The following is a 54324-nucleotide window of genomic DNA, read 5'->3' on the forward strand; positions in this document are numbered from 1 at the left end:
GACTGAACAGCGTCGCGTACACCGACGGAAAGACGGCGAACAGCATGCCGCCGAAGACGACCAGCCACACCTCGTTGCCGTCCCAGAACGGGCCGATCGCGGCCAGCAACTGCTCGCGCTCGGATTCGGACGTCCGCGTGGCAAACAGCGCGCCCACGCCGAAGTCGAATCCGTCGAGAAACAGGAAGGTCCCGAAGACGACGAACACCAGCCCGAACCAGAGTTCCTCGAGCGGCAACCCGAAGAGTGGCCCATCGGCAAGCGCTAGCGACGGCGTCGCGAACAATGGGTCAGTCATCGCTCGGGAAGACCTCCTCGGGAACAGTCGTTTCGCGTTTCGGCGTGGGTGGCCGGGTCGGTGCCTCCGTGCGGATGAGTCGGACCACGACGTACCAGTAGAGGACGAGCAACGCCGTATACACCCCGACGAAGCCGACGAGTGTAGCGAGCGCTTCCGTTCCGCTCAGTGACGACGAAACGCCCGCATGCGTCTTCATCACGCCCTGTATGACCCAGGGCTGACGGCCCACCTCGGTGACGATCCAGCCCAGTTCGACGGTGAAGATGCCCAGTACCGACGATCCTATGAACGCTTTCGCTAGCAGATCGTCATCGAACAGGGTGCCCTGGTACCATCGGTAGCCGCCCCAGAACGCCAGCAGGATGAACCACGTTCCGAGCCCAACCATCGCCCGGAACGCCCAGAAGACGATGGCGACCGGTGGACTTTCGGAGTCAATATCGTTCAGCCCGGTTATCGTCGCCCCGGGATCACTGCCGCTTGCAAGCAGCGATGCGACGAACGGAATCTCGATGACGAAGAGGTCGTCAGCGTGTGGATCGGTGATGTCGCTCAGGCTCGTCGGAACCGCCAGCAGCTTCAGTCCGACACCGGAGTCGGTCTCGTACTGTGCTTCCATCGCGGCGAACTTCTGTGGCTGTGTGTCCGCGACGTGTCGACCGTAGGCGTCGCCGTGGATCGCCTGAAACGGGGCGGTGACGAGCAGGACTGCGAGGCCGATCTTCATCGTCATGCGCCAGAACTCGGTGTCGCGGTTCGTCCAGACGAAGTAAGCGGCAACGCCGGTCAGAAACAGCGCAACCGACAGAACCGCTGCGTTCTGCATGTGGACGAACATCCACGGGAAGCGCGGGTTGGCGTAGGCCGCGATCGGGTCCACGAGCGTGACGATCGGCTGGCCGTTTTTCGTCGCCATCTCGTAGCCACGGGGCGTCTGCATCCACGAGTTAGCGACCAGAATCCAGACCGCCGAGAGCCACGTCCCGAGTCCGACGAGCACGCTCGAGAGCATGTAGAGCCGATCGCCAACGCGGTCACGCCCGAAGACGAAGATGCCGAGGAACGTCGCCTCGAGCATGAACGCCATCATCCCCTCGAGGGCAAGCGGACCGCCGAAGAGTTCGCCGGCGGCTGTCGAAAACGCCGCGAAGTTCGTGCCGAACTCGAACTCGAGGACGATCCCCGTGACGGTGCCGACGACAAAGGAGATAGCGAATATCTTCGTCCAGAAGGTGCGGAGTTGTTCGTATACCTGTTCGCCTGTCCGTATCTCCTTCCACGTGAAGTAGATGAGAAAGGGCGCAAGCCCCATGCTCATGACGGGGAAGATGATGTGGACTATCGTCGTCACCGCAAACTGAAGTCTGCTGGCGATGACTGGATCGATCATAGTACAAGTGGATGATGTTGGGTCCGGTGGCGGTCACCCAGGGGGTGTCGCCGGAGGTGCCGTTCAGTGACTGTGGGTCAGCGTCCGTTACTGGTCGCGGGTGACGAACCACCAGTCGTAGTAGTTCAGGTCGTCGTCGTCGGCAGCGTCGGCCTTGCGCGCTTTGGCGTCCGCTTCGGTGCCCGGCGGCGACAGGAGGACTTGGTCACCGAACTTCTCGTTGTTCGGCCAGTCGGCAGGAGCGGCGACGCCGTCGTCGTCGCTCTTCTGGAGCGCACGCAGCGACCGGAGGATTTCGTCGATGTTGCGACCGATCTCCATCGGGTAGGTCAGACGGAGCCGAACCGTTCCCTCGGGGTCGATGATGAAGACAGTGCGGACGGTTGCCGTCCCTGCGCCGGGGTGGAGCATGCCGAGTCGCTGGGCGACTGCCCCCTGATCGTCGGCGATGATGGGGAACTGAATGTCGACATCGAGGTTCTCGGCGATCCACTCCGTCCACTTGATGTGTGAGTGGACGCGGTCGACCGACAGGCCGAGCAGTTCGGCGTTCAGGTCCTCGAACTCGTCGGACCGCTGCTGGAAGGCGACGAACTCCGACGTACAGACTGGCGTGAAGTCACCGGGGTGACTGAACAGGACGAGCCACTGCCCCTCGTAGTCGTCGGGGAGTGAGACTTCGCCCATACTCGTCTCGACCGTCAGCTCGGGGAACGTATCACCGATGCCGGGTACGTCAGTCGGTTCGTCCGTGGAATCGAGTGGTTGCGTCATTCTACAGTTCTTCCTTGGGAAGCAACCCATTAAACTCGTGTTCTACCAACTATATTTTCTCTATAGGGAAATCGGCTGCCGAGTACAGAACATATTTTCCGGTAGTTCGATCGGGACGTCGTGCCGGCAGTGCTGGAACGCGCCCAGTCGCTCGGAACTGCGAAAAAGAAACAAACAGCGACCCTATCGCTCTCGCTGATCTGACTCCTCGAGTGAGGCGCTGCCGAGCGCACGCGCCGCTGCAAGAAGCCGTCCAAGTGCGCGCCGAACGTCGGCGTCGAACAGTGCCTTGGTGAGCCCGATCAGGCCGACCGGTTCGGGGTCGTCCTGTGTGAGCCCTTCGATCGAGGCATCGACGACGTTGGTAAACTGCGGATCGCCCATCGTCTCGACGAGCGCGATCATGTTGCCCGCGTTCCGCCCGAGCTCGTACATGTCGACGTCGGCGTCCTCGTGGGCGTCCGCAAAGCCCGCCGCGGCCATCCGGAGATCGCGGATGACGTTCCGGTTGTCCTGGGCGACATCCCGCAGTTCCGGGGTCAGATCCATCGCCAGCTCGTGGGTCGCATCGAGCAAGTCGAGCAGCTCCGCGAGCGTGTCGGTGTTGTCACCGAGTTTCTCGAGGAGGATGATCGTCTCCTCGCTCTCTAAGGCGAGTCGAACGCGCTCGATGACCTCGCGGTTCTCGCGAATCGCAACCTGCAGTTCCGGAACGAGGTCGTCGGACAGCTCTTTCGAGACCGCGAGGATGTCCAGCAGTTCGATGAGCGTGTCCGATTCCTCGCCGACTTTCTGCAAGAGGACCAGCGTCTCCTCACGCTCAAAGGCCATCCGTAGCTCACGGATTGGCTCGCGGTTCTCACGAACGGTCTCGCGGAGTTCCGGCGTTAGGTCCGCGGCGAGTTCCTCCGCGACCGTGAGCAACTGGAGCAGTTCCGCGAGCTCCGCTTCGTTTTCCTCGATCGCGCGGGCCAGTTCGGTTTCGTCGCTGAGCGTGCCGTCGGCGTCGAGGGATCGTTCGTTGCTCGCCATCGTTATGGGAGTGGGTCGTAGCCGCGCAGCCAGGTGTCCCAGTAGAAACTGGGCAGGATGTTGACGTCCATGATCCAGTTCATCCGACTCTCGACGGGCGCGGAGATGCTGTTCTCGTAATCGAACTCGGCGACCATCGCCTTGCCCTTCTTCGTCAGCAGCGGACAGGCAGCGTAGCCCTTGTATTTCGCGGTCTGGCGTTTGTCCGCCATGTGTGCGGTGAGGTTGTCGAGGACGACGTGGGCCTGTTTGCGCGCCGCGGCGGCCGTCTTGGCGTTCGGTGTACTACAGCCGTCACCGAGTGCGAAGATGTCCTCGTACTCGACGTGCTGGAGAGTGTGTTCATCGACAGCGACATATTCGCCGTCGTTTTCGGTGTCAGCCTCAGTCAGCGGCGAATTCTCGGTGAGCGCCGGCTGGCCGTACTGTGGCGGGACGGGCGCGTAGAGGTCGTACTCCTGGGTCTCTCCCTCTTCGGAGTGGATCACCTGCGCCTCGTGGTCGATCTCGTCGACCGTGAAGTTCAGGTTGGCCTCGATGTCGCGGTCGGCCCAGATCTCCTCGAGTTTCTCGCGGTAGGGCGAGACGCCGAAGACGGCGTCGCTGCCCTTGGTCATGACGACGTCGACATCGTCGCGGATACCCTGTCGCCGGAAGTAGTCCTCCGCGAGCATCGTCATCTTCAGCGGCGCGCCGCCGCACTTGATCGACGTGTCGGGGACCGAGACGACGAACGTGCCGCCGTCGAAGTCCTTGAGCGCGTCTCGCAACTGCATCGCGGCCTCGAAGTGATAGAACGGGTAGACCGAGTCGGTCTCCTCCCAGCCCTCGAGCATGCCGGGCGTCGTCTCGGGTGCGAGCCGATGACCCAGCGCGACGACGAGATAGTCATACGACAGGTCGCCGTCCTCGAGTGCGACGGTCTTTGTGTCGGGGTCGATCCCCGTCACTGCAGAGTGCACGAATTCGATGCCGTCCTGGAGGAGTCCGCGGACGTCCCGGAACTGGTCCTCCGGCTCCATATACTCGAACGGCAGCAGATAGAACGAGGGCTGATACGCGTGTTCTGTACTCTTGTCCACGATGCTGATCTCCGCCTCGGATCGGTCCAATCGACGGCGGAGCATGTTGGCGGTCATCGTGCCGCCGACGCCAGCACCAAGCACGACTATATGGTCCATAGACAGTGATTCTTGGGAGGTACACTACCTGAAGGCTGAGGTAACTGAAATAATGGTCTCGAGTTCGTGACTATAGCAAGACTTGCAGAAAAAATTTCTTGGAGTTACCTGTCGTAGTGACTGAACGTCAGTGTGGCAATCGGTTCAGACGATCTGTTGTCACTGTGGCCGTCTCCCAGCGCACCCCACGGCGAGTCATCCGGCGGCACCGACTGACCGGCGTCAGTCTCAGTCGGTACTGTTGCCACGCGATAGCTAGGCGCTCTCCGGCTGCCGAAACGTATCGATGTCGGCGGCGGGTCGACTCGAGCGACCTACTGTGAGACACTCGGGAAACAGCCAGTAATTATTGCTGGATTCTGCTGTCGACGATGACGGCACACCGAAAACAGGCGAGAGAACCAGTGATACGTCCAGATACGTGGGTAACACGACAATGAGGTGGGGATCGAAGAGCGCGAGCACCATCGATCCGAGCACGGTCGCCTGCACGGGGGTGGTCATGACCGTCAGTTACAATTCTCTACGGCAATCCAGACCAGTTTCGCGCGCCGCGTTGGACCGGGCGAACTGGCTGACGGTCTGGTGTCGGGACAGGGATTACGGGTCGCTCGAGTCGCAGGTTTCGATTGGGACATCGACGAGATTTCCCCACTCGGACCAGGAGCCATCGTAGTTTGCGACGTTCGGATAGCCGAGTAACTCAGAGAGTGCAAACCAGACCAGTGCCGAGCGTTCGCCGACGTTACAGTAGACGAGGATTTCGTCGTCTTCGGCGATCCCGGCGTCGGCAAACGGTCGCTCGAGGGCCTGCTGGTGCTCGAATCGGCCACACTCGCGAACGACGCTGTCCCACTCGATGTTGACGGTTCGGGGAATGTGTCCGCTTGCACGCGCGGGTGCATCGGCCTCGCCACAGTACTCTTCGGGCGACCGAACGTCGATGATGGAGACGTCCTCCGAGAGCGCGCTCTGGACGTCCTGACGGTACGCGCGGATGTGATCGTTCGGCGGTTGCATCTCGTACTCGACAGGGGTGACGGTCGGAGTCGTCTCCGACAGCGGGTAGTTGTTCTCGGTCCAGTAGTATTTGCCCCCGTTGAGCAGCCGGACGTCCCGGTGGCGGTAGTACTTGAGCGTCCAGTAGACGAACGCCGCGAACTCGTTGTAGCCGTCACTGTAGAGGACGACCGTGCTGTCGGGCGTGATCCCGCGTTCGCCCAAGATGTTCTCGAGCCGGTCGGCGCTGGGAATCGTCCGCGTGCCAGCATCGAAGAAGTCGGCCCGTGGGTCGAGTTCGATGGCACCCGGGACGTGGCCCTCGTCGTACTCGGTCGAGACCTCGAGTAGCCGGAGGTCGGGATCGTCCGCTTTGAACGCCTCGAGCCGCTTGTGCGCGCTGTCGGGCTTGACGAGGACCTGTTCCGGATACCCGGTGCGATCGTCTCCGAGCGATCGGTGGCTGATACTGTAACAGGTCTGTCGCCCGTCGTGGAGCGCCGGTGCGGCCTCGATCAGTTGATTGTCCTCGAGTTGGGTGAGCCCATATCGCGCCGTCCGCGAACAGAGCAGCGTCTCCTCCGTGATCTGCTTGAGCGTCATCGACCCCTCCCGTGACAGTGTTTTATAAATGAACTTCGAACTCGGCGGGAGATCCATCAGCGCCTCCTCGATGTCTGAGGTTTGCATTGTCCCTGCAATATCAGTAGCAACTTGCGCGTAAAGACGCTATTGGTATGTTCGTCTGTAGTGTCACCTTTGGCCTCGATTTCGGGCTGTAACTCGCGGGTGCCGAGCGAAGTTGCGGAAATTATGTTGTCTACTTCCGCGATTTCACCCACTCTCTCGCGATTTGTGGGAAATTATTCTCCCCGATCGAACCGTTATACGTGGGATCTGTGTACAATACAGTGACGATGGTCGAGACAATCACGGCTGACGCGTTGCGAGACATGATCGATGCCGACGAGGAGTTCGTTCTTTTCGATACCAGATCTCCTGACAGTTTCGAGGACTGGCATATTGCCGGTGCCGAGAACGTCGAGTATTCCGGAAGCGACGACGAACTCGTCGGCGAGTTCGACGAAGACGCCCTCGACGCTGACGATACCGTCGTCACGATCTGTGCGACGGGTCGCTCCGCAGGCTGTTTCGCGGAGTATCTCGAGGACGAGGGACACGTTGACGAGGTCAAGACCGTCGATAACGGCATGGAGGCCTGGAGTATGGTCTACGACATCGTGCCAATCGCCACGGAAAACGACGACCTCGTCATCGTCCAGCTCCAGCGTCGCTCGAAGGGCTGCCTGGGTTACCTCGTCGGTTCGAAACGCGCCGGCGAAGCCGCACTCGTCGACGTCACTCGCGCCACCGACGAGTTCCTCGAGGCCGCAAGCGAACGCGGGCTCGAAGTGACTCACGTACTCGACACGCACATCCACGCCGACCACATCTCGCGTGGTCGCCAACTCGCCGACACGCTCGGCGTGCCCTACCACCTCGGCGCACCCGCCGAGACCCGGGACCCGCAGTTCGAGTTCAATCCCATCGAGCCCAACGATGTCGTCGAACTCGGCGATGTCGAGATCAAGGCCGTTCATACGCCGGGCCACACGACGGGGATGACCTCCTATCTCGTCGACAACGAGGCGCTGCTGACCGGTGACACGCTGTTCGTCGAATCCATCGGTCGCACCGAACTCCAGTTCGCGGACAAGGACGCCCGCGACGGCGCTCGCGTCCAGTACGAGACGCTTCACAACGTCATCATGACCGAGCCCAACGACGTGAAGATCCTGCCGGGGCACTTCTCGGTCACCAACGATGGCGAGTACATCGACGTGACACCCGGCCAGCCGATGTTCTCGACCGTCGGCTACCTCTGGGAGAACAACGAGATCCTCCGCATGGCTGAAGACGACTTCGTCGAGCACATGTTCGATAACCTGCCGTCGAAGCCGCCGAACTACGAGCAGGTCATCGCGACCAACGCCGGCGAGTACGAACCCGAAGACGAAGACGAAGAAACCGAACTCGAGCTCGGTCCGAACCGCTGTGCCGCCACGTCCGATAGCGCCGTCGCCGACGACTGAGCACGCCTCCCTGTCCCATAATGCTTGGAATCGAATCCCTCTCCGGAAACGCGCAAGCAGTTGCCCTCGTCGGGATCGTCCTCCTCGAGGCGATGATCCTCTACGTCGGGTACGGCGGCCTCGAGCAGGCCCTCGGCGGCTACGTCGTAGACCTGCTTCGAGGTGAGTAGCGAGCGCACTGCCCGTACTCAACGTGGTGATCTGAGAATCGGCCTCGAAGTTGTGGGGTCGCTATAGTCGCCACTGAACGTCAGTGCACACCTGATCGAACGAGGGCTGCGCGATCAGCGTGTAAACAGTTTCAGTTGTTACTATAGCCATAGCAGTGTCACCGTGTTCGTGCGAGCACGAACAGATCACCATTTCCGTCCGATTATCGGACGCTGGTTTCGCCGGTTATCAACGGACCCTCACTACTCGGGCAGCTATACTGGACACCGCTCGCGCAGCCGTTCGACGACACGACTGATTCGGGTCGACGCTGACCGAAGGCACTGTCGTCCCGCGTGTACACGCCGCGCGAGTGCAAGCCGGACCGCATCGTAAGAGTTGCCCAGCAGGTTCCCGAAGTAGATCGCACGGACGAACGCGAGAACGTCTGCAGCCGTTTCCCGACCATACGTCTCTCGCAACGCGTTCCGTGCGTCTCGGCCCGGGTTCTCGTCCGTCTCTGCGTACTGCTGGGCAAACACAAGCGCAGGCTGCTCATCGTCGTCGACTGCCGATCCGATATCGCTCTCGAGGAGTTTCGTGATCGTCTCCTGATCCATGCCGGTTTCGCGTGCGAGATCGGTGTGGTACCGGGTACAGTACTGACACTCGTTGACTGCCGTGACCGCTAACATGATCTTCTCTGCGAACTGGTCGCTGACCCTGTCGGCGCGTTTAGCACGAACGAGCCGTGGGATGTTATGAACAAATCGAGCAATACCAATCGAGAGCGACCGGATCGTGAACGTCTTCTTCTGGAATTCAGCAGAGACATCACCTGTATCCGTCATATTGCGAGCTACTTGTTACGTCGCCCGTAAGTCGATTCCGATCGATACGAGCAGTGGGCTGGATCAGAGCTGGCCTGTGACCGCTCCGCACCGGGTCGACCTCACGCCAACAGTCTTGCAGCATATGTAAAATATTAACTGCCAGCCCACTATCGATCTACAGCCGTGCGCCCGCCCGAATATTACTGCAGACCAGTAACCGCTGCTCACCGAGTCGGTCTGACTCCCACTGATCCTCACACTGTCGGACACCAGTCCGTGAACACTCGATTTTATGATCCGACTTGTCCGACAGTATCACTCGTCACGTATCTCGCGGGCCGGCGGCTCGCTGTCACGCCGCGCGTCGAGAAATGCCGTTTCGTCGTCGGAGAGATCACGCTCGCGAAACTCCGCGAGACCGGCCTGATAGCGCTCGCGGTCGCCCCAGTCGGTGTCGTCGTTCGGCGTCGGATACTCGAGGACGAGTTCGGCGATTCCTGTCGTCTTACCGGTGTACGCGAAGCCAGTTCGGTAGAGCGCTTCGTAAGCGAAGGGGTTGTTGACGGCGATCCGAAGCCGGTCGTAGCCCCGTTCGAGGGCGCGATCACGGACTAGCCGGCAGAGTTGGGGACCGATCCCCTCGCCGCGCTGGTCGCGGTCGACGGTCACATAGCGCAGCCACAGGGTATCCGCGTCGGTCCGATCCTCGTTGAACGCGACTGCGGCGGCAATTTTGCCGTCCGCCGACCGTGCCACCGCCTTGCCGGTGTTCGTCATGACGAACTTGCCGGCGTAGCTGAATCGCTTATAATCGAGTCGGAGTTTGGGGCCATCTGGCGGCCAGCCGAGCAGTTCGTACTCCACGGGCTGTCTTGGACCGCATCCTACTACAATCCACGGAGTCGTCACGTGCCCGTCTTCAAGATGGAAAGCGAGAGAGCGTCAAGCGACGCCGCTTGCGAAATTGCCCGCAGTAGAAGTGCGCGGACCGGGATTTGAACCACCTGAAGACAGTCTCACTCACTTCGCTCGTGAGCGTGTGTCTTCCGTAATTCAAATCTCTCGTGCGGGTTCCGCGGCTCACGAATTTGTTCGCCGCAGGAATGCGCGGACCGGGATTTGAACCCGGGCCATGAGCTTGGAAGGCTCAGGTCCTACCACTAGACCATCCGCGCGCACTCTCCGGTTTTCGTTCCACGTTTAAGGCTCTTCCTTTTCCGATCCGTCGCCCGCTCTCGATTGTCACTGCCAGCAGCCGACCATCGACGCAGAAGACAGCACGTCAGCCCAGCGTTCGAGTTCGACTACAACGTTAGCTCTGCACCTGCCACCGTCGCATAACAGTTCCCGCTCGAGACTTCCGACTCGAGCACCTCGAGGTCGCTGTCGGCGAGTTCGGTTTCGAACTCGTCGGGCGCGTAGATGTGATAGAAGCGATCGACCGTTTCGCCGCCGGGCAAGGTCCACTCGACTGTCGTATCGAAGCCGTCGGTTTCGTCGAACCGGTCGTGGGCGGTCGACCACGCGCTGACGAGCGCGCGACTGTCGGGGGCCAGCACCCGCGCGAGCTCGTCGAGACTCGCCCGGCGGGCACGCCGGGTCGGCAGGTGATGCAGCGTCGCGACGTAGACCGCGAGGTCGACGATGTCGTCCGCCAACGGCAGCGAGGCCGCGTCTCCCTGGATCAGTGCAACCTCGAAGTTGCGCTCGACCGCGCGCTCGCGCCCCGTCTCGAGCAATCCGCGACTGACATCGAGCCCAACGACCGACTCGAGGTCGGCTGCAAGCAGTTCGGCGTGTCGACAGTTGCCACAGCCGAGGTCGAGGCCGACGCTGGCGGTGCCACACTCGGTTGCGTGTGCCTCGACGAACGCCTCGACTTCGGGCCAGGCGTACTCCCGCGTCGAAGCAAAGTGCGTCGCGATTCGGTCGTAGGTGTCGCGCACGTCGGTACGGCGGGTGCGCTCGTCGTCTCGCCGGTCACGGTCCTGATCCCCGGCCATCGGTCGGGTTTCGTCGGGGAACCCGCAAAAAGCGTTCGCAACCCACTCGGACGGACCTGCCGTGCTGTGCCGAGACTGACGGCGGCTACAACGCCGACCCCTAGGCAGACGGCTGTCGCCGAGAATGTGTGACCGTGACGGGGCTCGAGGAATTCGAGGGGTTTATCTATGCCCGACGGGAACTGTGGATTGCGTACGAGGGCTCGTAGATCAGGGGTAGATCACTCCCTTGGCATGGGAGAGGCCCCGGGTTCAAATCCCGGCGAGTCCACTCGAAATTTGGCGCTTCAGGCCTTCTACTTGCCGAATTCCGTTCCCTAAGGGTATTCTGACGGCTATCGATGCCACAGTGCTGACAGCTGCTTGCTTGAGAGTCATTTTCCTGTTATAGGTCTTCGATGAAGTCACGTCGCTGTTCCATCTTCTCACGGTCTGTACGGCGGTCGTAGTGGCGATCAAGGATTTCAGAGGAAACGTCACACCGATCGCTGACGATTTTCTCTGGAATGTCCTCGCGGAGCTGGTACGTGATCGCCCCGCGCCTGATCGTGTGCGGCGAGAGACTGCTCGGACAGTCGTAGTAGTGCCCGTACTCAGTGGCTTCGCAGTCCTTCGGCTCGCGATCGTGGGGACAGCCCTCGATCATGCAGGGCTGCGTGAGTCGGTACACCTCCGAACGGATCTGTCCGGAACTCAGCCGCCCTCGATCGCTTGTCACGAGTGGCTCGCGTCCGTGCTTGTCCACGACGTCGTGACGATGAAACCGGATGTACTCGTCGAGGACGTCGCAGTAGTAGTCGTCGAGCGCGATCGCCCGCTCAGCTGGCTTCTGGTTCTTGAGCGGCGTCCCGGTATCCGGGCGGTGGCGAAGCCAAAAGCACTGCTCGTCGGGCTCGTAGTCCTCGAGATCGACCGCCCGAAGACTCCCGAGGCGGATCCCCGTATGCCAGAGGATCGCCATGATGACGTGCTCGCGGCTCGCGCGCTTGTACCGCTCGAGGTAGCCGATGATCTTCTGAGCGCGATCGGCGTCGAGCATCTCGTCGCGCGCTTCGTCACCACGGTCGACGTCCGGCAACTTCACCCGCTCGCGCATCCCAGGTTCGACGGCGTCGATCGACGCGCAGAACTCGAGGAAGACGCGCAGTGTTGCGAGCTGCCCGCGGAGCGTGACGATGTTCACGTCCTGTTGTCGCCACACTCGGTATCGGTGGAGATCGCGACCAGTGAGGTCGTTGAGGTTGTCGATCCCGACCTTGTTACACCACTCGACGAAGGCGTTGAGTCGGTACTTGTGGTTCTGGAGGGTCTTTGCGCTCACCTCGAGTTCCCGGTGCGAGACGTAGAGGTCGACCGCCTCTCGTGGCGTGATCGGCTCGAGGTCGTCGCTCATGCGCTAACCCTCCGTGTCGCGAAGTTGCTGAGCCGGCGGAAGACACCTCCCCGGCGGAGTTCTCTACCGTCTTCGGTGTGAACGATGTGGCCGCCAGCGTGGCACTCGGTACAGCGATAGCAGGCCGCGTCGGCCTTTCCCCAGGCGGTTCGCCGGGCGGTCTCTCCACAGGTCGCGCAGGAGACCGTCTCAGGCTCGGCACTCATCGGTCTCCCCCGTCGGTCGCGGCCATCTGAAGTCCGCAGGCGTCGGCGCGCCGGCGGACGCTTTCCTTGAGCAGTGCTTCGGCCTCGGTCGTCAACGTGTAGCTGTTCGTCCGACCGTCGAGTTCGCCGCGCTCGACGAACCCGTCGTCGACCAGACTGTCGAGGTTCTGGTACAGTCGGCTGTGGAGAACGTCGTCGTAATACTCCTCGAGATCCTCCTCGATCGCGAGTCCGTAGGGATCTATCCCGTCCGACTCGATGCCGGCGATCGCCTCGAGAATGTCGCGCTGAAAACCGGTGAGGTCGCCCCACTTGGTGCCACCATCGGCCACCAGTTCGCCAGCCGATGCTTGCGGTTCTGCAGTTGCTTCCGTATCGCAGCCGCCGTCAGCGCGGAGCGCTGCACACAATCGGCAGGCGGGTTCTTCGCGTCGAGCGTCGTAGCCTGCTGCTCGAGCGCCACAGGCGCACCGAGCGTCAGACCTTTTGGTTGGCGATGCCTCTTGCCGTGCGTGGGGTACTTGCCCCACGGAAGTTCCGTAGTTCATGCTTGGACCGACGGAACTACCTTCTGGGCGGCGTTGCAGCGCCGCCCGGTCTCACATACCAACAAGAGTCATCTTCAGCCGAGTTGGTAGCTCCGTACAGACAGCTCTATTCTCTCGGAACATCAATGTTACGACGACCCACTAAAATACCATTGGAGTATGAGTGCTATATTACGGACGTTTAGATTCCTACAGCACGTCTACGAGAGTATGCGCTACTCGGGAGACTGGATGTCACTCGTGGACGATCGTATCTTAGAGTATATCCACGAGCACGAGTCGGGTTCGCCGAAGAAAATGAAGGACGAGGGGCGAATTCGATACTCCCGGCAACACATCGCTCGCAGATGCCGAAAGTTAGCAGAAAAGGGACTCCTCACTCATCTCGGAAATGGTGTATACGTTATCACAGACGAGGGAGAGGCATATCTGAAAGGTGAACTCGATACTGAGACGTGGTCACGAGTTAACCAGAACGGGAACCACAACGGCACGGCTGCAGGAAACGCGTCGAATTCAACGTAGGTGACTCATTGTGAAGCAACGACATTCAGCATCTTGGATGGAACAGCTCGACGATCGAATCCTCGAGCATCTCCATGAAGAAGAATGGTCATCGGTTACGGTGATGAATTCGCGGCCAGAATTCCGAGCGTCGAAGGCGCGACTACGAGAGCGGTGCCAGATGCTTGCCAGTGCCGAGTTAATCGAACCGCTTCACCGCGATATGTACGAAATCACGACGTGGGGAGTTCTCTATCTCGAAGGTGAACTCGACGCAGATCACCAGCCAGAACCGTCTCCACAAACGCTTGGCAAATAGCAATTGCCAATAGGTTCATTTAACAGAAAAATAGACAATGAGCCGATGCAACAGGATGATCTATCTGCCATTCAAACTGATGCGCTGAGTCAGAATCTAGTTCGTGCTATCGAGCGGTTCGTTCGAGTATTGAATGAACAGGCAGGAGAGAAACACGCTGCGAAAGTTATTCTCGAGGGTGCTGTTCTCCATGGAGAGGAACTCGAGCAGAAGCCAGAGCGATTCATTGAGGAGAAATTGATCGGTCCAGTAATGGAGGTTCTCGGGTATGAACCGCGGTTCCAACCGACTGGCTTCAAGGGACTTGATGGCCGTTATCCCGACTTCACCGCTCTAAACCTCGATACCACGAACTTCGGTGAAGTGAAAAAGCCAGGTAAAATCGAAAACGCTCGGAAAGAGTCGTTCGAATACCTGACAATGGCTACTGATCGACCGATCGTCGGTATCGCTACTGACGGCTTTGTCTGGATCCTTCACACTGCAACTAAGCCTGGTGAACAGCCAACATATACGCATCACGTCGCACTCCACGATCTCTTCAAGAAGATCCGACTCGAGCAGACGCAGCCAAAAGCTGAGCGGCGATCTCGTACTCATCTTCGCGAGCTGTCTCAAGACTTCGTGAAGCAGTTCAGTCGAGATCACATAGAGGAACTTAACTTAAGTGAATAAGATCAAAGAGATATTTTATCATATTCAAACAATCCTGCGCGATACATTTGAAATACTACTATAAATAGGAGGATCGTGACGGAACCCAATAACATTGATAATAGTCGCATGTGGTTTTCTGTAGAAACAACTGCTACCGTAGTCTGAGTAACAGAAGATACTGCTAAGACAAGAGTAAGAGATGCAACGGCACTATTGACAGTATTTTGCCTTCCCGTTTGGATTCTTTCATGTTCTCGTTGACGCTTTTTCATTGCGCGCTCATGAGCTACACGAAACCCTTCTTTTGTAAGGGAGAGTGTTCGTCCCTCTAACGTCGCACCATGAGCGTTCTCAAATTTCATCGGTAGAGTGTCAACTAAACCTATGGAGTCTAAGTAGTCAATAGCCTTCTCGGCTTCCTCAATTGTAAGATCGGTGTCAGTTACTATTGGATGATCCTCAGAGATTTTCTTCTCACCCATATGTTCAGAAACCATCTCACTTTGATAGATAGCTGACAGAACTTTTGACCAATCCGGTTCTCCCATATCTGGTTTCTTGTCGTACCGCCATAATATGAAACCTTTCTGATTATAGCAGTAGTCTATCTTTCTCTCAGATCTGGGTCTAAACTATAGCCATCTAACCTTTTCACGTTCTCGCTGCTGAGCTTCCGGACTGAAACTGCCTCGATAATGCTCGAGGAAGGTCTCGAGATCGTTCCACCCACCCCAGTCACACACCAAAAGCGGGTCAACATCCTCAGATGCGAGCGCGGTTGCCCAGGTCCGTCGGAGATCGTGGAAGCCGAGGTGATCCCAGCCAGCATCGCCGGTCTCATCGTGCAACTGATCGGCAGCCGATCGGATCCACCGTCTAAGTGACCGGGTGCTCGAGATCTCGACGAGCGGTGAGTTGGCTGATGCCTCGCGCACATCGTCGACCGTCCGAATGGTCGTCGCGAGATCGCGGGGAACCGGCGTCTCACGGAACTTGTCGCCCTTGCCATGCCACACACGCAGCATCGTCCCGGCGTCGGTATCGACGATGTCATCCGGCGCAACGTCGAGGACTTCGTGAGATCGGAGCCCGCAGCGCGCACCGAGTGCGAATGCGATTCGCTGCTGGGTTCCGTCGGCAGCCTCGAGAAGTGCCGTCACTTCGTCCTGACTGAGCCACACCTTCATGTCGTCTCGTTTCTCGTGCTGTTTCAGATTCATAGTGTCCGTAATGCCTGCATGTCGGACAAAAACCGCCAGCAATCTAGTTTTTTCGGTGGTTCTCAAGGGGGAGATCGAGTCGATTTTGTCCGAGACTGTACGAGTTCTCGGACATCAGCATCGTCCCGTATTCTTTTAAATTAGTGAATGATATCAGACGATATGCCCGTGTTCGAGATTCTAAAGTCGCTCTTCGGTTCAGCAGTTATTGGGTTCGGTTTATTTCTCCTTGCTATGGTCTTGTTCGGGATGGTCTTAGGACTGTTATATCTTGGCCCCCATCGACCTAATCGAAGGAGGAAGCGCCATAAGAGGAGATAGCAGTAGGCCTCGCGGTCAGTAGACTATCTGTACTCACCACTCTATTCAGTCGAATTCATCCAATCATCGGGTGTAGCTAAGGACTGAATGTCCTTCCGACTCACCAGTCCTGCAGCGACCAAAGGGAGACGAACAAAAACATCAAACCATTGGCCAGTGTGGACGAGTGGTTGCACTTCGTACCAGAATATGAGCACACTTGGCAATAGTAGAATAAGGGGTGCTCCTCCGGAGAGTCTATACACGAATGGACGCACATCTGTGCTGCTCCAGTCAACACTACATGGGAAAATCTTGAAGCAGAATACCATCTCGTGCTGGCGAGTCCAAGGGACGCCAGCGAGGTAGTGTGCTCCCTCGTGAGCCCACATCCCGATGTAGGCCGTGGTAAAGAGTACGATGAGTGGATGCCAATTTCCGAACAACATCCGTCCCCTTTGTACCGTCGAACAATAATTTTCTGGATAGATAGAAGCGAATGCCACTCCACGATCGTCCGTCCGACTCTACCGCAATTCTCGGACACCTTTTGGCTAGCAGTAAAAAACCACTCAGATACCCAACTAACCCGCTAATCTTTTACTCTATACCGGCTTTTGCTAGAAAATGGCCGGGGTCAACAAACCAGGTCCAGAAGCGGAGGTATGGAGATACATAGACTTTTATCAACTTGTGTCAATTTTAGAACGAGATAAATTGTATTTTAGACGAGGGGACCTAATGGGCGACCAATTCGAAGCTTCTGTACCTTTTGAAACCTTAAGAAAAGAAGAAGAGATTGCGAAAGTCGGTGGGGGTTTTTCAAGGTATGGAAGGAAAAGAGTGAAAAAGGCACGGAAAAGAAATAGAAAATTTGCCTTTTTGAATTGTTGGCATTTGAATGAATATGGAGAATCTGCAGCCATGTGGGACCTCTATTCAAATAACAATGTAGCGATAAAAACAACTTTCTCAAAACTGAGAAAGAGTCTACAAAAATCAGATGAAGAGATAAAGTTCACGAAGGTAAAATACCTCGATTTTCGACCAGATGGTGACCAGATGCCTGAAGAAGACCGCCAAAAGGGATGGACACATTATGTTTATAAAAGAAAAAGTTTCGAACATGAAAAAGAATTGCGAGCGATAGTATGGAAACCAGTAAGAATAGAAGCACAAGGATCAGAGAGAGATGATGGAATAAAACCTGATGAACTCACTGAAAGTATGTTGGCTGAAAATTTGTTTGTCGAAGTAGATACAGATATCCTTATTAGTGAAATTCGAATATCACCAAAAAGAGGGCAAGAATTTGAGGATCTTGTATCCTTAGTTATCAAGAGACATGGATTCGATGAGGAAATTGTTGTGAAATCAGATTTAGACCATGATCCTCTTTTCTGAGGTACAAACAGAAATAAAAGCCGAATCGACGTAGTTGTATCAAATTCTAGTGTCCTCGAAGCCCAGTTTTGACTCTACAGAACATGAAAGACTGAATGGTTCGTTTAGATACAGCCCCGATCGCGCTTGAAATGTCCTCGAAGACGGGATTCGCGGACACAGTACTCGCGGTAAGTAGAGATGCAAACATATCGACCCGTTGGTCAGTAAAGTATTTATTATATCACAAGTGGGTTATAATATGAAGCGGCGGCGATTTCTTGGTCTTGCTGCGAGTGGTGGAATTGGTGCTACAGCAGGCTGTATGTTTCCTGCTGGGGATTCATATGCCACGTTGCAGAGTCTCCATTTGATAAACCCTCTTAGCGAGTCTGTAACGGTAGACGTGAGAATAGAACGAGATGACACCGAGGAAGTAGCTTATCTGGAAACCCATGAGATTCTGACAGATCCAGATATGCTTACGCTCGATTGCGTCTGGCCGGATGCACCGTTAACGGTGATGGTCCGACACGTGGATGGTGAACGGAATACTCTCGCTACCTCTGACTATGAAGACTGTTTGGGAATTGTAGCCGAGATACGCAAAGATGGACCGTCATTTGTGACGCACAATTCCGAATGTCCGATTCGTGCCGCAGAGTGTCACACTGATGTGGCAGAGTAACTGTTCAAGATACGGTAGTACTGGGAGAGTTTTGATCGGTATGTGATTTTCCTGTACTTATCGCTGTCCTCAAGGACGGGGTTCACGGACACAAAACTACAGTAGTTATTAGTCGCACTCGATGTCCGAATCTTGATTGTCACGTGACACTCCTGGTCAAATCTGGTTGCCGAGAAATCGGAGGAATGGGTCAACGAGAAAGCCGGCACTTGCTGCTGTCGCTAGTTTAGTGATCAGTGGTTGTTGTGGAGCGGTGAGCTGAAAGGCTGCTAATATAAGGAAAAATAAACCAAACGTGACCCGAAGGTTGACTCCCACGTTAGAAGGGATATCTTCAATATGTATCCCAGCATTATCTCTTATCTCCTCAAGTACCTCATCCTGGTCATTCAAATCTTCATCGATCTTATTTAGATTATTTACGAAGTCTTCGTTTTGGTTACCTAATTCGCTATTGAAATCATTCACCACAGAGACAACCTCTTCATTGGATTCTGATATGCTCTTTTCAATTTCATCAAGGCGATCATGGCTTAGTCGATAAACATCTTCTCGCAAGTCATCTAACCCGTTATGTAGTTTATCTATTCTATCACTCACCCGATCTATTCTGTTAACGATTTCTGTCTGAGAGGAGTGTGATAGTCTTGAGTTAACAACTCGATTACGGCCACGGTCATGGCGATTTTCTTTCTCGTTATATTTTTCTGATTTTTTGATCTTTTCATATACTCTTTTAAGATCATCCTTAGAAACCTCCTGATCATCAAAATCTCCCTCTGTATTCTGTAGAACTTCCTGTATGGCCTTTCGGCTTCCTTTATCAACCATTTATGAAAAGTCATTGTTGATGTACATTATACTTTAAGATATAGTTTTTATAGAATGAATGTGGTACTTTGTAACATGTGTTGGTGTATAGGTGGCTTTAATATGGATGTTTATGTATTTACTTTATTCTACCTGAGCAGGATAGTCATTGGAGTCTATCACAGAAACTTCCCATTCTCCATCGCCTTTCATAGTCACCCTAACAGGGTGGCTCTTTACATTCCCCTTGTCGTCGACCAATCCAAGCGCCCGGAGCTCGCTCTTCGGGAGCACGACACCGCCCGACGTACGACCAACTTGTACCAACTGATGGATCGGCATGGCTACGTTTTGAACTGGTGCTGAATCTGTTTAAACATTGGTCTAACCAGTACGAGACTATGATATTCCCGACTGCTATCACTCGCTCGAGAGACCCATCTGAGCATGGGGGCAGACAACCCGCCACCGACTGACGAGAAGACTCTCGATGACGTCTACCACGACCGGAATCTCCTCTCGATCGCCTTCGCGAGGGCGATGCGACTCACCTGGGGACCGGACACCGCGGGCTGGTACCGTCACGACGACTGGCCGGTCGTCTGGGTCGACACGCCAGCTGGCCAGAAGTCGTGGCACGTCACGCCCGATCTCGAAGATGTTCTCGAGCGCTCACCACTCGACAAGCGTGAGCCGATCGGCGGCTACGACGGCCACTCGCGGACACTCAAGAACTGCCGGCTTGCTCGCTATATCACCCGATCTTACTGATGACGGAGCGAATCGAGTTCGGATCGAAAGCAGCAGCTGATCAATTCCGTGACAAGTACACCGATCACCTCTGCAGTGACGACGATCGCCGGCTCAAGACCGTCGCGATCTCCTCGAGCGCTCCCGACCACGTTCTCGAGACGGCGACGATCGAGGCCGCGGCGGGACGCTCCGAACGCGGTGGTCGTGGCGGCCAGGCTGATCTGACCGATCACGAACGCGAGTCGATCGACTTCTCGCGAACGTCAGTTCCCCACGCCAGGAGCGTGAAGGGGCTGATGATCGAGCAGGGCGTCGACGACTGGCTCGCGTACTACGATCACACGCTCAGTGTCGACGAACACCGCGAAGTAGCAAAGCGAGCGACTCGCGACGAACGCGGTGACCGCCTCGACGCCGACACCAACGTCGACGATCGCCTCGCCGACCTCGAGGGCGCGCAGGGCGAGCAGTGCGTCCACGCTCGCGACCACTGCGAGGACGGCGAAGACGAAGCCTGCGACTTTCTCGTCGAGGCGTGCGGCTTCGATGAAGACGACATCGAGGCGCTCGTCGCCGAAGCCCAATCGGACGACCCGCCAGGCGAACTGTACGGTGCGAAGAACCTCCTCTGGCGACGCTACCAAATCGCCGTTGCAGAGGCGAAAGAGGCGGCGGCAGCGATCAATGAAATGAATGACCTACTCGGGGAATCAGCGACGGCGTTCCGCGAGCTGGGCGATCGGAAACTGATGAAAGACGACATCGACTGGTAACCTCATGACAGGCTACTTCTGCCCCGTTGAGGGGTGCGACAAACACACCGACGAATGGGACGACGACCAACCACCCTTTGCCTCGAGGGAGGCGGTCAGGAGCCACATCAACGCGAAGAGCGGCGACGACCACCAGCGAGCAAGGGACGAAGGGGCTTGGCGGGAGGCCCCGACCAGCAGCGAAGGCACAGATGGCGACGACCTCGAGAGCAGCGACGAGCAGCAACCCGAAGCAACCGAGAGCAGCAACGACCAGCAAAACGAGCAGCCAGAAAGCAGCGACGAAGGGGGTGACAGCAGCCCCTCGAGCAGCGGCTCGAGTGACGAGAGCAACGACGACCAGGGAGACGAGCCAGTGAAACCCGCAGACAGCACCGACCCGTGGGAGCCAGACGAGCAGCCAAACGAGCAGCAAAAAGGGGCCACTGAAGGGGCCTCAAGCAGTGGCTCTACCACCTCGAGCAGCCCCTCGAGTGGTGGTCTAAATCTCCGAGCAACTGCGATCCTCGTAGGGGCAGCGGTTGCGATCGCCGTACTGGTTCTTCTGTGGCGCCGTCGTCGGTCGAAGACAATCGATGTCGACTCGGCTGACCCGACGCCGGACGAGGACGAATCGACCGGTAACGGCATCAATCGCGAAACTGGGGGTGGTCTTCGGTGAGTAACGCCGTCAACGAAGAAGACCTCGAGAACAACCCTGATGCCGAACCTGAGCCCGAAGACTCCCTCGAGGAAGAGGCGTACGCCGAGATCGATCCGGCAATCGCTGAACAGGTAGCAGCAGCCGACACTGAGGAAGACACCGACGACGATGGTGTCGACGTCGATGACCCAGCTAACGAACCGGACGACACCAGCGAAAGCACCAGCACGGGTGACCGGAAGACGGTCGGTCACGTCTACTGCCGAGCACTCGGGGCCAGCGCTGCGATCAGCCAGGATCGGATGGGCTCGGGCGTCGACGACCGCTCGGCGGTGATCGACGAGTACGCCGATCTCGCGAAAGAACTCGACCTCGACGAGTACATGGATCAGTGGTACCGGGAGAACCTGAGCGGCAGCTCGGAACTCGGGCCCGGTCAGGGGCTCGTCGCGATGACTTCGCTGTTCGCAGTGATGGTTCTCGTCGAGGATGCGGAGATGCTCGACGGGGCGATCGACTCGATCGGCGGAGCCACGCCGGAGGTGGAAGCATGAACCTCCGCAACCTCGCAACCGGCGGAGATCCCCGCAAGGCCCTCGCGACAAAGTTCTTCCAGAGCAAGCAGGCCGAGGCGTTCCTCTCGATCGTCGCCCATCGCGAGCGGCGGATCATGGAGGCCGTCGTCGACCTCCAGGAGGCAACCGACGCCGATATCGATGTGATCGAAGGCGTTCCGTCGGTCGACGACCGCGTCGAGCAGATTCGCTCCATGGCGCTCGCGATGATCGACGAGTCGCTCCCCGAGTGGTACATCACCGAGGCGATGGACCTCGAGAACGCCGAGGAAGCCGCTCAGTATGCCGACCTCACTGCCGACGAGTGGGAGACGACCAAGGAGACGTGGGCCGACCGCTATCGCGAGCAAGGCATCGAGGGCGACGTCGACGAACTCGCGACGGCACACGTCCGGGCTCGCTTCGACGTCGACGACCTCGAGACGTTCCGCGAGGGCGTCGTCGAGTGGCCCGACGATCGACAGCGGGCTGTCCTCGAGGAGGCCCTCGCCGGCGGCCTCGAGATGGCCGAACAGGGAATCGAAGACGTCACGGAGGAACTCGAAGACCGATGAACCTCGCGTTCGGTGCCCGAACGAACTGGGGCAAATCGTACGGCTTGCAGGCGTACACGGAGCGCAACGCACCGGAGTACGACCGAACAGTCCTCGTCGACTACAAGGACGAGTACACCGGGCTGGTCGAGTCGGGGCTCCTGCAGCGGCTACCGCTCCGACCAGGAACTGAGGAACTGTCCCGGGCCCAGTGGCAGCAGATATTCGAAGACAACGGCAGCCTACAACTTGCCCGCGACGGCATGACCGACGAAGCCTGGCGTGAGGCGATCGCCGTCGCGATAGAGGCGCTGGCCCAGCTCGAGGAACGCACGTTCCTGGGCCTCGACGAAGCCCACCGACTCGCACCGCAGAAGGGCGGCTATCCCGATGCAATCGACACGCTGGCGACGACATGGCACGGTGACGGGATGGGTGTCGCGTGGGTCACCCAGCGGTTCGCAAAACTCGACGAAGACATCGCCTCGCAGTGTCAGGCGTCAATGCTCGGCGGCTTCGGCAGCGGGAACGACCTCGACAAGGTTCGGGGAATCGTCGAGTACCCGGCCGACGTCCACAAGGCCGACGCCGAGCGGTGTCCGCGAACACTCCCCGACGAACTGCTCGTCGACGGCGAGCCACTCACGCTCCGCCGGTTCAGCGATGCCGAGGGCAACACCATCGGCTCCGAATGGATCTATTCGGACGATACGACCCTCCAACGAATCGATTCACGGGATTGGACGCTCAACAGCACACACTACGGCAGCGACCGAGTCCGAATCAAACACCCCTTCGACGACTAACTCATGCGCACCGACGTCACGCTTCGCGGAAGCAAGGCCGACCAGTTCGAACGGATTCAAAACCACCTCGAAGACCGGCGCGGCCACGAACTCTCACGAGCCGACGTTGTTGGTATACTAATGGCCGAATTTGAACAGAACATCTATTAATCCCTTCCGCCGACAACAATATGTGTTTTAAGAGATCATGTCTAGAATTGTTCGCGGTTTCCGAGGATATAGCCCAACAATACTGTGAATAACGTTCCAAGATAGGTTTCTAATATAGCTATTATTTGGGTTATTCTTCCAGATGGAATATTCGGTGGCGAGGTTGTAAACGTTATCACACTATATGTGACATTCTGTAGAAAACTATCCTCAACTCCTACAATTACATACCAAATTGTCGATGCTGAAAAGAGAACGAGCATCCAATACAGAAGGGGTTGGATTCTAACCCCATATCCGGTGAAGAGTCTAGATAGTTGAGACCCCCAGTAAGTTGAGTTTCGCCATCCATGTGTTGATTTAGCTTCAAACCCACGGGATCGGCGTTCTAGTGTATGATAATTTCGTGCTTTTCCAGTCATTCCATTCTCGCTAAATACTTCTTTAATAGAATGATATGCTCGGGCAACGGCGTTCCATTCTTTAGATGTTAGCTCTTCCGTTTCAAATAATCGCTCACATTTTGTATTTCCATCAATTATTATTCCCGTTAACTCAGTTCTCCGAAGATCTGCACCGGTAAGGTCAGCACCTCGAAGATCGGCTCCAGTCAGATCAGCACCTCTGAGGTCTGCCCCAGTTAGATCAGCGTCTTGTAGATCTGCATCGGAAAAATCAGATAACCATAAAGTCGAATTGCTAAGGTCAATACTATCTAAAAATGAGTTAGAAAAATCTGCATTCCAAATATGGGCTCCAGAAAAATCAGCCAAATGAGCCGATTTGCCGGAGAAATCAGCAGACCATGAGAAAAAACCTAGTGCCTTTTCAACTTCTACATTGGGCCATCTCTCCATGCAGACATATCTCCCTATATCATCAGTTGGAGGTCCAAAATATTCTGAAGATTCGAGTTCTGATACAACATCATCTGAATCTTGAACACCCATTCTTTCATCCCAGTCTATTGGATGTTGGAATAAAAACGCGCGACTAAATGAAATATAGTTCAAATCATCTGGAAGGTCAACGCCACGCAAATCAGCACCTGTGAAGTCAGCATCTAATGAAAAATCATCTTCTAAAGGTAACTTTGCATCACGTAAGTCCGCTTTCTTGAAATTTGTTCTAGATAGGGTTACCTCTTCTAGGTTACCCCATCTGAGATCTGCTTCTGACAAGTTGGCGTCTTGAAGATTTGCTCTAGAAAAATCAGTCCCCTGGAGATCTGCTTCAGAGAGATCAGAACCCCGAAGATTGGCTCCAGAAAAATCAGCCCTCCGGAGATCCGTTCCAGAGAGATCAGAACCTCGAAGATCTGTGTCTGAAAAATTTGCGCCTCTGAGGCCGGCTCCACTCAGCTGTGTAACCTGGGATAAGTCGATACCAGATAGATCTGCGCCATCAAGTCGCTCTGTGACCGGTGAATTCTGTCTTCGAACCTCGGAAGAGATCCGAGTACTCTCAAGGTCTTCAATATTTTTCTCACGATCTGCATGCCAAGCACAATGATCACTCTGCGGTAGCGCTGGTCTGTAGCAACAACTTTCGGGGAACGGCTCTGCGTGTTCGTTGCCGTCATCAGGCCAAGAATAACCACAGCGACCCTGTGGTGGCTCATCCATAATTACGGATATGTTCTACAGAGATTACAATTGTTTCGCTACACAGCTGACATCAGTCTGTGTCCACTATCATTATTGCTATATGACGGCGATTCACGGGCAAGCGCCACAAACTACGTCGGTTGACTGCGGTTCTGACGCGCTGTTATATCCGAATTCGGCCGGTTGGTCGGACTCGCATGGCGATGAATTTCGATCAGGCCACGCAGGCTCTGACTGACAGTGACGTGTGGGTGGATGTCGGAATGGTCGCGGGCGGCTACCTCGCTCCGTACCTCGTCGACACGGCAACTGGCACGATGCTCCCATCGGAGATCTTCGGTCTCGGCGGGATGGCGCTCGGCGAGACGGTCGTCAGCAACCGAGCGTTCACGCTCGGCTCGGGTGCGTTCGTCGTCCGAGAAGCTGCCGAGCGCTTCAACGCTCAGGGTATGATCAACGAGGTGCTCGCGTAAATGAGCCTCTCGCTGTACGCCGCCCTCGGTGACGTGAGCAAGTATGTTACCACGCAGACGAACATCACCGATCAACTGACACCGGTCCTGACGATCAGCCCCAAAGACGGTGTGGGTGTGCTCATCCGAAACGCAGTCAGCGTCGGCGACAAATCCGGACTGCCGATCTACGGCAAGTTCAACGACTCGAACGGGAATCCGCTCCCAGCGAACACGCGCATCGCGATCGGCTACAAGTCCCCGACCGACGAGAGTATTCAGGTCGTCTCGGATCCCAAGGCCACGATCGCGAGTTACATCAAGAACAGCGTCTCTGACCAGCAGGACGAGCGCAAGGTCGACGCCGTCAAGCACCAGCTCAAGGGCAGCAAGCTCGAGGTGCGCGACATCGACGAAGCGTACATCCTCGTCGATTCGTCGGCGCAGATCGACCACACCAACAGCGAGATCTACTTCGAAGAGTCGGCGCTGGCGGAGGTGGATCTCGAGTAATGGCGATCAAACGCAAGCTCAAGTCGGCAAACTGGGTTCCCGGTAGCCTCACCCTCCGCGAGTTCGACACCCAAGAAGGCACCTCTGGCGAGGCGTCGGTCGTCGCCGAAACCAAACTCGGTCGACCACTGCAACTCCGAGACGACCCGGATAGCGAGCTTCGACTCGTGCTACCAGCGTACGAGCACTTCACTACCAACGGGACGGCGGACGATCAGGAGACGTTCGATCTCTCGCACAACGCGATCGACTCGCCGTCGACGGAATCGTTCGTCCTCTACGAGGACGGCGCGGTCGTCGATCCGGACAGTATCGACTACGCTTCCGGGTCGTTCGATTACACGTCGGCTGGGACAAACACCGACCTCGACGTCTTCTACATCGCTCGTGATCCGGCATCGGTCGAGATCCGCAAGACTGCACCCGGCGCGGGCGGGAAGGTCAACCAGACGCTCAAGGAGGCACAGACGGCGATCCTGCACACTCGCGACCAGGCACAACAGGAGGTTCGCTTTGGCTTCGAGCGGACACCCCTGCAGCCGTACCTTCCGCGGAAGTTCAAGCTGCAGGTCGTCGTCGATGCACCGTACACTGTCGCGTTCGAGGCCCCCGAACGAGCCAACGGGACGCCTCGAGCCCGCAATGCTCTGCTGTCGCTGCCGCGGTTCCAGACCGAGGCCCGGATCGAGGGCCTGGGCGCAGCCGTCAAGCAGGACATGATCGGAGTTCGGGGGTGATCCCCCGTGCAAGGCGGTTTATCAGAAGGCACTGCACCGGGCGAGCTTGCGGTGACGACGATGCCGGTGTCATCGCCCGAGCCCTCGAGCCCGCCGAAGCAATCCGACTCCCAGCAGCCGCCGGCGAGCCCAACCGAGCGGCTCGTCTACGGGACGCAGTGGACACAGGACGACATCATGATCGGCCTGCTCGCGCTGCAGGTGGTGTTGCTGGTCTTCGTCACGATTCGAGCATGATCGGAGAACATACGGAGCGGCTCGTCGCCGCGATCGTCGCGACGAGCCCGACGGACAGTATCGGCATGGAGGTGAGCTAATGCCGGGGCCTGCAGCTGCGGTCGCTGCTGGCGAGGCAGCGGACAAAGCCGGCGACTTAGCGGAAAATGCCGGTGATGTCGCTGAGCCTGCAGCCGAGGCCGTCAGCAACGTCTCGGACAACGTCACGCAGGCGGCTGAGAACAGCCGCGGTTTCAACATCGCGATGGTGATCGGCGCGATCGCCTTCGCTTACGTGATCTACCGTGTCCTGAGTATGACTCGCGGGCCGGGCCAAGCAGCAGACGGTGTCGGCGATGCTGCCGGCAGTCTCTTCGGCGGGGCGCTGAACGCCGCCTCTGGCGCTGGTGAGGCAGCAGGCGGTGTCGGCGGTGCGATCGGCGACATCTGGGGCGGCTCGACGGACGCTGCTGGCGGCATCGGTGGTGCGATTGGCGACATCTGGGGAGGTACGACCGATGCAGCCGGCGGAATCGGCGGCGCAGTCGGTGACATCTGGGGTGGCTCGAAAGACCTTGCGGACGGTGCGAGCGACTTCGGTGGTGACGTGCTCGGTGACCTCTGGGGCGGTGCGACCGACACCGCGGACGGCGCTGGCGACTTCGTCGGTGACGTTGCTGACGGTGCAACCGACGCCGGCGGTGACCTCTTCGGCGGCCTCATCTCAACCGGCGACGACGCCGTCGACGGTACGGTCGACACGGCTGACGACGTTGTCGACGGTGCAGTCAACCACGGCGGCAACGCCGTCGATGGGGCGGTCGACACAGGTCAGGATCTTGTCGACGGCGCAACCGACGCCGGCGGCAACATGATCGATGGCGCGACCGACTTCGCCGGAGGGCTGATCTAAATGGAGCCGCTCACCCTACTGAATCAGTTCGGATTCCCAACCGTCGCGTTCCTACTCATGTGGAAACTCTACCGGGAAGAACGCGGCGAGCGACGGGAAGAACGGAGCGAGTGGCTCGATGCGATTCACGAACACACTGCGACGCTGAAAGCCCTTCGCCGGGATGTCCGGACGGTCGCGACCGACGGCGGTACCGAGCAGGAGGGCGATTCCTGATGGTCGGCGGCTCGACGATCGGACCCAACAGCCAGGTCGAGCGTATCCTCGCGAAGTACGGCCTCGAGGCAACCTCGTGGGGTGACGATCTCCTCGAGGACGACACCAACCGACTGCTGCTCGCGTTGCTGCTCGAGCAGCGCGGCGAAAACGCCCTCGAGGCGATCGACCAGCAGTCGGACGACAGCCAGGAAGCGGCATACTTCGTAACGGAAGAGCCGCTCCCAGTGACGACGACCGAAGAGAACCGTCTCAACTGGGGATATCCAGCGACATCGGTCACTGTCTGGGGATTCGATGAGCCGATTTACGTCGCGTTCCGCTCGGAGGGCGAGTATCGCAAGATCCCACTGGCACCCTCGGATTCTCCATACCATGCCGGCCCAGAAGGCGGCCTCGGTGCCTCGAGCGCCTGGATTAGCAAGCAGAGTAGCAGCACAGCAGACACGCAGGTCAAGGTGAAAGCGTACAAATGACATTCGACGGACCAGTCAATACGACGTGGGGAGAAGCGTTTGCACAGATGCGGGACAAGATCGCCAGTCTGGCGAACTGGACCCTCAAAGACGAGAGTAGCGCCGGCACGACCGCTTTCAGTCACGGCGACTGGATGGTTTTCACGTGCCCAAACGGCGACGATGTGAGAATCGGGTGTGACAACGGCTCTGGCGAGATGTCGCTACAACACGGTCCTAATTGGGACGCATCGGCAGACACGTGGGGAGACAAGTACCCCCACGACTGGCGGGTGTTCCCCCGAAACAACGTCTCGTGGGAAAACACCACCATGCACGTCTCTGATCAAGTCCGTTGGTGGCTTGAGTACGTAGATGGCAAGGGCTTCGTGTTCGCTGCAACCCGAGAGGAGGGAGACGGCGCAGACAAGGGGTGTGTTGTCGGTATCTCGGAACTCACCCGACTGTGGGACTACACGACCGCACAGATTCGTGAGTCGAAATACACCGCTCTTGTCCTCGGCGACTACGACGACAATGGTAACGAGGGCGGCACCCGTAGCGTTGTAAACGCCGTTTTCGAGGGTGGTACCTCCGGGGGAACCTACGACGGTAAGGGCGAAGTGAATGCCGACGGCAACAACGACAACTACCCGATGGTCGAGACGACGCTACAGGCTTCGAGCAAGTACGAAGCCGCACTCATCGGCGAGCACGACCTCTGGATTCGTGACGGCTCCGGCAACCGCTCGGCTCACCTCGATACCGTGACCGACGGAGGGGTAGACAAGTTCACTATCTTCAAGGAAGGGGTTCCCACACCTGTCGGCATTCGGATGGACTAACCTAACATGGCCTCATACGCATCGAGCAACGCGACGGCGACCGCTGCTTCGTCGAGTACTGGCACTGCCGCCCGAAGCGCTTCGCTGTCGAGTACCACAACGACGGACGCCGGACGGCCTTCAGTGGGTCGGATGGTCTCGCTGTCCAACACGACGACAATGGATGCGAGACGGCCTTCGACTGCCCGGATAGCCTCACCCTCGAGTACGACGACGACGAACGCAGCCAAACCGATTCTCACTCGATCCGGCGACGGGGCCACGGTTATCACCACCAATGCCGTACTTGTGCCCGGTGATTTCCGAGGCGTCGATGTCGTGGTTGTCGATCCTGACGGCGAGCCCCTCGAGGATGTCGACCAACTGCTCGTTCTCTCGCCGTTCCCATCGTCGACGAGCATCAACAACAACGGTGTTGGGCAGCTCCCGATGTTGTCGACCACCTATACCGAATTCCGGGGACTCGCGCCTCGAGGCGACGATGTCGGATATATGTGGTATGAGGGTGTCAAAAACGTCGTCGGCCCCCAAGAGGATGAAGCGGTGATTGTACTCGATCCCAGTGAAATCAAGGGGATGAACGCGGCGAGAACCGTCAACATGGGAGGACCACTCCAATGACTGGCAGCCTCAGATAGTGAGGGTGACCTAACTGGGGTTATCCCCATCATTGTCGAAACACTCGCACTGCTGAATCTCGTTCTCTCGCAGGAAATTTGTATAGAACTCAGTTATTAGCGTGACTACATGACAATGTTGAAAATACCTTGCAGAATAAAAAGACGAGACAGAGAGGATGAGGAGGATTCCGCCAGAAATCCCAATCAGACCATCATAAAAATACCCATATGTTATGTATACAATCCCAGAAATAAAAGAAATAAGTGTGGTACTATGGAAAAGATCATGAAGTGTATGGAATTTAGCTACACGGCCGCTACCCTTTGCTTCACAGAATAGATGTGACTTCGAAGTATAATAAAGCTCCTTCCCTTCATACTCCTCACTTAGTCCGAGAAAGTTAGGCGCAGACTCGAAAAATTTGTTCTGGTGCTCAAGTCTGGATTTGTCCCTTTTATCTTCTAGTTCTGTGAATTCATCTTTAATCTTTGGTATTTTATTAGACAAGCCGAAGAATATGTGCCCAATTATGAATGAAAGTACAAGAAATAAGATCAGCAAGATAGAAGAATTCAGATCATTGATAGCCATAATTACTCTTGGTGATACAAACGGATATGTCAGAATCAACGCCAATGAGCCAGGTATAATGAAAGAAAATGTATCAAAAAGATCGAATCCTACGATTTCATTGGCCATTTGTAGCGTTGACAACAACCTTGTTATTATTATACGTGGCCTTTTTTCTCACCACCCGAAAAGGCATAAACTTTCTAAAATTCTAGCAGAGTTACCTATGAGACTGCTTTCTCTCCAAATGTGACGATGTCCTCACTGTCGGTGTAGCGCATCGGTCGAACGAAGATCCACACGCTCTGGTTGCCCGGTTCGACCGAAACGTAGCCGAGACTTTCGAGCGGCTTGATAATCTCCTCGAGAACAGCCGCTTTCGGCGTGTCGTTGTCGTAGAGCTTGTTCTTCGCTGTCTCGAGTTTCACGCGACGCTTGATCTTGTGAGGTGCAGACGCCCGCTCGTGGAGCATCCGGTAGGCGTCGGCGAGCTGTTCGTTGTCGGGAAGGATCGGCTGGGGTTCATCGAGATCGCCTTTCGCCTCGACTTCTTTCTGGACCAGGTCGCGGAGCTTCTCGCTGCGGTTCTTGTCCTCGCGCTCGGCGATCTCGTCGAGCGTCTCGAGAAGGTCGTCGGGACAGCCGAACGAAACACGACTCGAGGGGTTGTGATCCATCCGGGCCATCAGTGGATCACCTCGATTTGCATATCGGGTGAATACGCAGACGGCGTCGAGGTTCGGAGTTCGTATGCAAGGGGGGTGGGGATCCCTACGGAGAGGGTTATCGCGCGGGTGTGTGCGCGCGTCATGCGCGACCCTCCATCTCCCGCTCGTAGTCTCGTGTCCGCTCGATCGCGGCGTCATGTGGCTCTCCCTCGAGCGTCTCGCCGGTTGCGTGGTGCATTTCGTGTTCGTCGTCGGGGCTGCCGTCGGTCGCCTCGACGTCGATCAGTCCGAGGAAGTCGGCCTTCCGGAGCGTGCAGAGATGGGCGCACGGCCCGTCGTGGTACTCCCAGCCTTTGCAGTCACACCGACCGATGTACTCGTCGTCCTCGAGGCCAAGCGCGCAGTAGTGGACGCTCTCGCCGTCTCTGAGCGTGACCTTGTAGCCGAACCGTCCGAACGGCTCGATCAGCGCCTCGCGTGGATCCGCTCGAGCCCATGACTCGGTGTCGCCGTCGCGTTCCTCGAGGAAGTCGACAGGTTCGCCGTCAGTGGGTTCTGGGAAGGCGCTCATCGGCCTCGAGACACCTCCTGCAGATCGTGTGGGCCGTTCTCACAAACGCGACGGGGGAGGCCGCCGGCTGAGGTCTGGGTCACCATCCGACCACCGCAGTGCGGGCAGAATCGGCTCATGCTCCGACACCTCCGCCGTACTGCGATTGACCATGGCCGAGGATTCCAGTTGCCCGCCCGGCGAGTCCACTACAATTTCTCCGCCGTAACCAGGGTTCGACACCGCAAGGTACAGGTCTTGAAGCAGCTATATTCGCTACTTTGGGCTAGGAACAACTCGAAAAGAGGCTTCAGCAGAAATTCAGACGCGGGGTAGGCCTGCTAGCGGTTCTCTGAAGGAACCGAGGGAGCGTGATTCGGCGTTGGAACGGCGTCGATCGCCGCGTGGAACTCGAGGAACACACGAGCGTTGCGGGCAGCTCGCGACGTGTGATCAGTTCACGGCCCGTTGTCGCCACATGCGGGAGTGGTGGCGATCCACGGTCGGTGAGGTCGTTGAAATCGTCGGGCTCGACCGTGAGACACAACTCGACGAACGCGTCGAGCCGGTACTCGTGGTTCTGGAGCCGTCGTGCTCACCTCGAGTTCGCAGTATGAAGCGGACAATCAGCCGCCTCTCGAGGCGTGATCGGCTCGATGTCGTCGTTCATCGGTCACCACCACAGCAAGTGCCTGTCTGTAGTGTGCGTCGGGTAGTGGTCAACTGTCTGTGATACGGCAACCCGTGCCACATCACCAGCGTTTTATCTACCCTTGACACAATATGACGAACCGCCCCGAGAATCTGACGCAGTCGATTCCTGCAGGCATCACTGCTCAATTCGGGGTGACATGCGTACACTCACCCATAGACCTGTAAGCCGGTCCGACACCGGCTTTCTAGGGGTTCGATGCTTACTGCCACGATCAATTTCTAACCAAGCGTTCCCAACAGATTGGGACGATGAGACTCAGCTGCGGCCAGATACCGTGGTTGGTACCGGACAACGACTGGCTGGTCATCTGGAGCGACACGCCAGTCGGACAGCAATCGTGGTCGGCCACGCCGATTCTCGAGGACGCCCAAAACCACCGCTTCGCCCACTCTAAGTCCCGATCTGGCTGGTGTCAAAGCGACTCGAGTTCGATTCGAAGCCGGCTTCCGACAGGCCCCACACAGAATACGCAGAACAGTGTGCTGTGATGGTGGCGATCATCACGTGTGACAACGTCTCCGTAACCGCGGACTATTAACGGATCCATCCAGTATGTGTGTACATGGCTAACGTGCGTGTCGCAGGAACTGGGTTGACGGCGTTCGGAGCCAGCCCCGAGCGGACCGGACGGGATCTCTTCGCTGAAGCGAGCATCGCGGCCTTCGAGGATAGCGGTGTCCATCGAGACGACGTCGAGGGCGTCCTCTACGGCAACTTCATGGGTGAACTCGCCGAACACCAGGGCCATCAGGGACCGCTGATGGCCGAAGCCGCAGGCGTTCAGGCACCCGCGACGCGGTTCGAGTCCGCGTGTGCCTCGAGCGGCGCTGCGGTCCGCGAAGCGGTCAAACGAATCCGAACCGGTGAAGACGACGTGCTCCTCGTCGGTGGCACAGAGCGGATGACCAACCTCGGCACCGCGGGCGCGACCGAGGCGCTTGCGATCGCCGCAGACGACCTCTGGGAGGTCCGCGCCGGGACGACGTTTCCCGGTGCGTACGCGCTGATGGCTCAGGCCTACTTCGACGCGTTCGGCGGCGATCGCGAGGAGCTGGCCCACATCGCGGTCAAGAACCACGACAACGCGCTGCCGAACGAGAACGCCCAGTACCAGCGTGCGATCGAGGTCGACGACGTCCTCGAGGCTCCGCCGGTCTCGGAGCCGCTCGGTCTCTACGATGCCTGTCCGGTCTCTGATGGCGCGTCCGCGCTCGTGCTCACCAGCGAGGACTACGCCGCTGAGCACGATCTCGAGGCCCCCGTCGCGATCACGGGCACCGGCCAGGGTGGCGATCGGATGGCGTTGCACGACCGCGACCATCTGGCGCGCTCGCCGGCCGCCCGCGAGGCTGGCGAAGAGGCCTACGCCGACGCCGGCATCGACGCCGGCGACGTGGAAGTCGCGGAGGTCCACGACTGCTTTACGATCGCCGAAGTGCTGGCGCTCGAGGCGCTCGATCTCGAGCCGATCGGTGAGGGGATCTCGGCGGCCCGCGACGGGCGGACGACCGCCGACGGCGAGTTGCCGGTCAACCTCTCGGGCGGGCTGAAAGCCAAGGGACACCCAGTCGGTGCGACCGGCGCGTCTCAGGTCGCCGAGATGGCGATGCTGCTTGCGGGTACGCATCCGAACAGCGACCACGTTGCGGATGCGACGACCGGCGTCACCCACAACGCGGGTGGGACGGTTGCGAGTGCGATGGTGCACGTTCTGGAGGTGGTCGCGTGAGCCGAGCGATCGCGATGACGCCAGCGCAGACGCTGGAGGTGGTCGCATGAGCGACATCGATGAAGTCGCAGACGCCGGCTTCGACGAGTGGCTCGACGCCGCCGAAACCGGTGACGCCTACTGTCTCGAGTGTGCGAACGGCCACGGCTCACTGCCGCCGCGGCGGGTCTGTCCCGACTGTGGCGCGACCAATCTCGAGGAGATCGTCCTCCCAGAGACCGGCGAAATCGAGACGTTCACCATCACGCACGTGCCAACGCCGGCGTTCGAGCAGGACGCTCCCTACGCGACGGCCATCGCGAACTTCGGTCTCGTGCGGATCACTGGGCAAGTCGTGGGGGTCGATCCCGAGGCAGTCGAGACCGGTCTCGAGGTCGCACTCGAGATCACGGTCTCTGAGACGACGGGAGAACGTGTGATCGGGTTCCAGCCGGTGTCGCCCTGACTCGGCGTTCCAGCGGCGCTACACGGGTGCCGGTGGGTATTTCACCGGCGGGAAACCACCGTCGCTATGAACGTCAGGGCAGCTGTCAGACAGAGCTTCGTCGCGGGGCTGATCCTCATCGCGCCACTCGTGGTGACGCTGTACGTGCTGCGATTCCTCGTCAACTGGCTGTTACAGTTCGTCAACCCACTCGTCCACGGGACCGGGCTGGCCCAGTATACGGCCAATGTAGAAGTCGTCGCTCAGCTTCTGGCTGTCGCCATCATCATCACGATGGTCGTCGCCCTCGGGTTTCTCGCCCAACTGAGCGTTGGCAGGCACCTGTTTGGGAACATCGGCCGGCTCGTCAACGTGGTGCCACTGGTCAGTACGATATACGGGAGCGTCCGTCAGGTCGCCAACGCGCTCGTCGAGCGACGGACGGCCTACGAGAGCGTCGTTCTCGTCGAATATCCTCGCGAGGATGTCTACATGATCGGCTTCGTCACGGGTGAAAGCCCTCCGGCGGTCACAGACGTGGTAGGACGGAACGTCTACAACGTCTTCATCCCGAACAGTCCGAACCCGACCGCCGGCAGACTGGTGTTACTGCCCGAGACACAGGTTCATGAAACGGAGATGAGCGTCCGCCGTGGCATGCGCCTCGTGGTCACGACTGGAATGGGCGACAACCGAGAGCAGGCATCGCTTCCACCCCTCGAGAACGTCCCGAAGTGAGCTACTCGCCGGTATCGACGGGCGACAGTTCCGCACGCAGATACGCGACGAATTCGTCGGGATGTTCGGCGTGGGGCAACTGCGTCGCGTAGTCGATGACGACCAGCTCCAGATCGGCAGCCTCGGCGAGATCGCGCCCGTCCCGAAGTGGAACGAGACCCGCATCGCGACCCCAGACGAGCGTCGTCGGTGTCTCGAGGACGGCCAGTTCCGTCGCGAGGTCGAAGTCGGGATCGAGGGTGCCCGAAGCGAACGAAGCAGGGGCGTAGCGCGCGCCGGGCTGGTGGGCGCTGTCCCAGGCGTACTGGACCGCCTCGGAGTCGATCCGATCGGTATCGTAGTAGCCCTCTCGGTCGTAGAAGTAGCGGATCGAGGGTTTGCTCACGAGCAGGTTATAGAGCGTCGTCCCGACGACCGGCGTCCGCAGCAGGGTTCGGAGCCACGGTCGGTCGGTTGCCGTCTCGTCGGTTGGACAGATCAACACCAGTTGCTGGAAGTCGGTCTCGTCGGCGGCATCGACCGCGAACGAGCCGGTCAGCGAGGAGGCGACGACGATCGGCTCCGCCGTCACGTCGCCCGCGAAGTCGCGGATGAACTCGGCATACAGAGACGGCGTGTAGACCAGCGGCGGTCGCTCGGAGCGGCCAAAGCCCGGCAGATCGACCGCGTAGACGTGATAATCCTCGGCTAACTGTTCGACGATCGGTTCGAACTCGTGACTGCTCGCGCCCGCGTAGATCCCATGCAACAAGAGCATGTCCGGATCGGTCGGATCGCCGGCGACGGTGTAGGTCGTCTCGATCCCCCGCCAGCGATAGGTGCGTTCGATGCCGACCAGCGGGTTCGCGAGGTCACCGGCACGCCGTTTCAGCAGGCGATTCCCGACGATGGCCCCACCGACGGTTCCGAGGGCTGCACCGAGGACTGTTCGGGCTTTCATACGGGAACGTAGGAAGGCAACGGTCTTAGAAGTCCGGTTCAGAGACAGGTCCTGTTGCAACCGGCACCTCGATCACAACTGCGCCGGTTGTTGCGGTTCGAACGGCTGGACTACTCGGACCCAGAGTCGTCCGCGTCGGCAGCCAGGTTCTCGACGCAGGCCTCGACGGGTGCGAGCACGTCGGTCGCGATCGAGTAGGGATCGGTCTCGCCCTGTCGGACGGCTTCGGCGAGGTCGTCGATCCCGCCGCTGTCGGCGAGTTCGTCCTCGAGCAGCGCGTGGACGTCCTCGCGAAGCAGCGTTCGGATCTCCTCGGCGTAGCGCTGGCGGACCTTCTCGGCGTGCGTGCCGGAGTCGACGAGGTAGGACCGGTGGTTCCCGAGTTCGTCGATGAAGGTGTCGACGCCGGTGCCTTTCGTGGCGACCGTTTCGACGATCGGCGGGGTCCAGCTGTCAGCGTCGTCCTCGGCACTGTCCTCGTCGGCATCGCCCCAGCTCGAGCCGTCGTCACCCATCGCACCGACGCCGTGGTGCCCACCGCCGCCGGCGGGGCCGCTTTCCTCGCCGAGGTGGACCATCTCGCGCAGTTCCTGGACGGTCCGATCCGCGCCCTCGCGGTCGGCTTTGTTAACGACGAAGATGTCGGCGATCTCGAGGATCCCTGCTTTCAGCGTCTGAATGTCGTCGCCCGAGCCCGGCGGGACGAGGACGGCGACAGTGTCGGCGGTCCGGACGATGTCGATCTCGTTTTGCCCGGCACCGACGGTCTCAATGATGATCTTGTCCTTGCCGAAGGCGTCCATCGCCTTGACGGCGTCTGCCGTCGCCGTCGAGAGTCCGCCGAGGGTGCCACGGGCGCTCATCGAGCGGACGAAGACATCCATGTCGCCGACAGTGGAGGCCATCCGGATGCGGTCACCCAGCACGGCTCCGCCGGTAAACGGCGACGAGGGATCGATCGCGATTACGCCGACCGTCTCGCCGCGCTCGCGGTAGGCCTCGGCGAGTTTGTCGACCAGCGTCGATTTGCCTGCGCCCGGCGAGCCGGTGATACCGATCACGTCGGCGTTGCCGGTGTGGGCGTACAGCTCCGAGACGAGGTCGCGATAGCCCGGCGACCGGTTCTCGATCTTCGAGATGACCCGGGCGAGTGCGCGGTGTTCGCCGGCCAGCAGCGCCTCGAGTAACGATTCGTCGGCTTCGTCCATGGTCATCGCTGCGGCGCGTTTTCGCGGACGAACTCGATGGTTTCCTCGATCGAGGTCCCGGGGCCGAAGATCGCCGCGACGCCGTCGTCTTTGAGCCCCTCGCGGTCCTCGTCAGGGATGACGCCGCCGGCCAGCACGAGCGTGTCGTCTTTGGCACCGTACTCTTCGAGGCCGTCCATGATATTCGGGACGAGCGTGTCGTGGGCACCCGAGAGAATGGAGATGCCGAGGACGTCGACGTCCTCTTGCACGGCGGCCTGAACGATCTGGTCGGGCGATTTGTGCAGTCCGGAATAGATGACCTCGAAGCCGGCGTCACGGAACGCGCGTGCGATGACGTGTGCCCCGCGGTCGTGACCGTCGAGGCCGACTTTGGCGACGAGACACCGAATCGACTCCGCTTCCTGTTCGCTGCTCATACCACCCTCTTTCCGAGCCGACTGTTTGACTTTAACGGAAAATTGTTTCCATCGGCTGGTGCAGCGACGGAATTCCGTGGCGGCCACGGTTCGGTGCTCGAGTGGCGGTGACGCCATGACTGTCACATCGCCCAAAACTGGACCGAACCAAAGGCTAAAGAGCGAAACGACCGAACATTCCGGTAATGACTATCGTTCGTCTGCTGCGGAGGGATCTATCGTGGGTGTCGAGATAAAGGAAACCAGGGTGACCGACGCCGAGTTCGAGGAGATGAAAGGATTCGTCTTCGAGTATCTTGCAGCCAGCGTCGAGAAGGAAGACGAAGGTGGCCGGATGCGCTGGTACCCGTGGCACTCTGCCGAGTACCGCCACAACCACATCCTCAACGTGGTCGAGCTCGCGACGGAAATCGCCGACGGCGAGGGCGCAGACGTCGACGTCACCCGCGTCGCTGCCCTCTTTCACGACGTCGCCAAACTCGAGACTGACCAGGAACTCCACGCCGAGGCCGGCGCTCGCGTCGCCCGCGAGTACCTCGAGTCCCACGGCGAATATCCCGACTCGTTCATCCAGCAGGTGTGTCGCGCGATCGAACACCACTCCTATCAGGGCGACCTGACCGACCTCACACTCGAGACCCAGTGTCTCATCGAGGCCGATCTCCTCGATAAGGTCGGCGCGAACGGCACTGCGCTCATGCTGTTGCGGATGGGCTACGAGGCTCGGACGCACATGGACAGCGACGAAATGGTCGAACGGGTCTTAGAGCGTGGCTACGACGCCGCTTCGCGCGTCCAGAGCGAGACCGCAGAGAGCATCGCCCACCAGCGGCTCAAACGCGTCAAGTGGTTCAGCGAGTGGCTCGAAGACGAGATTGCAGCGCTGGGCGAGTAACCGACCCGTCGAGGGCAGCGCCCGCTCGAAGCGAGGTTTTTCGAAACGTAACTACCCACAGCAGTGACTGGTGTAACAGGAGATAGGAGCGCGAGCTCGTTATTCGGCATTATGTCTGAAGCTGAATTGGGCAGTTCGGTCACTGCACATGCGTATAGAACACGATAGATCGAGTTACGAATTGCTAACAGTTTGAATAAACGAATATACACAAATAGCGATACTAATGTAAAGCAGAGAGGCTGCCCACGTTTTGTCTCCACTCATAATAGTCACAACAGCAAGAACTGCAAACGCTAAGGCAACGATAGCCGAACGAATCGCGCGAAGATGTGCTGTTATCATCAAATAGTGCTCATCATCCATGCACAACATGTAGTATTTCTATAATATATGCTTTCTGTTAATAGAGTGTAGAGTTGATTATTACTTCGTTATCTGCTTGGCCTGTACTGAACGTGCGTTTCGCGAGCGACGCTAAATAAAGAGCCCGTATTACCAACTACTGGTAATCCACCGTCAGCGCGGGCCAGGCCACGGTTAGACGAGGTCGAGCCCCATCGCGAGAAAGAGCACGCCGAAGCCGACGAGGACGACGGCACTGCCCGCAGCGACAATGGGCGCGAAGGCGTCGACGCGCCGACCCGCCGCGACCAGCGCCGCCGGATAGGCGACGATCCAGCACGCGATGCCGGCGAAAAAGCCGACCAGCAGTGCTGGCGATCCCGTCTGGACGACCAGCGATCCCGCGAGCGCACTCCCAACTGCCGGGGCGTGTGCGAGGACGTCGAGCGTCCCGGGCTCGAGCAAGCCGACGCCGACGGTGAGCCAGAAGCTGATCTGGTAGGGGTTGGTCAGCGAGAGCGCGAAGGTCTTGCGAAAGCCCGAGGCCGCGGCTTCGGCGGCGTCGGTAAACGACGTGGCGGCTCTGGCCTCGTCGATCGCGCCGACGGCGAAGTACAACATGAGACCGCCGCCGGCGACGTACAGCGCGGGCCGAAGCCCCGACAGGCGGTCGATGACGGCGACGACGCCGGCCAGCGTGAGCACGAAGAAGATCGCATCTGCGAGCATGGCTCCGAGGCCAGCCCGGAAGCCAGCCGCCCAGCCGCGGACGACGCTCTCCTCGGCGATGATTGCGTTCATCGGCCCCGGAGGTGCCGCCAGCGCGAGTCCGAAGAGGATGCCAGCCAGTGCTGTAACGATGAGGGAAGTCACGCGTCTCGCTCGGCAGTGGGTGATACAGCGCCAAAAGCGCAGCGAACGCCGCGACGAATCGGCCCTGCTCGAGCGCGCCCGTTTGGGTACGGGGTCGATTCGACTCACAAACCAGTGACAGCTTAGTTGCTCGCGCCCATCTCGAGACATATGGAGTACCGTCGGCTCCGATCACGTCTTTTCCGGGTGGTGAGAGCACTATGAGACGCAGGGAAATCGTGGCTGGGCTCGGCAGCGTCGGTGCCCTGGCCGGTGCAGGTGGGCTGCTCCTCGGGGGCGTTCCCTCGTTCGGAGCCGACAGCGGATCGGACAGCGACGATGGACCGCTTACCGTCGAAACGATCGACGCACGGGGAAGCGAGGCCGGCACGCTCACCGTTCCAAACGGCGATATCATGGTCCTCGAGTTCTTCGTCACCGGCTGTGGCAACTGTCAGACCCAAATGCCAAAGGTCGCAGAGGCGTACTCTCGGATCGCTACAGACCATGGCGACGAGGTGACGTTTCTCGGCGTCACCTTCCAATCTCCCGAAACCAAGCCGCCAGCAGAACTCCGAGAGTGGTGGCGCGCCCACGGCGGCAACTGGCCCGTCGGCTACGACCCGATGGGTGATATCGCGGCCAGCTACGGCTTCTCCAGCTATCCGACGACTATCGTTACCGACGCGGACGGTGAGAAACACTGGGGAAAACTCGGCATTACGCAGCCGGACGTGATCGTCGACCACGTCGAATCCGTCCTCGAGACGAGCAGCGACGGGACGACGAACGCAGCTGCCGACTCCGACGCCGCCGAGTCGGCGTCCGACTGAACGATTGTCCATCGCTGTGGCAGTGATCCGTTAGGGTCGGGCGATCTTGGTCCGCAAGAAGTCGTAAGCGGCTACCCTTCTGCTGGTCCGTCTCCGAGCCCAGTAAGGAGGCCAGTGATCGACGCCGTCCACGACGACTGGTCGGCACCGAACGAAGTGAGTCCGGCTTCGTCTCCCAAACAGAGCTGACCGCTCGCGACGACGAGCGCCGGTTCCGCGCCGACTGTCTCTGGCGTGACCGTCCACCATCGAGAGCCGTCGGCAGTCGAGAGCGCGTGCAATTTCCCATCGGCGGTCCCCAGACAGACGGTGTCGCCGAGAACGACCGGCCCGCTTCCTGCCTGTCCGAGTGCGTCTCGCCAGCGTTCGCTTCCGGTACTGGCATCGATCGCATAGAGGCTGCCGTCCTCGCTGGCGACGTAGACGGACCCGTCCGCGACCGCCGGCGACGCCGAGAGTCGACCGCCAGTATCGAAGCGGAACTGCCGTTCACCGTCAGCGGCAGCCAGCACACACAGCGTGTCGCCACAACTTATCGCGACCCTCCCGTCCGCGACCGCCGGCGGGCCGTGGATCGTCCCCTCGAGTTCGAGGTCTGTCTCCCAGCACTGGTCCCCATCGTCGGCTGCGAACGCGACGACGCGCTCGCTACAGGTGACGTAGATGACGCCATCGGCGACGGCGAGCCCGGCGATTCGATCGTCGACTGGCTCCATCCAGACCGTCTGGCCGGTCTCGGCGTCGATCGCGGTGAGTGCGTCGCCGCCGACGTAGACCGTTCCGTCGGCGACGATCGGCGGCGTTCGGACCGGCTCGTCCAGTGCGTGTCGCCAGCCGCGCTCGCCGGTGTCGGCCTCGAACGCCGAGACCACGGCATCGCGGGCGACGTAGACGGTGTCGTCGACGACCGCGGGCGTGGTTTCGATCGCGTCCATCTCGACGCGCCAGCGTTCGCTGCCGTCTGCGAGCGCCAGCGCGGCCACACCGTTCCCGTCGGCGACGAAGACGGTGTCGCCGACCAGCGCTGGTGGGGCCTCGACGTCGCCGGCGGTCTCGACGTGCCACTGGGCCGTCGGTCGGGGTCCGAGTGCGTCGCCCGCTGCGACGGCGTTCGTTCCTGCCGGCCCCGCACCCGCCATCGGCCAGTTGCGACCGTCGTCTTCGTCGTGGTCACGGACGTACTCGAGTCGCTCCGTTGCGGTCGTCGCCGCGCCCGATACCCCGGGAACCGGATCGGCAGTGAGCGGGCGAACGGCGGGGAGCGCGTCGACGGCATCGATCGCCGTCAGGGTCCGGAGGACGCGGGTCCGAACGCGCCCGTCGGGATCGGTGAGCCGCGGACGCAGGTCGGTTGCGAGCCGATCTGCGTCGCCCTCGAGCGTTTCCGTCAGTTCGGCGATGTCGGCCAGTGTAGCCCCAGCCGTCGCACGAACGTCGGCGTCTGCATCCGACAGCGCCGCACACAGCTCGTCGGTCACCGCGTCGAAGCTGTCGGGATCGTCGGCAGCCATCGACGCCAGCGCTCGCCCGGCGGTGACGCGGACGATCGGACTCTCGACGCCGAGGCCGGCTGCGATCTTCGAGATGCCCGTCGGACGCAACTGTGTTGACTCGTCTGCGAGGACCGACAGCGCGAGGACAGCCAGCCCGGCAGCCCACGGATTGCCCTCGAGTCGCCGCCCCATACCCGAGAGCTGTGTATTGATCTCGTCGGTGTGCGACGGCGTCTCGCCGCTGACGAGCGAGGCGGCTGCTCGCAGTCGCCCGTCGAAGTCCTCGAGTGTGTCTTTCACCGCTGCACCGTTGTCGTGGCCCGTCACGGCGAGCGTTCCGAGCGCCAGCGTCGCGTATCCACGGACAGCTTCGTCGTCGGTCTCGAGCAGTTCGACGAGTCGATCACGCGCTGCCGCCGCATCGTCGGGGGCAGCGCCAGCCAGTCGAGCGATTTCGCCAGCGATCGATCGACGGTCCGCCCCATCCGCGTCGAGTTCGTCGCACAGTCTCGCGGTCACGGGCTGTTCGTCGGTCTCCGCGACAGCCGTTGTCAGCGCACGCTCGAGCCCGCGTCGCTCGCGACCGTCCGCTGCTCGCAGTCGCCCGGCAAGCGGCGTCGCCGCAGCCGCGATCAGTTCTGGATTCATCCGGGCGACATCTGCAAGCGCCGTCGCGACAGCAGCCGCGCGCTCGTCGCCAGCCGACAGGACTGCCATGAGCGCCTCGAGCGGCGTCGGCTCAGTCTCGGCGTCGGATTCGAGGAGCGTTTCGAGCGTCTCGAGTGCCGCGGCACGGACGGTCGGCGCCGGCTCGACGAGCAGGTCACAGACGGCGACGACGGCAGCGTCGGCTTCGGTACCGGTCTCGAGGCCGAGAACGGACAGTCCCTCGCAGGCAGCGACGCGACGCGGCTCCGCGTCGGCCTCGGTTTCCGCGACGGCAAGCGCGACCGTCGGTCGGCAGTCATCCGCTGTGTCGTCAGCAACCGCCGCGAGCGTCCGGCGGGCCGTCTCGCGGACGCTGTGATCGGCATCGTCGAGCGCGTCGAACAGTCCCGCCCGCGCCGGGTCGATCGCGTCCGGATCCGTCGTCGCGATCCGCTCGAGGGCCAGCGCCGCGGTGTGGCGGACGTCTGCGTCGTCGTCCAACAGCCGCTCGCCGAGTGCGTCGACGGCCACGCGGACCTCGTGAGGCCGCTCGGCGGCGATGGTCACTAGATCGCGGGCGGCCCCGAGCCGGACCGATACGTGCTCGTGGTCGAGTCGCCGACACAGCGAGCGAACCGCCGGATGGGGAGCCGCCGTCTGCGACATCGCGATCTCGACGAGCCTGCTGGCAGCGTAGCCACGGACCCACTCGTCGTCGTCCTCGAGTTGCTCGATCAGTGCGGGGACGTTATCGTCGTCGCCGGGGTCCTCGCGAGCGATCGCGCCGACCGCCGCAGCCGCTCGGTGGCGGACCGGTTCGTGTGGATCGTCGAGACGGGCGGCGAGTTCGGGAACGACAGACCGGACGGAGGCCGGGTCGGTCGTCGAGACGGCAGCGATAGCCCGAACGGTCGCGAGTCGGATGGCTTCGTCTTCGACCGCGAGGGCGCTGGTGAGGTCGGCAACGACGGGAGCGACGGTCTCGGGAGCCACGTCGGCGACGGCGGCGATGGTCGTCACGGCGTGGTTTCGAACCGGTTGGTCGTCGCGAGCCACCCGGCGAGCGAGGGTGTCGACGGCAGCAGTGACCGCGTCGGGCTGGTCGGTCGCGAGCGTCGCCAGCGTCGCAGCCGCGTCGGTCCGAACAGCCTCGTTGTCGTCGTCGAGCCGATCGACGAGCGTGTCGACGGCTGGCACGACCGCGTCAGGATCGTCCTCGGCGACCGCCCGGAGCGCACCGACGGTTTCCGTTCTCACGGCTGGCTCGTCAGCGAGGGTCGCAGCCAGCGCCTCGATGACTTCGCTGACCGGTTCGGGACGGGTCGCTGCGATGGCCGCGATCGCCGCCGCGGAATCGACGCGGACCGACTTCTGCTCGTCGGTCAGCCCCGTCGCGAGGGCGTCGACCGACGATGCAACCGCCGCCGGTCGATCGGTCGCAATCGCACACAGCGCCCGTGTTGTATGCTCGCGGACGGCTGGTTCGTCATCGAGATGGTCGACGAGCCGGTCACGGGTCTCGAGGACGGCGTCTGGATCGGCCGCGGCAACAGCCGCGAGAATCGCCGCGGCGTTTTCCCGAACCGAGACGGCGTCGTCGTCGATCGCCGTCGTGATCTCGTCGGTCACCGGGATGACGGCTTCGGGATCGGTCGCGGCAATCGCAGCGAGCGCATCCGTCACTCGAGTCCGGACGTGTCGCTCGTCGTCTGTGACGGCAGCTGCGAGAGTCGTCGCCGAGTCTGCAACGACAGTCGGGTCGTCGACTGCAATCGAGGCGACCGCGTCGGCGACGTCCGTTCGGTTCGGGGTTGGCCCGTCGAGTCGCTCGAGCAGCGCCGGCACGCTCTCCTGTGTCGCTGCCGGGTAGACTGCTGCGACAGCCGACAGCGCCGCGGCTGCGTGAGATCTGACCGCCGGCTCGTCGGCGAGGCACTCGGTCAACGATGTCACCGCGGATCGGACATCCGCCGGTCGATCGGTCGCCTCCTCGGCCAGTGTACGGGCTGCGTACTCCCGCACGTCGGGATCGTCAGCCGTCAGAAACGTCTCGAGTTGGTCGATACCGAGGGTGACTTCGAGCCCCTCTCCGGTCGTGATCTCATTGTGGTGTGACATAGTCCGTCTCGTGACACGTGCGATCGCGAGCGACGCGATCTGGTCGAGAACGATACGTATAGAGACACACAGTTAATGGTATGCCCGGCACAGTCAGATCGACACGACGGTCGGCTGTCCCGTCTCGTCAGCCAGTAGTGACTGTCTCGACAATCCGACCAGCGGGTTGTGACGACCACGGGAACGATATCCCGCTCGCGGTCCCATCAGGTGCAGGCCGGTTGCACAATGTCACTCACCACGATTGTTCTCATAAGCCGGTTTCACGACCGGACCGATCATGAGACGCAGCAGTCGACAACGGGGTGCTGAGACGAATGGACGACAGAACGAGCGAGGGACCGACAGGGCCGACGCGGCGTGACCTGCTCGCTGCGCTCGGCGGTGCGAGTACGGCGGCGGTGGCGGGCTGTTCGACGACGTTCGGGTCGGAGTCGGGATCGACGCTCCGCGTCGGGACGCTCCGCCCGCCGATTACGCTCGACCCACTCACTGCGACGTCGATCGGCTCCGAGCAGGCAATCGGGCGCGTGTTCGATGGGCTCTACGAGTACGGCGAAGGGACCGAAATCGTGCCCGCGATCGCTGCCGGCGACCCGCAGATCGAATCCGACGGCCAAACGGTCGTCGTCGAACTCGAGGAGAACGCGCGATTCCAGAACGGTCGCGCGGTAGTCGCCGACGATGTGGTCTACTCGTTTACCGCACCGTTCGAGGAGGACGCACCCACAGCGTGGCGGGTGAGCCCGTTCGAGTCGGTCACGGCCGTCGACGAGCGCACGGTTCGCTTTTCGCTCGCAGACCCGTATCCGGCGCTCGAGGACGCGCTCACCCTCCCGATCGTCCCTCGGCAGGAGCGAGAAGCCGACCGGGAAGCGTTCGCCACCGACCCAATCGGCGCTGGCTCGTTCGAGGTGGCGTCGTTCAGCGAGGAGAAAAAGGCGACACTGCGCCGCTGGGACGACTACTGGGACGAGCCGACACCCGAAATCGATCGGCTCACGATGGCGTACGTCGAGTTCCCGATAACCCAGCTGACGAGCCTCCGGACGAATCGTAATGAGGCGATCGAGCCAGTGTCGCCGCTGACCGTCGACCACGTCGACGAAGTGACGAACGCGTCGGTGAAACGCAAGCAGGGCTACACCTGGTTTTACTTCGGGTTCAATCTGAACGAGGGGCCGACGACCGACCGGCGAGTGCGGGAGGCGATCAGCTACTGCATCGACCTCGAGCAAGCTGTCGCCGAGTTCATCGAGCCGGTGGGACAGCGCCAGTACGGCCCGCTGCCACCGCAGGTCGCCCGCGACTGGAACATGCCGACCGAGGAGTGGGCAGCACTCGCGAATCCGAAAGACACCGACCGGGCCAACCAGCTATTCAGCGAGACGGGGTTGGTACCCGGACAGATTCGTATCCTGACGTCGATGGACCCGAAACACAAAGAGCTCGGCGAGGCACTGGCCGGCGGCCTGCGGGACGCCGGTCGCGGCGCGCTCGTCGTCTCGAAACCCGAGTCAGCCTTCCTCGAGACGTACGTCTCCGGCTCCGAGCACGACTACTCGGTGTTCGTCGGCGAGGTCAGCGGGACGCCCGATCCGGACACACACCTCTATCCGACGTTCCACGAGAACATGGCCGGGGTGACGAACGGGACCTTCTATCGCGAAGACGCGGTTATGGAGCGGCTCGCAGCGGCTCGCCACACGCGAGAACGCGAGCAGCGACGACGCCGTTATGAGGGGGCGATCACGAGGCTCCTCGAGGATCGGGTCTGTCTGCCGATCTGCTCGTTCGAGAATAGCTTCGCCGTGGCCCCGGACGTCGAGCAGTTCCGTGTCCATCCGATCGCACAGGTAAACCCGCGGCTCGCAGCAGGAGAGACCGTCGTGACGATGGGAGGTGACGCATGAGCGATAACGATGGTGACGGCTTCGGCGTCCCAACGGTCGTCGCGCTCGGCGTGGGTGGTATCGTCGGCGGCGGCATCTACGCGGCGATTGGTATCGTCGTGGCCGCGGCGGGTATCCTGACGTGGTTCGCCTACTCGCTGGCGACCGTCGTCGTTTTCTGCTGTGCCTACTCCTACATCAAGCTCAACGACGTGACCGAGAGAAGCGGCGGGTCGGTTTCGTACATCGAGGAGTTGACGGGGTGATCGACTGTGGCCGGCGTCGTCGGCTGGACGCTCATTGTCGGCTACATCGGAACGATAGCGATGTACGCCTACGCGTTCGGGATGTACGGCCAGATGCTCATCGGCTACGAATACGTCTGGGGACTGCCGATCCGCCAGTTCATCTCGGTCGGCATCGTCGCCGCCTTCGTCGGATTGAATCTGCTCGGTGCCGGCTCGTCGGCGGCGGTCGAACGCTATCTCGTCTTTATCCAAGCGGGAATCATCGCTGCCTTCGGCCTGATCGGCCTGTGGTTCGGTGCGGCGAACTATCAACTACGGCTTGGCTTCGCAGAACTCGGGCTCAATCCAATCATCGCCGCTTCGGTCGGCTTCGTCTCGTTTGAGGGCTGGCAACTCCTGTTCTACGATCAGGAACAGTTCGACGATCCCAATGCAACGCTCGCGAAGGGCGTGTTCATCTCGATCCCGATCGCGGCGGCTATCTACATCCTCGTCGGGTTCGTAATCACGACGCTGTTGCCCGAGGAAGTGATCGCTGCCCAGCCCGAACCGGCGCTGCTCTATGGCGCGCTCGCGATCTCGAAATGGGCCATGCTCGCGATTGGGATCGCCGGCCTCGTCTCGACGGCGAGTGCGATCAACTCGACGATGTTTAGCGAGGCGCTGTTCGCGAAGAACCTGATCAGCGACGACATTCTCCCCGACGAGATGGGGGACACGGACGTCGATGCTGCGCCGACACGGACCGTGCTCGTCATCGGCACCCTGACGGCTGCGTTCACCGCTCTCGGGAGCCTCGAGGCCGTCGTGGAGTTTGCTTCGCTGGCTTTCATCCTCGTCTTCGGTACGATGAGCGCGCTGGCGCTGACGATCCGCGACGCAGACGATGTCGATGTCAATCCCATCCCACCGCTACTCGGGCTCGTCGGCTCGGCAGCCTTCTTCGTCATGCTGACGTGGTATCTCTACTCGCAGCTCCCCGCCGTGTTCTGGCTGGTCGTCGTCATCGCGGCGGTCGTGTTCACGGTCGAAGCGCTGTATTTCAAACGCCAGCGACTCTCCGAAGGCGTTCGTCAGGTGGAAAAGCGGGTCTGACCTACGCCTTTGCCTGCCAGCTTCGGACGCGATCGGCGCTAACGCCGTCGACGTCCTCGGCGACCGCGTCGGGATCGGCCTCGGTCAGATCAGCGAGATCCTCGATCCCCGCGTCGGCGAGTTTCTCGACGGTCTTAGCACCGATTCCATCGAGTGACTCGAGGTCAGAGCCCGACTCGCTCTCGCGGGCCTGGAACTCCTGGTAGTTACAGATCGGACAGCCAAGTTCCCAGGGTTCGTCGCCGCTGTGGACGACGAGTTCAGGCAGGTCGTGTTCGTCGCAGTGCTCGTCGGTGACCTCGATCTCGCCGCGGCGGGGCAGCGGCAGCGAGTACTCACAGTCGGGATAGCGCGTACAGCCGACGAGCCGCGAGCCGCTTTGCAGTGTTTTGATCGCTAACTCGCCGCCTTCTTCGGCGGTTTCACCGCCTTCGTCTCGCGACGACTCCGTCGTCGCGCTGTCCTCACCGCATTCCGGACAGTCACCGATAATCGGGCCCTCGCCAGCATCTTCGGCCTTACAGAGCGGACAGCCGTGGACGAACGTCTGCCGACCCGCGAGCATCTTGACCTCGTGTAAGCCGTGCTCGTCACACTCCGATTCCATGATCAGCGGCTTACCCGTCGACGGCAGCGGCAGCGTGAACTCACAGTCGGGGTAGCCGTCACAGCCGACAAAATACGACCCGTGACGGCTCCGACGGACGAGCAGGTCCTCGCCACATTCTGGACACGGCCCCAGTCGCTTGTCGTCTTTCAGCGACTTGCGAAGCTGGTCGCCGATCTCGTCGCGTGACTCCGCGAGATTGGCGAAGATCTCCTCGAGCATCTCGCGGGATTCGTCGGTGACGTCGTCGAGGGTCGCTTCACCCGAGGCGATGGCGTCCATGTCGGCCTCGAGCTGGGCGGTCATCTCCTCGCTGACGACGCGGTCGGCGTAGTCTTCGGCGGCCTCGACGACGGCCATCGCGAGCCGGGTCGGGCGCGGCGGATCGCTCTCGACGTAGCCACGATCGTACAGCTTCTCTAAGATGTCGTGGCGGGTCGATTTCGTCCCGATCCCCAGGTCTTCCATGGTCTCGATGAGCCGCGACTGGCCGTATCGACGCGGCGGCTGGGTCTCTTTGGCCTCGAGTTCGACATCCGACAGCGCCAACTCCTCGCCTTCGTCGACGTCGGGGACGTAGTTCTCGCTCGTGCTGAAATAGGGGTAGACATCGTGGTAACCGGGCTCGACCAGACGCTTGCCGTTAGCCTTGAGCCGGTAGTCGTCGACCTCAGCGACGACTTTGAGGTGTTCCCAGACCGCGGCGTCGGCGACGGTCGCGAAAAAGCGCCGAACGACGAGTTCGAAGATCTCCCACTCGTCGTCGGAGATGTCTCCCCGGGCAGGGATCTCGCCAGTTGGATGGATCGGCGGGTGGTCGGTCGTCTCCTCGTCGCCTTCGGTTGCACTGATCTCGTCGGCCTCGAGCAGCGACTCGGCTGCCTCACCTAACGTATTGTGACCGACGAAGTCGTCGAGCAGTTCCTGGGGATCGAGATCGTCGGGGTAGACGGTGTTGTCCGTCCGCGGGTAGGTGATGTAGCCGGCGGTGTAGAGGTCCTCGGCGATCGACATCGCGCGCTTGGCCGAGTAGCCGAGCGCGCTGGCCGCGCGGATGAACTGAGTCGTGTTGAACGGCGTCGGCGGCGTGTCGGTCCGCGTTCGCCGATTGACGTCGACGACCGTCGCGGCACCGCGCTCGGCAAGCGTTTCGTAGACCTCGTCGGCAACGGCTTCCTCCCAGACGCGTTCGGCCTCGTTGTCGTCCTCGTCGCGGTAGAAGTACTGGGCCTCGAAGGTCGTGTCATCCTTGGCGAGGTCGGCGAACAGCTCCCAGTAGTCCTCGGGATCGAAGGCCTCGATCTCGCGCTCGCGATCGACGATCAACTTCAGCGTTGGCGACTGCACCCGGCCAACCGAAATGAAATCCTCGCCGAGTTGCCCGGCGGACAGCGAGAGAAAGCGCGTGAGCGCGGCCCCCCAGATCAGGTCGATGATCTGGCGGGCCTCGCCGGCAGCCGCCAGATCGAAATCGAGGTCGTCGGGCTCGTCGAACGCCCCCTGGACCTCGTTTTCCGTGATCGAAGAGAACCGCACCCGGCGAATGGGGACTTCCTCGTCGACCTCGCGGACGATGTCGTAGGCCTCCTTGCCGATCAGTTCCCCTTCGCGGTCGTAGTCGGTCGCGATCGTCACGCGTTCGGCGCGACGGGCCAACAGTCGCAGCGTCGCCACGATGTTCTCTTTCGTCGGCGTCTTCTCGACGCTCGCGTCGATCAACTCGACGGGCTCGACGTCTCGCCAGTCGGAGTACTCCGACGGGAAGTCTACGCCAACGACGTGGCCCGACAGCCCCACGCAGCGCTTGCCGCCCCACTCGTAGACGTTTACTCCGTTCTCGCGACTCGAGTCGTAGGTCCCCCCGCTCAGAATGTCGGCGATCCGGCGGGCCGCGTTGTCCTTCTCGGTGATTATCAGTTCCACCGCAGACCACCTCCGGGCGCTCGAGCGTCCGGTCGCCGTCGTCGCGGACGAGTATCGGTCATCGTCGCTCGGTACGATTGAGCGTTTGATAACGCTTTCGCCAAAACCGGGCGACAGCGCGGGTGTGCGTGCGCTACGCGTCGCGTGGGCGCGTGCGTCGAGCATCAATATGACTGAGTTCGACCGTTCCCAATCCAATGAGGTGTGGTACCGACCATCTTATTCTCGCTCGAGGTCTACTTCATATCGCGTGTAAACGCGGAGCTACTACTCATGGAAAAAAACGTAGGCGGATTCGATCGTACCTGGCGGCTCGTCGGCGGCGCACTCCTAGCGATTATCGGTCTGGCCGCGCTGGTCGGTGTCGTTTCGATCGGCACCGTTGTGCCGGCCCTGCTGGTCGTCTTCGGTGTCGTGTTTTTCGCCACCGGTGTCCTCCAGAAGTGCGTCCTCAACCGGCTGGTGGGACTCGACACCTACCGCGGTGAAGAGGCAGAGACCGACCGGATGGACGAGCTGTCTGCGGACCGGCCGAGCTAACCGGCGGCTCGAGCAGTCGATCGGTTGGTATCGACCGACGACAACATATTTGCGTGTCACTCTCACCCGTGAATGGCGTTCAGAGCAACGGCTACGACAGGTTTATTACCACTAGATCATACCACCTAGTTGTATGAGCGAATTCGAGCAGTTCAGTCAGGTCGGTGAAGCAGACGTCACGCGTGCGATCGGACAGGAGTGGACCGAGGAGTTCATGGACTTCTCGGACTCGGACGTCATCATCGTCGGCGGCGGCCCCTCGGGGCTGACCGCCGCGAAGGAACTCTCCGAGCGCGGTGTCCAGACGATGGTCGTCGAGAAGAACAACTACCTCGGCGGCGGCTTCTGGCTCGGCGGTTTCCTGATGAACAAGGTGACGGTACGCGATCCCGCCCAACAGATCCTCGAGGACCTCGAGGTGGATTACAAACAAGCCCAAGACAGCGAGGGGCTGTACGTCGCGAACGGGCCCGAGGCCTGTTCGGGACTCATCAAAGCGGCCTGTGACGCGGGCGCGAAGATGCAGAACATGACCGAATTCACGGATATCGTCATCCGCGAGGACCACAAGGTCTCGGGGATCGTCATGAACTGGACGCCGGTCCACGCCCTGCCCCGCGAGATCACCTGTGTCGACCCGATCGCGGTCGAGGCCGATCTGGTCATCGACGCGACCGGCCACGACGCGATGGCCGTCACGAAACTCGACGAGCGCGGCGTCCTCGACGCGCCCGGTATTCAGGACGCCCGCGACCGCGGCCAAGTCATGGATCAGACTGAAGACGACACCTACGGCGCGCCCGGCCACGACTCCCCCGGCCACGACTCGATGTGGGTCGGCAAGAGCGAGGACGCCGTCGTCGAGCACACCGGCCTCGTCCACGACGGTCTCATCGCGACCGGGATGGCCACCGCGACGACCTACGGTCTCCCGCGGATGGGCCCGACCTTCGGTGCCATGCTCGTTTCGGGCAAACGCGCCGCCCAAGTCGCGCTCGACGAACTCGAGGTCGACGCCGAGCCCGTCGAGCTGACCTCACGGGCCGCACCGGCTGACGACTAACCACACCCCTCTGCCCGATGGTCGAACAAGTCATCTGCTATCGCGCCCCGACGACGGTCGCCGACGTCGAGGCGATCGCCGACTGGCTGGACGCGCGGATCGACGCCGACGTGAGCGTGGGCGATCGCTTCCTCGCGGTCCACCGCACGGACGACCTCGCGGAACGGTTCGCCGAGGCGCGCGTCACCTCGCCGTACGACCGCGGGACGGGCAACACGATGCTCGGGACGATCCGCTACGAGGAACGTGCCCTCGAGCACCCCGAACGCGAGGGAGGGGTCCTCTACGACGGGATCCAGATTCAGCGCGCGCTCAATGCCGCGCTCCCCGCCGACGAGCGGGGTCTCGAGACGCTGCACGTCCCGCACCTCGATCGGGCCATCGGGACGTGGGGCGACCACGACGGTCGCTGGCACAAGCGCGTGACCGTCCTCGGCCAGCCGGCGCTGGTGTCGGTGCCCGGGCTCTACGAGGCCCCCGCAAAGCCCGACGAATACTACAAGGAAAAGCAGCGCCACGCCCTGCTGTCGGGCGATACGCCACCGCGGGAAGTCCTCGAGAATCAAGTCGAGGGCGACTTCCTGGTTGAGAACGACCCGCGGACGACCGACGCACTGTGTGGGTACGTTCTGGCGGCGTACCACTACCTCGAGACCGGCGAGGCGTTTTGCGACCGCGAAGGCTGTCGGCTGTTCGACGCCCACTACCACGAGGACCTGATCGACGCCCAGTTGCGCGAGCCTGCCTTCTGTAGCGAGCACGCACGGCTGTACGCGAAGTAGGGTGTCTCCGGGGCGTTTCCGGGACCGGTGTATATTTTTGTTACAGTCGCGTTCGGATCTGCATAATGAGCGAGGAGTTCACCGTCGAGATTCCGGTCCAGTATCGCGACCTCGACCCGCAGGGCCACGTCAATAACGCCGTCTACGTAAGCTACCTCGAGACCGCCCGTGTCGACTATCTGGAAGCCATGGCCGATATGGCGGCAGAAGACATCTCGTTCGTCGTCGCGAGCCTCGAGATCGACTACGAGCGCCCGATTACGAAAGCAGACGATCCGACGGTCGCGCTCTGGATCACTTACCTCGGCGAATCCAGTTGCACGATGGAGTACGAGATCAGGGTCGACGGGACCGTCACCGCGACTGCCGAAACGACGATGGTCCACGTCGATCCCGAGACGGGTCGGGCGACGCCGCTGCCCGACGAGCTGCGAGCGCGGATGGAGCCGTCTGAGACCGTCGATCAGTCGTCATAATCGTCGCTGGTTGGTCACTCGAGTCGACCGCCGGTCAGTCGGACGACGCCAAAGACGTGCGTTTCGTCCGCGACGGCGACCGCCCGCTCGCGAAGCCGGGTATGTGCGGCGTCGATCTTTCGCTCGAGCCGTCGGTGCGGATCGTTTTCGTACCGGAGCTTCGCGGTCGGCGGCGTCGAGAGGACGACGATCGCCCGAAAGACGGCGTTGACCGGCGGGGCATACCATTCGTGACTCGGGGCGGCGTTGGCGAGCACGACGGTGCCGTCGGGACCGACGAGGTCACACCAGTCGTCGACCGCACTGCCTGGGTCCGCGAGCATCCCCACGACGAACGTCGCGAGGACGGCATCGATATCGCCGTCGACCGCAGTCAGCGCGTCGGCTCCGAGCGGCGGTTGCGTCGCGTCGCCCTGCAGGACGTGGACGTTGTCGTCGTCAGCAGTCGCTGCCCGCGCTCGCTCGAGGACGGGCCGGGTGAAATCGATCCCGATCACGGTCCCCTCGGGGCCGACCTGTTCGTGAAGGAAGGGAAGGTTCGCCCCCGTGCCACAGCCCATTTCGACGACGGTATCGCCGGGCTCGAGCCGACAGGCGGCGGCCGCTCGCCGGCGGAGCCGTGCGATTCCGGGCGTTCGGCGTGCGACCAGATCGTAGAGTCGTGCCCAGCGGCCGTAGAACTCCTGTGATTCCGTCGCCATTGTGGGTCGTCAGACCAGCGATCGGATCGTGTCCGCGACTGACTCCGCGTCGGAGCCGAGCACGTAGATCAACGGCTCGATCCCCATCCCGCCGGTCTGGTAGAGCACCGTCGCTTCGGGTTCGTCTTCGATCGCCGCGCCGACGCTCGAGGCGACGTCGTCGGATTCGTCGAACTCGGCGGCGACGTGGCCCTGTGCGGCCAGTTCGTCGATCAGTTCCGGATCGTAGGTGATGTTGATGCCTGCTGTGACATCGGCGC

The 54324-nt window shown here is 60.5% G+C and carries 62 protein-coding genes and 2 tRNA genes (2 of these 64 running past the window's edge); 35 read left to right on the plus strand and 29 right to left on the minus strand.

Annotated elements, in window-relative coordinates:
* The 6 genes from cydB to ACERI1_RS01460 all read right to left on the minus strand — a co-directional run.
* Positions 1–298, minus strand: the beginning of a protein-coding gene (gene cydB, locus ACERI1_RS01435) for a cytochrome d ubiquinol oxidase subunit II (RefSeq protein WP_373616249.1). The gene continues 719 nt to the left of window position 1, outside the view; only the first 298 of its 1017 coding nucleotides appear in the window; it begins with the start codon at positions 296–298; its stop codon lies beyond the left edge, outside the window.
* Positions 291–1691 (minus strand): cytochrome ubiquinol oxidase subunit I, encoded by a 1401-nt coding sequence (locus tag ACERI1_RS01440; RefSeq protein WP_373616250.1) that lies wholly within the window; start codon positions 1689–1691, stop codon positions 291–293. The genes cydB and ACERI1_RS01440 overlap by 8 nt, the downstream gene beginning before the upstream one ends.
* 87 nt (positions 1692–1778) lie before the next feature.
* A complete protein-coding gene (locus ACERI1_RS01445; RefSeq protein ID WP_373616251.1) occupies positions 1779–2465 on the minus strand; it encodes a peroxiredoxin in 687 nt (228 codons plus the stop codon).
* A 183-nt stretch (positions 2466–2648) separates the two neighbouring features.
* A complete protein-coding gene (locus tag ACERI1_RS01450; protein ID WP_373616252.1) occupies positions 2649–3497 on the minus strand; it encodes a DUF1641 domain-containing protein in 849 nt (282 codons plus the stop codon).
* Positions 3498–3499: 2 nt separating this feature from the next.
* Positions 3500–4678: an NAD(P)/FAD-dependent oxidoreductase gene (locus tag ACERI1_RS01455; RefSeq protein ID WP_373616253.1), complete on the minus strand. Its 1179-nt coding sequence runs from the start codon at positions 4676–4678 to the stop codon at positions 3500–3502.
* Between the two features lie 600 nt (positions 4679–5278).
* Positions 5279–6367, minus strand: a complete 1089-nt coding sequence (locus ACERI1_RS01460; RefSeq protein ID WP_373616254.1) for a sulfurtransferase — start codon at positions 6365–6367, stop codon at positions 5279–5281.
* Positions 6368–6594: 227 nt separating this feature from the next.
* Between ACERI1_RS01460 and ACERI1_RS01465 the strand changes: the two genes are divergently transcribed.
* Together ACERI1_RS01465 and ACERI1_RS01470 are read left to right on the plus strand one after the other, a co-directional pair.
* The gene (locus ACERI1_RS01465; RefSeq protein ID WP_373616255.1) at positions 6595–7770 is read left to right on the plus strand and encodes a rhodanese-like domain-containing protein; all 1176 of its coding nucleotides are present in this window, start codon (positions 6595–6597) and stop codon (positions 7768–7770) included.
* 20 nt (positions 7771–7790) lie between these two features.
* Positions 7791–7940, plus strand: coding sequence for a hypothetical protein (locus tag ACERI1_RS01470; protein WP_373616256.1), 150 nt, complete (start codon positions 7791–7793; stop codon positions 7938–7940).
* Positions 7941–8195: 255 nt separating this feature from the next.
* Here the strand turns inward: ACERI1_RS01470 and ACERI1_RS01475 are convergent, their stop codons facing one another.
* From ACERI1_RS01475 to ACERI1_RS01490, 4 genes are all read right to left on the minus strand, one after another.
* A complete protein-coding gene (locus tag ACERI1_RS01475; protein ID WP_373616257.1) occupies positions 8196–8771 on the minus strand; it encodes a carboxymuconolactone decarboxylase family protein in 576 nt (191 codons plus the stop codon).
* A 297-nt stretch (positions 8772–9068) separates the two neighbouring features.
* Complete coding sequence (locus tag ACERI1_RS01480) at positions 9069–9617, minus strand: GNAT family N-acetyltransferase (RefSeq protein WP_373616258.1); 549 nt, start codon at positions 9615–9617, stop codon at positions 9069–9071.
* 240 nt (positions 9618–9857) lie between these two features.
* A tRNA-Gly gene (locus ACERI1_RS01485) sits at positions 9858–9928 on the minus strand.
* Between the two features lie 129 nt (positions 9929–10057).
* A complete protein-coding gene (locus ACERI1_RS01490; RefSeq protein ID WP_373616259.1) occupies positions 10058–10756 on the minus strand; it encodes a class I SAM-dependent methyltransferase in 699 nt (232 codons plus the stop codon).
* 199 nt (positions 10757–10955) lie between these two features.
* On the opposite strand from ACERI1_RS01490, the gene ACERI1_RS01495 reads away from it, so the two are divergent.
* Positions 10956–11027: transfer RNA gene (locus ACERI1_RS01495), tRNA-Ala, on the plus strand.
* A 114-nt stretch (positions 11028–11141) separates the two neighbouring features.
* Here the strand turns inward: ACERI1_RS01495 and ACERI1_RS01500 are convergent.
* From ACERI1_RS01500 to ACERI1_RS01510, 3 genes are read right to left on the minus strand one after another with little or no spacing between them, the layout of a single operon-like run.
* Positions 11142–12149, minus strand: coding sequence for a tyrosine-type recombinase/integrase (locus tag ACERI1_RS01500; RefSeq protein WP_373616260.1), 1008 nt, complete (start codon positions 12147–12149; stop codon positions 11142–11144).
* Positions 12146–12355: a hypothetical protein gene (locus ACERI1_RS01505; RefSeq protein WP_373616261.1), complete on the minus strand. Its 210-nt coding sequence runs from the start codon at positions 12353–12355 to the stop codon at positions 12146–12148. Before ACERI1_RS01505 ends, ACERI1_RS01500 begins: the two co-directional genes overlap by 4 nt.
* Positions 12352–12765 carry a helix-turn-helix transcriptional regulator gene (locus ACERI1_RS01510; protein WP_373616830.1) on the minus strand — a complete coding sequence of 138 codons (414 nt, stop codon included), beginning with the start codon at positions 12763–12765 and terminating at the stop codon, positions 12352–12354. Before ACERI1_RS01510 ends, ACERI1_RS01505 begins: the two co-directional genes overlap by 4 nt.
* Positions 12766–13113: 348 nt before the next feature.
* Between ACERI1_RS01510 and ACERI1_RS01515 the strand changes: the two genes are divergently transcribed.
* The 3 genes from ACERI1_RS01515 to ACERI1_RS01525 are packed head-to-tail and all read left to right on the plus strand — an operon-like array spanning position 13114 to position 14401.
* Entirely contained in the window at positions 13114–13428 is a 315-nt protein-coding gene (locus ACERI1_RS01515) for a MarR family transcriptional regulator (RefSeq protein WP_373616262.1), read from the plus strand.
* Between the two features lie 37 nt (positions 13429–13465).
* Positions 13466–13726 carry a hypothetical protein gene (locus ACERI1_RS01520; protein WP_373616263.1) on the plus strand — a complete coding sequence of 87 codons (261 nt, stop codon included), beginning with the start codon at positions 13466–13468 and terminating at the stop codon, positions 13724–13726.
* Positions 13727–13771: 45 nt separating this feature from the next.
* On the plus strand, positions 13772–14401 hold the full coding sequence (locus ACERI1_RS01525; protein WP_373616264.1) for a hypothetical protein: 630 nt from the start codon (positions 13772–13774) through the stop codon (positions 14399–14401).
* Between the two features lie 2 nt (positions 14402–14403).
* Here ACERI1_RS01525 and ACERI1_RS01530 read toward each other — a convergent pair whose 3' ends face one another.
* A complete protein-coding gene (locus ACERI1_RS01530) occupies positions 14404–14931 on the minus strand; it encodes a hypothetical protein (protein WP_373616265.1) in 528 nt (175 codons plus the stop codon).
* 84 nt (positions 14932–15015) lie between these two features.
* Positions 15016–15603, minus strand: coding sequence for a tyrosine-type recombinase/integrase (locus ACERI1_RS01535; RefSeq protein WP_373616266.1), 588 nt, complete (start codon positions 15601–15603; stop codon positions 15016–15018).
* 1041 nt (positions 15604–16644) lie between these two features.
* Between ACERI1_RS01535 and ACERI1_RS01540 the strand changes: the two genes are divergently transcribed.
* On the plus strand, positions 16645–17307 hold the full coding sequence (locus ACERI1_RS01540) for a DUF2971 domain-containing protein (protein ID WP_373616267.1): 663 nt from the start codon (positions 16645–16647) through the stop codon (positions 17305–17307).
* Between the two features lie 823 nt (positions 17308–18130).
* On the opposite strand, the gene ACERI1_RS01545 is transcribed toward ACERI1_RS01540, so the two are convergent.
* Positions 18131–18805, minus strand: coding sequence for a hypothetical protein (locus ACERI1_RS01545; protein ID WP_373616268.1), 675 nt, complete (start codon positions 18803–18805; stop codon positions 18131–18133).
* Between the two features lie 426 nt (positions 18806–19231).
* On the opposite strand from ACERI1_RS01545, the gene ACERI1_RS01550 reads away from it, so the two are divergent.
* From ACERI1_RS01550 to ACERI1_RS01580, 7 genes are read left to right on the plus strand one after another with little or no spacing between them, the layout of a single operon-like run.
* Positions 19232–19555 carry a hypothetical protein gene (locus ACERI1_RS01550; RefSeq protein WP_373616269.1) on the plus strand — a complete coding sequence of 108 codons (324 nt, stop codon included), beginning with the start codon at positions 19232–19234 and terminating at the stop codon, positions 19553–19555.
* Positions 19555–20310, plus strand: coding sequence for a hypothetical protein (locus tag ACERI1_RS01555; RefSeq protein WP_373616270.1), 756 nt, complete (start codon positions 19555–19557; stop codon positions 20308–20310). Before ACERI1_RS01550 ends, ACERI1_RS01555 begins: the two co-directional genes overlap by 1 nt.
* Before the next feature lie 4 nt (positions 20311–20314).
* Positions 20315–20971: a hypothetical protein gene (locus ACERI1_RS01560; protein ID WP_373616271.1), complete on the plus strand. Its 657-nt coding sequence runs from the start codon at positions 20315–20317 to the stop codon at positions 20969–20971.
* Entirely contained in the window at positions 20968–21507 is a 540-nt protein-coding gene (locus tag ACERI1_RS01565) for a hypothetical protein (protein WP_373616272.1), read from the plus strand. The genes ACERI1_RS01560 and ACERI1_RS01565 overlap by 4 nt, the downstream gene beginning before the upstream one ends.
* On the plus strand, positions 21504–22082 hold the full coding sequence (locus ACERI1_RS01570) for a hypothetical protein (RefSeq protein ID WP_373616273.1): 579 nt from the start codon (positions 21504–21506) through the stop codon (positions 22080–22082). The genes ACERI1_RS01565 and ACERI1_RS01570 overlap by 4 nt, the downstream gene beginning before the upstream one ends.
* Complete coding sequence (locus ACERI1_RS01575) at positions 22079–22867, plus strand: ATP-binding protein (protein WP_373616274.1); 789 nt, start codon at positions 22079–22081, stop codon at positions 22865–22867. Before ACERI1_RS01570 ends, ACERI1_RS01575 begins: the two co-directional genes overlap by 4 nt.
* Positions 22868–22870: 3 nt before the next feature.
* Positions 22871–23017, plus strand: coding sequence for a hypothetical protein (locus ACERI1_RS01580; protein WP_373616276.1), 147 nt, complete (start codon positions 22871–22873; stop codon positions 23015–23017).
* Positions 23018–23058: 41 nt separating this feature from the next.
* Here the strand turns inward: ACERI1_RS01580 and ACERI1_RS01585 are convergent, their stop codons facing one another.
* Entirely contained in the window at positions 23059–24642 is a 1584-nt protein-coding gene (locus ACERI1_RS01585; protein WP_373616277.1) for a pentapeptide repeat-containing protein, read from the minus strand.
* A 179-nt stretch (positions 24643–24821) separates the two neighbouring features.
* Between ACERI1_RS01585 and ACERI1_RS01590 the strand changes: the two genes are divergently transcribed.
* The 8 genes from ACERI1_RS01590 to ACERI1_RS01625 all read left to right on the plus strand — a co-directional run bounded on the left by ACERI1_RS01590 (position 24822) and on the right by ACERI1_RS01625 (position 28971).
* Positions 24822–25097, plus strand: coding sequence for a hypothetical protein (locus tag ACERI1_RS01590; protein ID WP_373616278.1), 276 nt, complete (start codon positions 24822–24824; stop codon positions 25095–25097).
* Positions 25098–25589, plus strand: a complete 492-nt coding sequence (locus tag ACERI1_RS01595; RefSeq protein WP_092929119.1) for a hypothetical protein — start codon at positions 25098–25100, stop codon at positions 25587–25589.
* A complete protein-coding gene (locus ACERI1_RS01600) occupies positions 25589–26326 on the plus strand; it encodes a hypothetical protein (RefSeq protein WP_373616279.1) in 738 nt (245 codons plus the stop codon). The genes ACERI1_RS01595 and ACERI1_RS01600 overlap by 1 nt, the downstream gene beginning before the upstream one ends.
* A 66-nt stretch (positions 26327–26392) precedes the next feature.
* The gene (locus ACERI1_RS01605) at positions 26393–26563 is read left to right on the plus strand and encodes a hypothetical protein (RefSeq protein WP_373616280.1); all 171 of its coding nucleotides are present in this window, start codon (positions 26393–26395) and stop codon (positions 26561–26563) included.
* 79 nt (positions 26564–26642) lie between these two features.
* Positions 26643–27455, plus strand: coding sequence for a phage tail protein (locus ACERI1_RS01610; RefSeq protein ID WP_373616281.1), 813 nt, complete (start codon positions 26643–26645; stop codon positions 27453–27455).
* Positions 27456–27671, plus strand: a complete 216-nt coding sequence (locus ACERI1_RS01615; RefSeq protein WP_373616282.1) for a hypothetical protein — start codon at positions 27456–27458, stop codon at positions 27669–27671.
* Entirely contained in the window at positions 27671–28147 is a 477-nt protein-coding gene (locus ACERI1_RS01620; RefSeq protein WP_373616283.1) for a hypothetical protein, read from the plus strand. The genes ACERI1_RS01615 and ACERI1_RS01620 overlap by 1 nt, the downstream gene beginning before the upstream one ends.
* Complete coding sequence (locus tag ACERI1_RS01625) at positions 28144–28971, plus strand: hypothetical protein (protein WP_373616284.1); 828 nt, start codon at positions 28144–28146, stop codon at positions 28969–28971. Before ACERI1_RS01620 ends, ACERI1_RS01625 begins: the two co-directional genes overlap by 4 nt.
* Here the strand turns inward: ACERI1_RS01625 and ACERI1_RS01630 are convergent.
* Positions 28968–29201, minus strand: a complete 234-nt coding sequence (locus ACERI1_RS01630) for a hypothetical protein (RefSeq protein ID WP_373616285.1) — start codon at positions 29199–29201, stop codon at positions 28968–28970. The genes ACERI1_RS01625 and ACERI1_RS01630 overlap by 4 nt on opposite strands.
* An 88-nt stretch (positions 29202–29289) precedes the next feature.
* Here ACERI1_RS01630 and ACERI1_RS01635 point away from each other — a divergent pair, with 88 nt between their 5' ends.
* On the plus strand, positions 29290–29592 hold the full coding sequence (locus ACERI1_RS01635; RefSeq protein WP_373616286.1) for a hypothetical protein: 303 nt from the start codon (positions 29290–29292) through the stop codon (positions 29590–29592).
* Between the two features lie 27 nt (positions 29593–29619).
* Here the strand turns inward: ACERI1_RS01635 and ACERI1_RS01640 are convergent, their stop codons facing one another.
* From ACERI1_RS01640 to ACERI1_RS01650, 3 genes are all read right to left on the minus strand, one after another.
* A complete protein-coding gene (locus tag ACERI1_RS01640; RefSeq protein ID WP_373616287.1) occupies positions 29620–30291 on the minus strand; it encodes a hypothetical protein in 672 nt (223 codons plus the stop codon).
* Between the two features lie 95 nt (positions 30292–30386).
* A complete protein-coding gene (locus ACERI1_RS01645) occupies positions 30387–30839 on the minus strand; it encodes a ribbon-helix-helix domain-containing protein (RefSeq protein WP_373616831.1) in 453 nt (150 codons plus the stop codon).
* A gap of 130 nt (positions 30840–30969) precedes the next feature.
* Positions 30970–31401 (minus strand): SWIM zinc finger family protein, encoded by a 432-nt coding sequence (locus ACERI1_RS01650; protein WP_373616288.1) that lies wholly within the window; start codon positions 31399–31401, stop codon positions 30970–30972.
* Positions 31402–32657: 1256 nt separating this feature from the next.
* On the opposite strand from ACERI1_RS01650, the gene ACERI1_RS01655 reads away from it, so the two are divergent.
* The 3 genes from ACERI1_RS01655 (at position 32658) to ACERI1_RS01665 (ending at position 34986) form a co-directional block, all read left to right on the plus strand.
* Positions 32658–33824: a beta-ketoacyl synthase N-terminal-like domain-containing protein gene (locus ACERI1_RS01655; protein WP_373616289.1), complete on the plus strand. Its 1167-nt coding sequence runs from the start codon at positions 32658–32660 to the stop codon at positions 33822–33824.
* 46 nt (positions 33825–33870) lie between these two features.
* Complete coding sequence (locus ACERI1_RS01660) at positions 33871–34269, plus strand: Zn-ribbon domain-containing OB-fold protein (RefSeq protein ID WP_373616290.1); 399 nt, start codon at positions 33871–33873, stop codon at positions 34267–34269.
* A gap of 66 nt (positions 34270–34335) precedes the next feature.
* Complete coding sequence (locus ACERI1_RS01665; RefSeq protein ID WP_373616291.1) at positions 34336–34986, plus strand: DUF502 domain-containing protein; 651 nt, start codon at positions 34336–34338, stop codon at positions 34984–34986.
* Between the two features lies 1 nt (position 34987).
* Here the strand turns inward: ACERI1_RS01665 and ACERI1_RS01670 are convergent, their stop codons facing one another.
* The 3 genes from ACERI1_RS01670 to ACERI1_RS01680 all read right to left on the minus strand — a co-directional run bounded on the left by ACERI1_RS01670 (position 34988) and on the right by ACERI1_RS01680 (position 37553).
* Positions 34988–35926 (minus strand): alpha/beta fold hydrolase, encoded by a 939-nt coding sequence (locus ACERI1_RS01670; RefSeq protein WP_373616292.1) that lies wholly within the window; start codon positions 35924–35926, stop codon positions 34988–34990.
* A gap of 110 nt (positions 35927–36036) precedes the next feature.
* Positions 36037–37140: a methylmalonyl Co-A mutase-associated GTPase MeaB gene (gene meaB / locus ACERI1_RS01675; protein WP_373616293.1), complete on the minus strand. Its 1104-nt coding sequence runs from the start codon at positions 37138–37140 to the stop codon at positions 36037–36039.
* Entirely contained in the window at positions 37137–37553 is a 417-nt protein-coding gene (locus ACERI1_RS01680) for a cobalamin B12-binding domain-containing protein (RefSeq protein ID WP_138778903.1), read from the minus strand. The genes meaB and ACERI1_RS01680 overlap by 4 nt, the downstream gene beginning before the upstream one ends.
* A gap of 220 nt (positions 37554–37773) precedes the next feature.
* Between ACERI1_RS01680 and ACERI1_RS01685 the strand changes: the two genes are divergently transcribed.
* A complete protein-coding gene (locus tag ACERI1_RS01685) occupies positions 37774–38448 on the plus strand; it encodes an HD domain-containing protein (RefSeq protein WP_373616294.1) in 675 nt (224 codons plus the stop codon).
* Positions 38449–38988: 540 nt separating this feature from the next.
* Here ACERI1_RS01685 and ACERI1_RS01690 read toward each other — a convergent pair.
* Entirely contained in the window at positions 38989–39666 is a 678-nt protein-coding gene (locus ACERI1_RS01690; RefSeq protein ID WP_373616295.1) for a LysE family translocator, read from the minus strand.
* Between the two features lie 200 nt (positions 39667–39866).
* On the opposite strand from ACERI1_RS01690, the gene ACERI1_RS01695 reads away from it, so the two are divergent.
* Positions 39867–40478 (plus strand): TlpA family protein disulfide reductase, encoded by a 612-nt coding sequence (locus ACERI1_RS01695; protein ID WP_373616296.1) that lies wholly within the window; start codon positions 39867–39869, stop codon positions 40476–40478.
* A 71-nt stretch (positions 40479–40549) separates the two neighbouring features.
* Here ACERI1_RS01695 and ACERI1_RS01700 read toward each other — a convergent pair whose 3' ends face one another.
* Positions 40550–44737: a sister chromatid cohesion protein PDS5 gene (locus ACERI1_RS01700; protein ID WP_373616297.1), complete on the minus strand. Its 4188-nt coding sequence runs from the start codon at positions 44735–44737 to the stop codon at positions 40550–40552.
* A gap of 317 nt (positions 44738–45054) precedes the next feature.
* On the opposite strand from ACERI1_RS01700, the gene ACERI1_RS01705 reads away from it, so the two are divergent.
* From ACERI1_RS01705 to ACERI1_RS01715, 3 genes are read left to right on the plus strand one after another with little or no spacing between them, the layout of a single operon-like run.
* Positions 45055–46650 (plus strand): ABC transporter substrate-binding protein, encoded by a 1596-nt coding sequence (locus tag ACERI1_RS01705; RefSeq protein WP_373616298.1) that lies wholly within the window; start codon positions 45055–45057, stop codon positions 46648–46650.
* Positions 46647–46895 carry a hypothetical protein gene (locus ACERI1_RS01710; protein ID WP_373616299.1) on the plus strand — a complete coding sequence of 83 codons (249 nt, stop codon included), beginning with the start codon at positions 46647–46649 and terminating at the stop codon, positions 46893–46895. Before ACERI1_RS01705 ends, ACERI1_RS01710 begins: the two co-directional genes overlap by 4 nt.
* A gap of 6 nt (positions 46896–46901) precedes the next feature.
* Positions 46902–47972, plus strand: coding sequence for an APC family permease (locus tag ACERI1_RS01715; protein ID WP_373616300.1), 1071 nt, complete (start codon positions 46902–46904; stop codon positions 47970–47972).
* 1 nt (position 47973) lies between these two features.
* Here the strand turns inward: ACERI1_RS01715 and ACERI1_RS01720 are convergent, their stop codons facing one another.
* Entirely contained in the window at positions 47974–50502 is a 2529-nt protein-coding gene (locus ACERI1_RS01720; RefSeq protein WP_373616301.1) for a DNA topoisomerase I, read from the minus strand.
* A 273-nt stretch (positions 50503–50775) separates the two neighbouring features.
* Between ACERI1_RS01720 and ACERI1_RS01725 the strand changes: the two genes are divergently transcribed.
* The 4 genes from ACERI1_RS01725 to ACERI1_RS01740 all read left to right on the plus strand — a co-directional run bounded on the left by ACERI1_RS01725 (position 50776) and on the right by ACERI1_RS01740 (position 53363).
* Entirely contained in the window at positions 50776–51042 is a 267-nt protein-coding gene (locus ACERI1_RS01725; RefSeq protein WP_373616302.1) for a DUF2892 domain-containing protein, read from the plus strand.
* Between the two features lie 133 nt (positions 51043–51175).
* Positions 51176–52105, plus strand: coding sequence for a sulfide-dependent adenosine diphosphate thiazole synthase (locus tag ACERI1_RS01730; protein ID WP_373616303.1), 930 nt, complete (start codon positions 51176–51178; stop codon positions 52103–52105).
* A 17-nt stretch (positions 52106–52122) separates the two neighbouring features.
* On the plus strand, positions 52123–52887 hold the full coding sequence (locus ACERI1_RS01735) for a DUF6775 family putative metallopeptidase (RefSeq protein ID WP_373616304.1): 765 nt from the start codon (positions 52123–52125) through the stop codon (positions 52885–52887).
* Positions 52888–52952: 65 nt separating this feature from the next.
* Positions 52953–53363 (plus strand): acyl-CoA thioesterase, encoded by a 411-nt coding sequence (locus ACERI1_RS01740; RefSeq protein WP_373616305.1) that lies wholly within the window; start codon positions 52953–52955, stop codon positions 53361–53363.
* 14 nt (positions 53364–53377) lie between these two features.
* Here the strand turns inward: ACERI1_RS01740 and ACERI1_RS01745 are convergent, their stop codons facing one another.
* Complete coding sequence (locus ACERI1_RS01745; protein ID WP_373616306.1) at positions 53378–54064, minus strand: class I SAM-dependent methyltransferase; 687 nt, start codon at positions 54062–54064, stop codon at positions 53378–53380.
* 9 nt (positions 54065–54073) lie between these two features.
* Positions 54074–54324: the final stretch of a thiamine-phosphate synthase family protein gene (locus ACERI1_RS01750; protein WP_373616307.1), read on the minus strand. It continues 649 nt past the right edge of the window; 251 of the gene's 900 nt are visible here — the last part of the coding sequence; the start codon falls outside the window, past its right edge; it ends in the stop codon at positions 54074–54076.

Source organism: Natrinema sp. HArc-T2 (genome assembly GCF_041821085.1).
In the GTDB taxonomy this organism is placed as follows: domain Archaea; phylum Halobacteriota; class Halobacteria; order Halobacteriales; family Natrialbaceae; genus Natrinema.

What these genes read in the sequence shown, in the direction of transcription:
- ACERI1_RS01515 (WP_373616262.1), top strand. Translation starts at nt 13,114, where the DNA reads ATGCGCTACTCGGGAGACTGGATGTCACTCGTGGACGATCGTATCTTA.
- ACERI1_RS01595 (WP_092929119.1), top strand. Translation starts at nt 25,098, where the DNA reads ATGAGCCTCTCGCTGTACGCCGCCCTCGGTGACGTGAGCAAGTATGTT.
- ACERI1_RS01505 (WP_373616261.1), bottom strand. Translation starts at nt 12,355, where the DNA reads ATGAGTGCCGAGCCTGAGACGGTCTCCTGCGCGACCTGTGGAGAGACC.
- ACERI1_RS01620 (WP_373616283.1), top strand. Translation starts at nt 27,671, where the DNA reads ATGGTCGGCGGCTCGACGATCGGACCCAACAGCCAGGTCGAGCGTATC.
- ACERI1_RS01650 (WP_373616288.1), bottom strand. Translation starts at nt 31,401, where the DNA reads ATGAGCGCCTTCCCAGAACCCACTGACGGCGAACCTGTCGACTTCCTC.
- ACERI1_RS01520 (WP_373616263.1), top strand. Translation starts at nt 13,466, where the DNA reads ATGGAACAGCTCGACGATCGAATCCTCGAGCATCTCCATGAAGAAGAA.
- ACERI1_RS01665 (WP_373616291.1), top strand. Translation starts at nt 34,336, where the DNA reads ATGAACGTCAGGGCAGCTGTCAGACAGAGCTTCGTCGCGGGGCTGATC.
- ACERI1_RS01655 (WP_373616289.1), top strand. Translation starts at nt 32,658, where the DNA reads ATGGCTAACGTGCGTGTCGCAGGAACTGGGTTGACGGCGTTCGGAGCC.
- ACERI1_RS01645 (WP_373616831.1), bottom strand. Translation starts at nt 30,839, where the DNA reads ATGGATCACAACCCCTCGAGTCGTGTTTCGTTCGGCTGTCCCGACGAC.
- ACERI1_RS01600 (WP_373616279.1), top strand. Translation starts at nt 25,589, where the DNA reads ATGGCGATCAAACGCAAGCTCAAGTCGGCAAACTGGGTTCCCGGTAGC.
- ACERI1_RS01705 (WP_373616298.1), top strand. Translation starts at nt 45,055, where the DNA reads ATGGACGACAGAACGAGCGAGGGACCGACAGGGCCGACGCGGCGTGAC.
- meaB (WP_373616293.1), bottom strand. Translation starts at nt 37,140, where the DNA reads ATGACCATGGACGAAGCCGACGAATCGTTACTCGAGGCGCTGCTGGCC.
- ACERI1_RS01585 (WP_373616277.1), bottom strand. Translation starts at nt 24,642, where the DNA reads ATGGATGAGCCACCACAGGGTCGCTGTGGTTATTCTTGGCCTGATGAC.
- ACERI1_RS01735 (WP_373616304.1), top strand. Translation starts at nt 52,123, where the DNA reads ATGGTCGAACAAGTCATCTGCTATCGCGCCCCGACGACGGTCGCCGAC.
- ACERI1_RS01590 (WP_373616278.1), top strand. Translation starts at nt 24,822, where the DNA reads ATGGCGATGAATTTCGATCAGGCCACGCAGGCTCTGACTGACAGTGAC.
- ACERI1_RS01465 (WP_373616255.1), top strand. Translation starts at nt 6,595, where the DNA reads ATGGTCGAGACAATCACGGCTGACGCGTTGCGAGACATGATCGATGCC.
- ACERI1_RS01460 (WP_373616254.1), bottom strand. Translation starts at nt 6,367, where the DNA reads ATGCAAACCTCAGACATCGAGGAGGCGCTGATGGATCTCCCGCCGAGT.
- ACERI1_RS01610 (WP_373616281.1), top strand. Translation starts at nt 26,643, where the DNA reads ATGCCGGGGCCTGCAGCTGCGGTCGCTGCTGGCGAGGCAGCGGACAAA.
- ACERI1_RS01500 (WP_373616260.1), bottom strand. Translation starts at nt 12,149, where the DNA reads ATGAGCGACGACCTCGAGCCGATCACGCCACGAGAGGCGGTCGACCTC.
- ACERI1_RS01470 (WP_373616256.1), top strand. Translation starts at nt 7,791, where the DNA reads ATGCTTGGAATCGAATCCCTCTCCGGAAACGCGCAAGCAGTTGCCCTC.
- ACERI1_RS01545 (WP_373616268.1), bottom strand. Translation starts at nt 18,805, where the DNA reads ATGGTTGATAAAGGAAGCCGAAAGGCCATACAGGAAGTTCTACAGAAT.
- ACERI1_RS01440 (WP_373616250.1), bottom strand. Translation starts at nt 1,691, where the DNA reads ATGATCGATCCAGTCATCGCCAGCAGACTTCAGTTTGCGGTGACGACG.
- ACERI1_RS01700 (WP_373616297.1), bottom strand. Translation starts at nt 44,737, where the DNA reads ATGTCACACCACAATGAGATCACGACCGGAGAGGGGCTCGAAGTCACC.
- ACERI1_RS01570 (WP_373616273.1), top strand. Translation starts at nt 21,504, where the DNA reads ATGAACCTCCGCAACCTCGCAACCGGCGGAGATCCCCGCAAGGCCCTC.
- ACERI1_RS01710 (WP_373616299.1), top strand. Translation starts at nt 46,647, where the DNA reads ATGAGCGATAACGATGGTGACGGCTTCGGCGTCCCAACGGTCGTCGCG.
- ACERI1_RS01535 (WP_373616266.1), bottom strand. Translation starts at nt 15,603, where the DNA reads ATGAATCTGAAACAGCACGAGAAACGAGACGACATGAAGGTGTGGCTC.
- ACERI1_RS01560 (WP_373616271.1), top strand. Translation starts at nt 20,315, where the DNA reads ATGACAGGCTACTTCTGCCCCGTTGAGGGGTGCGACAAACACACCGAC.
- ACERI1_RS01445 (WP_373616251.1), bottom strand. Translation starts at nt 2,465, where the DNA reads ATGACGCAACCACTCGATTCCACGGACGAACCGACTGACGTACCCGGC.
- ACERI1_RS01625 (WP_373616284.1), top strand. Translation starts at nt 28,144, where the DNA reads ATGACATTCGACGGACCAGTCAATACGACGTGGGGAGAAGCGTTTGCA.
- ACERI1_RS01725 (WP_373616302.1), top strand. Translation starts at nt 50,776, where the DNA reads ATGGAAAAAAACGTAGGCGGATTCGATCGTACCTGGCGGCTCGTCGGC.
- ACERI1_RS01455 (WP_373616253.1), bottom strand. Translation starts at nt 4,678, where the DNA reads ATGGACCATATAGTCGTGCTTGGTGCTGGCGTCGGCGGCACGATGACC.
- ACERI1_RS01670 (WP_373616292.1), bottom strand. Translation starts at nt 35,926, where the DNA reads ATGAAAGCCCGAACAGTCCTCGGTGCAGCCCTCGGAACCGTCGGTGGG.
- ACERI1_RS01580 (WP_373616276.1), top strand. Translation starts at nt 22,871, where the DNA reads ATGCGCACCGACGTCACGCTTCGCGGAAGCAAGGCCGACCAGTTCGAA.
- ACERI1_RS01695 (WP_373616296.1), top strand. Translation starts at nt 39,867, where the DNA reads ATGAGACGCAGGGAAATCGTGGCTGGGCTCGGCAGCGTCGGTGCCCTG.
- ACERI1_RS01540 (WP_373616267.1), top strand. Translation starts at nt 16,645, where the DNA reads ATGGGCGACCAATTCGAAGCTTCTGTACCTTTTGAAACCTTAAGAAAA.
- ACERI1_RS01575 (WP_373616274.1), top strand. Translation starts at nt 22,079, where the DNA reads ATGAACCTCGCGTTCGGTGCCCGAACGAACTGGGGCAAATCGTACGGC.
- ACERI1_RS01525 (WP_373616264.1), top strand. Translation starts at nt 13,772, where the DNA reads ATGCAACAGGATGATCTATCTGCCATTCAAACTGATGCGCTGAGTCAG.
- ACERI1_RS01680 (WP_138778903.1), bottom strand. Translation starts at nt 37,553, where the DNA reads ATGAGCAGCGAACAGGAAGCGGAGTCGATTCGGTGTCTCGTCGCCAAA.
- ACERI1_RS01615 (WP_373616282.1), top strand. Translation starts at nt 27,456, where the DNA reads ATGGAGCCGCTCACCCTACTGAATCAGTTCGGATTCCCAACCGTCGCG.
- ACERI1_RS01740 (WP_373616305.1), top strand. Translation starts at nt 52,953, where the DNA reads ATGAGCGAGGAGTTCACCGTCGAGATTCCGGTCCAGTATCGCGACCTC.
- ACERI1_RS01660 (WP_373616290.1), top strand. Translation starts at nt 33,871, where the DNA reads ATGAGCGACATCGATGAAGTCGCAGACGCCGGCTTCGACGAGTGGCTC.
- ACERI1_RS01450 (WP_373616252.1), bottom strand. Translation starts at nt 3,497, where the DNA reads ATGGCGAGCAACGAACGATCCCTCGACGCCGACGGCACGCTCAGCGAC.
- ACERI1_RS01745 (WP_373616306.1), bottom strand. Translation starts at nt 54,064, where the DNA reads ATGGCGACGGAATCACAGGAGTTCTACGGCCGCTGGGCACGACTCTAC.
- ACERI1_RS01530 (WP_373616265.1), bottom strand. Translation starts at nt 14,931, where the DNA reads ATGGGAGAACCGGATTGGTCAAAAGTTCTGTCAGCTATCTATCAAAGT.
- ACERI1_RS01475 (WP_373616257.1), bottom strand. Translation starts at nt 8,771, where the DNA reads ATGACGGATACAGGTGATGTCTCTGCTGAATTCCAGAAGAAGACGTTC.
- ACERI1_RS01555 (WP_373616270.1), top strand. Translation starts at nt 19,555, where the DNA reads ATGACGGAGCGAATCGAGTTCGGATCGAAAGCAGCAGCTGATCAATTC.
- ACERI1_RS01640 (WP_373616287.1), bottom strand. Translation starts at nt 30,291, where the DNA reads ATGGCCAATGAAATCGTAGGATTCGATCTTTTTGATACATTTTCTTTC.
- ACERI1_RS01730 (WP_373616303.1), top strand. Translation starts at nt 51,176, where the DNA reads ATGAGCGAATTCGAGCAGTTCAGTCAGGTCGGTGAAGCAGACGTCACG.
- ACERI1_RS01550 (WP_373616269.1), top strand. Translation starts at nt 19,232, where the DNA reads ATGGGGGCAGACAACCCGCCACCGACTGACGAGAAGACTCTCGATGAC.
- ACERI1_RS01490 (WP_373616259.1), bottom strand. Translation starts at nt 10,756, where the DNA reads ATGGCCGGGGATCAGGACCGTGACCGGCGAGACGACGAGCGCACCCGC.